Annotated in this window: 57 protein-coding genes, 1 tRNA gene, 1 other RNA gene, 2 pseudogenes and 2 riboswitches; of the genes and pseudogenes, 24 read left to right on the top strand and 37 right to left on the bottom strand. The window is 54.1% G+C overall.

Annotated elements, in window-relative coordinates:
• Positions 1-11: 11 nt before the first annotated feature.
• From DI14_RS06225 to DI14_RS06215, 3 genes are all read right to left on the bottom strand, one after another.
• The gene (locus tag DI14_RS06225; protein WP_034806643.1) at positions 12-329 is read right to left on the bottom strand and encodes a helix-turn-helix domain-containing protein; all 318 of its coding nucleotides are present in this window, start codon (positions 327-329) and stop codon (positions 12-14) included.
• Positions 330-442: 113 nt separating this feature from the next.
• Positions 443-766 (bottom strand): general stress protein, encoded by a 324-nt coding sequence (locus DI14_RS06220; RefSeq protein WP_034806639.1) that lies wholly within the window; start codon positions 764-766, stop codon positions 443-445.
• A 101-nt stretch (positions 767-867) separates the two neighbouring features.
• Positions 868-1095 carry a hypothetical protein gene (locus DI14_RS06215; RefSeq protein WP_034806636.1) on the bottom strand — a complete coding sequence of 76 codons (228 nt, stop codon included), beginning with the start codon at positions 1093-1095 and terminating at the stop codon, positions 868-870.
• 84 nt (positions 1096-1179) lie between these two features.
• Between DI14_RS06215 and DI14_RS06210 the strand changes: the two genes are divergently transcribed.
• Positions 1180-2238, top strand: coding sequence for a GTP pyrophosphokinase family protein (locus DI14_RS06210; RefSeq protein WP_235193414.1), 1059 nt, complete (start codon positions 1180-1182; stop codon positions 2236-2238).
• A 90-nt stretch (positions 2239-2328) separates the two neighbouring features.
• A complete protein-coding gene (locus tag DI14_RS06205; RefSeq protein WP_034806634.1) occupies positions 2329-2766 on the top strand; it encodes a MarR family winged helix-turn-helix transcriptional regulator in 438 nt (145 codons plus the stop codon).
• Positions 2767-3212: 446 nt separating this feature from the next.
• Here the strand turns inward: DI14_RS06205 and DI14_RS06195 are convergent, their stop codons facing one another.
• From DI14_RS06195 to DI14_RS06180, 4 genes are all read right to left on the bottom strand, one after another.
• Positions 3213-3767: a class F sortase gene (locus DI14_RS06195; protein ID WP_235193413.1), complete on the bottom strand. Its 555-nt coding sequence runs from the start codon at positions 3765-3767 to the stop codon at positions 3213-3215.
• Between the two features lie 34 nt (positions 3768-3801).
• Positions 3802-4602: a DUF4397 domain-containing protein gene (locus tag DI14_RS06190; RefSeq protein WP_034806629.1), complete on the bottom strand. Its 801-nt coding sequence runs from the start codon at positions 4600-4602 to the stop codon at positions 3802-3804.
• A 255-nt stretch (positions 4603-4857) separates the two neighbouring features.
• Positions 4858-5589, bottom strand: a complete 732-nt coding sequence (locus DI14_RS06185; protein ID WP_235193412.1) for a glycerophosphodiester phosphodiesterase — start codon at positions 5587-5589, stop codon at positions 4858-4860.
• Positions 5576-7042, bottom strand: coding sequence for a carboxypeptidase M32 (locus tag DI14_RS06180; RefSeq protein ID WP_034806626.1), 1467 nt, complete (start codon positions 7040-7042; stop codon positions 5576-5578). The genes DI14_RS06185 and DI14_RS06180 overlap by 14 nt, the downstream gene beginning before the upstream one ends.
• Before the next feature lie 258 nt (positions 7043-7300).
• Between DI14_RS06180 and DI14_RS06175 the strand changes: the two genes are divergently transcribed.
• Together DI14_RS06175 and putP are read left to right on the top strand one after the other, a co-directional pair.
• Positions 7301-8281: a D-alanyl-D-alanine carboxypeptidase family protein gene (locus tag DI14_RS06175; protein ID WP_034806665.1), complete on the top strand. Its 981-nt coding sequence runs from the start codon at positions 7301-7303 to the stop codon at positions 8279-8281.
• Positions 8282-8627: 346 nt separating this feature from the next.
• The gene (gene putP / locus DI14_RS06170) at positions 8628-10109 is read left to right on the top strand and encodes a sodium/proline symporter PutP (protein WP_034806623.1); all 1482 of its coding nucleotides are present in this window, start codon (positions 8628-8630) and stop codon (positions 10107-10109) included.
• A 149-nt stretch (positions 10110-10258) separates the two neighbouring features.
• Here the strand turns inward: putP and DI14_RS06165 are convergent, their stop codons facing one another.
• The 6 genes from DI14_RS06165 to DI14_RS06140 form a co-directional block, all read right to left on the bottom strand.
• Positions 10259-10483 carry a hypothetical protein gene (locus tag DI14_RS06165; RefSeq protein ID WP_235193411.1) on the bottom strand — a complete coding sequence of 75 codons (225 nt, stop codon included), beginning with the start codon at positions 10481-10483 and terminating at the stop codon, positions 10259-10261.
• Between the two features lie 83 nt (positions 10484-10566).
• Positions 10567-11121 (bottom strand): hypothetical protein, encoded by a 555-nt coding sequence (locus DI14_RS06160; RefSeq protein WP_034806618.1) that lies wholly within the window; start codon positions 11119-11121, stop codon positions 10567-10569.
• 79 nt (positions 11122-11200) lie between these two features.
• On the bottom strand, positions 11201-12022 hold the full coding sequence (locus DI14_RS06155; protein ID WP_034806615.1) for a YihY/virulence factor BrkB family protein: 822 nt from the start codon (positions 12020-12022) through the stop codon (positions 11201-11203).
• Between the two features lie 109 nt (positions 12023-12131).
• The gene (locus tag DI14_RS06150; protein WP_034806613.1) at positions 12132-13550 is read right to left on the bottom strand and encodes a sodium:alanine symporter family protein; all 1419 of its coding nucleotides are present in this window, start codon (positions 13548-13550) and stop codon (positions 12132-12134) included.
• Positions 13551-13609: 59 nt separating this feature from the next.
• Positions 13610-14515 carry a Gfo/Idh/MocA family protein gene (locus DI14_RS06145; RefSeq protein WP_034806611.1) on the bottom strand — a complete coding sequence of 302 codons (906 nt, stop codon included), beginning with the start codon at positions 14513-14515 and terminating at the stop codon, positions 13610-13612.
• A gap of 68 nt (positions 14516-14583) precedes the next feature.
• Positions 14584-14766, bottom strand: a complete 183-nt coding sequence (locus tag DI14_RS06140) for a hypothetical protein (RefSeq protein WP_034806608.1) — start codon at positions 14764-14766, stop codon at positions 14584-14586.
• A gap of 256 nt (positions 14767-15022) precedes the next feature.
• Between DI14_RS06140 and DI14_RS06135 the strand changes: the two are divergent.
• A pseudogene (locus DI14_RS06135) lies at positions 15023-15889 on the top strand (DNA/RNA non-specific endonuclease).
• 54 nt (positions 15890-15943) lie between these two features.
• Here the strand turns inward: DI14_RS06135 and DI14_RS06130 are convergent.
• The 4 genes from DI14_RS06130 to rnpB form a co-directional block, all read right to left on the bottom strand.
• Positions 15944-16432 carry an 8-oxo-dGTP diphosphatase gene (locus tag DI14_RS06130; protein WP_034806605.1) on the bottom strand — a complete coding sequence of 163 codons (489 nt, stop codon included), beginning with the start codon at positions 16430-16432 and terminating at the stop codon, positions 15944-15946.
• 18 nt (positions 16433-16450) lie between these two features.
• Positions 16451-16933, bottom strand: coding sequence for a VOC family protein (locus tag DI14_RS06125; protein WP_034806602.1), 483 nt, complete (start codon positions 16931-16933; stop codon positions 16451-16453).
• 217 nt (positions 16934-17150) lie between these two features.
• A complete protein-coding gene (locus DI14_RS06120) occupies positions 17151-18317 on the bottom strand; it encodes a class I SAM-dependent RNA methyltransferase (protein WP_034806599.1) in 1167 nt (388 codons plus the stop codon).
• A gap of 105 nt (positions 18318-18422) precedes the next feature.
• An RNA gene (gene rnpB, locus DI14_RS15200) (RNase P RNA component class B) lies at positions 18423-18790 on the bottom strand.
• 121 nt (positions 18791-18911) lie between these two features.
• On the opposite strand from rnpB, the gene DI14_RS06115 reads away from it, so the two are divergent.
• Positions 18912-19316: a hypothetical protein gene (locus DI14_RS06115; protein WP_034806596.1), complete on the top strand. Its 405-nt coding sequence runs from the start codon at positions 18912-18914 to the stop codon at positions 19314-19316.
• Positions 19317-19365: 49 nt separating this feature from the next.
• On the opposite strand, the gene DI14_RS06110 is transcribed toward DI14_RS06115, so the two are convergent.
• Positions 19366-20817: a S8 family serine peptidase gene (locus tag DI14_RS06110; RefSeq protein WP_235193410.1), complete on the bottom strand. Its 1452-nt coding sequence runs from the start codon at positions 20815-20817 to the stop codon at positions 19366-19368.
• A 105-nt stretch (positions 20818-20922) separates the two neighbouring features.
• The gene (locus DI14_RS06105; RefSeq protein WP_034806591.1) at positions 20923-21330 is read right to left on the bottom strand and encodes a hypothetical protein; all 408 of its coding nucleotides are present in this window, start codon (positions 21328-21330) and stop codon (positions 20923-20925) included.
• Positions 21331-21502: 172 nt separating this feature from the next.
• Between DI14_RS06105 and DI14_RS06100 the strand changes: the two genes are divergently transcribed.
• From DI14_RS06100 to DI14_RS06080, 5 genes are all read left to right on the top strand, one after another.
• Positions 21503-22390: a hypothetical protein gene (locus tag DI14_RS06100; RefSeq protein WP_034806589.1), complete on the top strand. Its 888-nt coding sequence runs from the start codon at positions 21503-21505 to the stop codon at positions 22388-22390.
• 66 nt (positions 22391-22456) lie between these two features.
• On the top strand, positions 22457-23122 hold the full coding sequence (locus DI14_RS06095) for a response regulator transcription factor (protein WP_034806586.1): 666 nt from the start codon (positions 22457-22459) through the stop codon (positions 23120-23122).
• Positions 23119-24471 carry a HAMP domain-containing sensor histidine kinase gene (locus DI14_RS06090; protein WP_034806582.1) on the top strand — a complete coding sequence of 451 codons (1353 nt, stop codon included), beginning with the start codon at positions 23119-23121 and terminating at the stop codon, positions 24469-24471. Before DI14_RS06095 ends, DI14_RS06090 begins: the two co-directional genes overlap by 4 nt.
• Positions 24472-24538: 67 nt before the next feature.
• Positions 24539-25543, top strand: coding sequence for an ABC transporter permease (locus DI14_RS06085; protein WP_034806579.1), 1005 nt, complete (start codon positions 24539-24541; stop codon positions 25541-25543).
• Positions 25540-26175, top strand: coding sequence for an ABC transporter ATP-binding protein (locus DI14_RS06080; protein ID WP_034806576.1), 636 nt, complete (start codon positions 25540-25542; stop codon positions 26173-26175). The genes DI14_RS06085 and DI14_RS06080 overlap by 4 nt, the downstream gene beginning before the upstream one ends.
• Positions 26176-26207: 32 nt before the next feature.
• Here the strand turns inward: DI14_RS06080 and DI14_RS06075 are convergent, their stop codons facing one another.
• Positions 26208-26624, bottom strand: coding sequence for a hypothetical protein (locus DI14_RS06075; protein WP_034806573.1), 417 nt, complete (start codon positions 26622-26624; stop codon positions 26208-26210).
• Between the two features lie 174 nt (positions 26625-26798).
• On the opposite strand from DI14_RS06075, the gene DI14_RS06070 reads away from it, so the two are divergent.
• Positions 26799-27725 (top strand): alpha/beta hydrolase, encoded by a 927-nt coding sequence (locus tag DI14_RS06070; RefSeq protein WP_034806663.1) that lies wholly within the window; start codon positions 26799-26801, stop codon positions 27723-27725.
• Here the strand turns inward: DI14_RS06070 and DI14_RS06065 are convergent.
• Positions 27655-28353 carry a CPBP family intramembrane glutamic endopeptidase gene (locus tag DI14_RS06065; protein WP_034806570.1) on the bottom strand — a complete coding sequence of 233 codons (699 nt, stop codon included), beginning with the start codon at positions 28351-28353 and terminating at the stop codon, positions 27655-27657. The two genes, DI14_RS06070 and DI14_RS06065, sit on opposite strands and share 71 nt — an antisense overlap.
• 78 nt (positions 28354-28431) lie before the next feature.
• On the opposite strand from DI14_RS06065, the gene DI14_RS06060 reads away from it, so the two are divergent.
• Both DI14_RS06060 and DI14_RS06055 read left to right on the top strand, forming a co-directional pair.
• The gene (locus tag DI14_RS06060) at positions 28432-29124 is read left to right on the top strand and encodes a lytic transglycosylase domain-containing protein (protein WP_235193409.1); all 693 of its coding nucleotides are present in this window, start codon (positions 28432-28434) and stop codon (positions 29122-29124) included.
• A 32-nt stretch (positions 29125-29156) separates the two neighbouring features.
• Complete coding sequence (locus DI14_RS06055) at positions 29157-29744, top strand: DUF1643 domain-containing protein (protein ID WP_034806567.1); 588 nt, start codon at positions 29157-29159, stop codon at positions 29742-29744.
• 345 nt (positions 29745-30089) lie between these two features.
• Here the strand turns inward: DI14_RS06055 and DI14_RS06050 are convergent, their stop codons facing one another.
• From DI14_RS06050 to DI14_RS06010, 9 genes are all read right to left on the bottom strand, one after another.
• Entirely contained in the window at positions 30090-30827 is a 738-nt protein-coding gene (locus tag DI14_RS06050) for an energy-coupling factor transporter transmembrane protein EcfT (RefSeq protein ID WP_034806564.1), read from the bottom strand.
• Positions 30824-32155, bottom strand: a complete 1332-nt coding sequence (locus DI14_RS06045; protein WP_034806562.1) for an ABC transporter ATP-binding protein — start codon at positions 32153-32155, stop codon at positions 30824-30826. Before DI14_RS06045 ends, DI14_RS06050 begins: the two co-directional genes overlap by 4 nt.
• Positions 32148-32723 (bottom strand): ECF transporter S component, encoded by a 576-nt coding sequence (locus DI14_RS06040; protein ID WP_034806559.1) that lies wholly within the window; start codon positions 32721-32723, stop codon positions 32148-32150. The genes DI14_RS06045 and DI14_RS06040 overlap by 8 nt, the downstream gene beginning before the upstream one ends.
• Positions 32716-33309: a YkoF family thiamine/hydroxymethylpyrimidine-binding protein gene (locus DI14_RS06035; RefSeq protein WP_034806558.1), complete on the bottom strand. Its 594-nt coding sequence runs from the start codon at positions 33307-33309 to the stop codon at positions 32716-32718. The genes DI14_RS06040 and DI14_RS06035 overlap by 8 nt, the downstream gene beginning before the upstream one ends.
• Before the next feature lie 80 nt (positions 33310-33389).
• Positions 33390-33490: riboswitch (TPP riboswitch) on the bottom strand.
• Positions 33491-33552: 62 nt separating this feature from the next.
• Positions 33553-34746, bottom strand: coding sequence for a GTP-binding protein (locus tag DI14_RS06030; protein WP_152545876.1), 1194 nt, complete (start codon positions 34744-34746; stop codon positions 33553-33555).
• Between the two features lie 105 nt (positions 34747-34851).
• Entirely contained in the window at positions 34852-35115 is a 264-nt protein-coding gene (locus DI14_RS06025; RefSeq protein ID WP_034806555.1) for a hypothetical protein, read from the bottom strand.
• A 12-nt stretch (positions 35116-35127) separates the two neighbouring features.
• On the bottom strand, positions 35128-36009 hold the full coding sequence (locus DI14_RS06020) for an SMP-30/gluconolactonase/LRE family protein (RefSeq protein WP_034806553.1): 882 nt from the start codon (positions 36007-36009) through the stop codon (positions 35128-35130).
• Between the two features lie 145 nt (positions 36010-36154).
• Entirely contained in the window at positions 36155-37216 is a 1062-nt protein-coding gene (gene rlmN / locus DI14_RS06015) for a 23S rRNA (adenine(2503)-C(2))-methyltransferase RlmN (protein ID WP_034806657.1), read from the bottom strand.
• 69 nt (positions 37217-37285) lie between these two features.
• Entirely contained in the window at positions 37286-38689 is a 1404-nt protein-coding gene (locus tag DI14_RS06010) for an amidase family protein (RefSeq protein WP_051622601.1), read from the bottom strand.
• A gap of 110 nt (positions 38690-38799) precedes the next feature.
• Between DI14_RS06010 and DI14_RS15500 the strand changes: the two genes are divergently transcribed.
• Together DI14_RS15500 and msrA are read left to right on the top strand one after the other, a co-directional pair.
• Complete coding sequence (locus DI14_RS15500) at positions 38800-38961, top strand: hypothetical protein (RefSeq protein WP_034806550.1); 162 nt, start codon at positions 38800-38802, stop codon at positions 38959-38961.
• A gap of 44 nt (positions 38962-39005) precedes the next feature.
• A riboswitch (SAM riboswitch) is annotated at positions 39006-39106 on the top strand.
• Between the two features lie 66 nt (positions 39107-39172).
• Positions 39173-39685, top strand: a complete 513-nt coding sequence (msrA, locus tag DI14_RS06000; RefSeq protein ID WP_034806547.1) for a peptide-methionine (S)-S-oxide reductase MsrA — start codon at positions 39173-39175, stop codon at positions 39683-39685.
• Between the two features lie 29 nt (positions 39686-39714).
• Here msrA and DI14_RS05995 read toward each other — a convergent pair whose 3' ends face one another.
• Positions 39715-40578 carry a GRP family sugar transporter gene (locus tag DI14_RS05995; protein ID WP_034806544.1) on the bottom strand — a complete coding sequence of 288 codons (864 nt, stop codon included), beginning with the start codon at positions 40576-40578 and terminating at the stop codon, positions 39715-39717.
• 134 nt (positions 40579-40712) lie between these two features.
• On the opposite strand from DI14_RS05995, the gene DI14_RS05990 reads away from it, so the two are divergent.
• From DI14_RS05990 to DI14_RS05980, 3 genes are all read left to right on the top strand, one after another.
• A tRNA-Ala gene (locus tag DI14_RS05990) sits at positions 40713-40785 on the top strand.
• Positions 40786-40900: 115 nt separating this feature from the next.
• Positions 40901-41233: a four-helix bundle copper-binding protein gene (locus DI14_RS05985; RefSeq protein WP_021067537.1), complete on the top strand. Its 333-nt coding sequence runs from the start codon at positions 40901-40903 to the stop codon at positions 41231-41233.
• 65 nt (positions 41234-41298) lie between these two features.
• Positions 41299-41865: a 3'-5' exonuclease gene (locus DI14_RS05980; protein ID WP_034806541.1), complete on the top strand. Its 567-nt coding sequence runs from the start codon at positions 41299-41301 to the stop codon at positions 41863-41865.
• 43 nt (positions 41866-41908) lie between these two features.
• Here DI14_RS05980 and DI14_RS05975 read toward each other — a convergent pair whose 3' ends face one another.
• From DI14_RS05975 to DI14_RS05955, 5 genes are all read right to left on the bottom strand, one after another.
• Complete coding sequence (locus DI14_RS05975; protein ID WP_051622599.1) at positions 41909-42970, bottom strand: bifunctional glycosyltransferase family 2/GtrA family protein; 1062 nt, start codon at positions 42968-42970, stop codon at positions 41909-41911.
• A 119-nt stretch (positions 42971-43089) separates the two neighbouring features.
• Entirely contained in the window at positions 43090-44091 is a 1002-nt protein-coding gene (locus tag DI14_RS05970) for a sodium:calcium antiporter (RefSeq protein ID WP_034806538.1), read from the bottom strand.
• A 306-nt stretch (positions 44092-44397) separates the two neighbouring features.
• Positions 44398-45153, bottom strand: a complete 756-nt coding sequence (locus DI14_RS14995; RefSeq protein WP_235193408.1) for an HD domain-containing protein — start codon at positions 45151-45153, stop codon at positions 44398-44400.
• 112 nt (positions 45154-45265) lie between these two features.
• Positions 45266-45970 carry an SDR family NAD(P)-dependent oxidoreductase gene (locus DI14_RS05960; RefSeq protein ID WP_081825830.1) on the bottom strand — a complete coding sequence of 235 codons (705 nt, stop codon included), beginning with the start codon at positions 45968-45970 and terminating at the stop codon, positions 45266-45268.
• Between the two features lie 49 nt (positions 45971-46019).
• Positions 46020-46568 (bottom strand): glycerol-3-phosphate responsive antiterminator, encoded by a 549-nt coding sequence (locus tag DI14_RS05955; protein ID WP_034806532.1) that lies wholly within the window; start codon positions 46566-46568, stop codon positions 46020-46022.
• A gap of 126 nt (positions 46569-46694) precedes the next feature.
• Between DI14_RS05955 and DI14_RS05950 the strand changes: the two genes are divergently transcribed.
• The 3 genes from DI14_RS05950 to DI14_RS15615 are packed head-to-tail and all read left to right on the top strand — an operon-like array spanning position 46695 to position 48330.
• The gene (locus DI14_RS05950; RefSeq protein WP_029595384.1) at positions 46695-47114 is read left to right on the top strand and encodes a GNAT family N-acetyltransferase; all 420 of its coding nucleotides are present in this window, start codon (positions 46695-46697) and stop codon (positions 47112-47114) included.
• A 40-nt stretch (positions 47115-47154) separates the two neighbouring features.
• On the top strand, positions 47155-48042 hold the full coding sequence (locus DI14_RS05945; RefSeq protein WP_235193407.1) for a cation:proton antiporter: 888 nt from the start codon (positions 47155-47157) through the stop codon (positions 48040-48042).
• Positions 48043-48084: 42 nt separating this feature from the next.
• A complete protein-coding gene (locus tag DI14_RS15615) occupies positions 48085-48330 on the top strand; it encodes a hypothetical protein (protein WP_235193406.1) in 246 nt (81 codons plus the stop codon).
• A gap of 50 nt (positions 48331-48380) precedes the next feature.
• Here the strand turns inward: DI14_RS15615 and DI14_RS05940 are convergent, their stop codons facing one another.
• Positions 48381-49010 (bottom strand): DedA family protein, encoded by a 630-nt coding sequence (locus tag DI14_RS05940; protein ID WP_034806528.1) that lies wholly within the window; start codon positions 49008-49010, stop codon positions 48381-48383.
• A 101-nt stretch (positions 49011-49111) separates the two neighbouring features.
• On the opposite strand from DI14_RS05940, the gene DI14_RS05935 reads away from it, so the two are divergent.
• Both DI14_RS05935 and DI14_RS05930 read left to right on the top strand, forming a co-directional pair.
• Positions 49112-49669 carry a DNA-3-methyladenine glycosylase I gene (locus tag DI14_RS05935; protein WP_200871104.1) on the top strand — a complete coding sequence of 186 codons (558 nt, stop codon included), beginning with the start codon at positions 49112-49114 and terminating at the stop codon, positions 49667-49669.
• Positions 49670-49792: 123 nt separating this feature from the next.
• A pseudogene (locus DI14_RS05930) lies at positions 49793-50442 on the top strand (sodium:proline symporter); the annotation flags it as partial.

Raw genomic sequence — 50442 nt, 5'->3', positions numbered from 1 at the left:
AGTCTTTAACGCTATTTCTTTTTCAACTCTCTTTCGATCTCCATGAATTTTTTTAAGATGTCGTTCTCCGTCTTCAGGTGGGATAGTTGACGCTCTCTCTTGTCATCCTCACTGGCGGAATCAGGACCGAGTCCGTAGGTGTATTGCTTCCCGATGGGCTGGTCAAATCGATAGATTTCATTGGACCGATACCATCTCATCCATGTGTGGATCTGTGATTCGTTTTTGATCCCGTGTTTCTCCATGATCTCTCTAGTCGTCAACTCACCGCTCAGTTTGTCTTTCACCACTGCCCATTTCACTTCTCTTGAATATACGTTTTTGCCCACGCAAAAACACCTCCGATGCTAGCACTTTTTTTAAGTGTACCACTGCGAAGGTGTTTTTATATTGTCTCAAAAATTTAGGTTAGCCCACTGACACGTGTCAGTTCCGTCTTGTTTTATGATTTGTCGCAGACCAACACGATTTTTCCGTCTTGAATCTCGCCTTCGAGCGATTCGACCATCTGTTTCGTCAAGCCGAGGCTCTCGAGCTGCTCGATGCGGTCGTCCGAGTTTTTCGTGAACTTGGACATGAGCGACTCCCAAAGTCCTTTCTCGGTGATCCGATACGGCTGGACACCGGCCTCGGCGGCGAGACGGAGCGTCAATTCTTCATCTTTGGCAAATAAGTAAATGTGCTCGTTCACACAGCCGCCCGACACCATCCCGTTCACTTCATGGTCGACCGACGTCATATCTCGTACGATTCTCGTTTCTAACATCCTTCATCCTCCTAAACGTTCACAGTCAAAATCGAATAATATACTATTCCCAAAAAATGAGCGCTAAAACCCGATTTCTGACGGATTGTTTGAAGGATGGTTCATGTGAACGTGACGGACCAAGATTCGATGTTGAAATGTTCGACGAGTTGACCGACCCGTGCCTGCTCGTCTTCTCCCGAATGAACGCCGTCCCGTGTCGCCTTGAACGCCAGCTCTCCCTGTCTCGGGGTGATTCGTGTGATCCGATAGCCTGCCTGCTGCAATAGCGAAGCGATGATCTCGAGCTTCTCACGCTCGATTGAGCGAAACGTATGATGCACTTTCATGTCTCTCCTCCTCGCTGACTCCTCAGTGTGTACGCTCAAAACAATGATGCTATACTTATGTCAATGAGACAAGGAGTGATATGGATGCCGAAACAAGATATGAATGCGATCATGCTCGACTACTTGAATGAGAAAGAAGACTATGAGGCGTTCGCGGCCAAACTGAAGCAATTGCTCAGCGAGTTGCTCGACAACGCCGGGATCCAATTCCATTCCATCGTCGCTCGGGCGAAAGAGGCCGAGAGCCTCTATGCGAAACTATCCAGGAAGCCGTATCAATATCGGTCACTTCGGGACGTGCAGGACTTGGCCGGGCTACGGATCGTCACGTATTTTCATGACGATGTCCGGGCCGTCGCGCAAATCCTTGAAGAAGAGTTTCGGATTGACCGGGAACAGTCGATTGACAAATCGACGCTACTCGATGCGAACGAGTTCGGTTACTTATCCGTCCATTACGTCGTCGGGTTGAATGACAAGCGGCTCGCGCTCGGTGAATATGAGCGCTATCAGGAGAAAGAAGCGGAGATTCAGGTCCGCTCCATCTTGCAACACGCCTGGGCCGAGATTGAGCACGACCTCGGCTATAAGAACCCGAACGCCGTCCCGCCAGAAATCAAGCGTAGCTTCAGCCGCGTCGCCGGGCTCCTCGAGATCGCCGATTCAGAGTTCGTCAATATCCGGAAACAGCTCCGGACGTTCGAACAGGAGACGGTCGAACGAATCATCGCTTCCCCTGAAGAAGTGACGATCACCCGTGACAACTTGAACTATTATATCGCGAACGATCCGACGGTCGAGAAGCTCGACAACGCCATCTTCCAGAGCGACTGGTTGCTCGAGACGGACTTGTCGACGATCATCGAGCTGACGCGCATGTTCCATTATGCCCAGATTCGCACGTTCCACGACTTGAGCGAGACGCTCGACTTGTATTTCAACCGGGCCGTGAACTGTTCGGCGCTTCTCCCGTCTTCGCTCCTTCCCCGCCAAGGGATGGGTGTCGTCTATGCGGTTCTCGCCAAACTGCTCGTGGAAGGGGACGATCAACAGATTGAGTTTTTCTTCCGTCGCTTTTACCCAGACTTGAAACATTATGACGAAATCATCCAACAATTACGGATCCGGGAAGAGCCGACATAACTTTACAGACTTCATGTTTTTATTGTAGAATGTTTTTATGTACTGAAATATATGCAAATAATGATTTTTAAGTAGGAGGTACTTCCGAGGATGACAACCCCTGTACAGACAGCATCCCGCCGTCAGCTCGTCGCTGACGCCGAACGCGGAATCCGCATGAACTATCGTGGAGTGAAAAAAAACCTCCGGGCGATGTTCTCACAGTATTTGACGCGCAACGAATTTTTCATCCTTAGGTCACTCTGCCAAACGAGTCCCCAAATCGCTTCGGCACTCTCGAACGAGTTCCAGTTTTCGGCCTCGATGATCACGGCACTCGCAGATGAGTTGACGAAGAAAGGACTCATCTCGCGTGAACGGAGCGAGCGCGACCGCCGTGTCGTCGAACTCCAAGCGACTGAAGAAGGCCGTGCCTTGTTCGAGACGTTAGAAGATATGAAAATCGAGTACTTGATGGACGTGTTCGAGGACTTCTCTGACGAAGAGCTCATCGTCTTGTCGAAGTTGCTCGACCGTATGGACGCGTAACGGTTTACGACGACATCAAAATAAGCCATGGACCCATCCCAGTGATGGATTTATGGCTTATTTTTTACATCGATTTAGTTTTCATGAGTCGCTCGATCCCGTTTCTTTTCTTCCCACCTACGTTTAGCCTCTTTATGCAAATCGTCTTCATTGCGAAGGCGCATTCCTCTTAGCTCTCGATTTATAGCGCGAGCCTGCCTTTTGACTGATCTCTTTGTTACGATGAACAAGACTCCATAACTTGCACTCGCAAGGAACAAGCTCCAAACGGCCTGTTCTGTGGCGATATAGGCGAGAAGGTACATCATAAACCAAAGACCGACCGATGAGGCGTACTTTCTAAATGATTTGATAGTTATCTTCCCCGTTCCGCGTCCTGAATAAAAGTGACGACACCCCATTTAACAATAAACAGCCCGGAGTGGCAATCACTCCGGGCCATCGATTTAATTTCGTATGAGCTTCGCCGTCACGATGATTCGATCGCGATACCCACGTTCAGGGTCATAAGGCCCTGCACAGGTGATCAGTTGCAACCGTTCGGATTGTGTGGCCGCAAAGATGGAAGCGAGCGGCACGTCCTCGAGCCGATATCGATTCACGGAGACGACCTCATACTGTGCGACTCGCTCGTCACGTTGGAGCGTCACCGTCTCTCCGAGTTGTAACGTGGCGAGTTCGCTAAAGATGGCCGGACCTTGGAGATCGTCTAAATGTCCGGATAAGACGACATTGCCGATTGCGCCGGCACGTGCGCCGTATTGATACCATCCGACTGCATTGACGTCATCCGGCGTGTCCATCCGGTCGAGGCGGTCTTTCCCGACCGGTTCAATTGTCGCATCGACGTCAATGGATGGGATGATGAGTCGTTTTGGGATGAACGTTTCCCGGTGAAACGACTGCCGACTGACCTCGGTCGAGGCGAGGACAAGCGGTTCGGCGAATCCGACGGTTGGGAGTCGGAACTCTTGGTCCGGCGCATCGACCTCAGCGGCCATCGAGAGAAACGCGAACGATCCAATCAGTAAAAGCTTAGGCGTCTTGCTGCTTACGACGAAAGACGTAGAAGCCAGCCGCTGCCGCACCGAGGACTGCTGCTGCGAGCAACCAGTTCATCGAAGCAGTCTGAGCGAGTCCGCCTTGTCCAGTCTCAGGAGCTCCAGCCATTTCCCCGCCGTCTGCTGCGAGCAATACTTCAAACGCTGGTTCACCTTCGAGGAGTCCGATCGCGAATGCCGTGTAGTTCTTACCACCTTCAAGGGCGACACCGTCGAGCGCCTTCACGACGTCCGTTGCGCCGGCTGGGCGAACTTCGAGGTCATACGTTCCGGCATCAAGTGTACCGTAGTCAGATACCGCTTTGAACTCGAGGTTCGAGAAGAGCGGGTCTCCGCCTTTCGGTGCCACATCGACCGCTGGCGCGTCTGGTGCGAAGTGAGCGACACGGACTTTCGACTTGCCATCTTCGAAGTTGGCGTCATCTTCCATCGCTGCGATCTCGATGTTCTCGAGTTGTCCAATCGCTGCAGCGGTATAGAATTTGCCAGCTTCAAGTGAGAGATCCGCTGCGACGACGACCGTCTCAGCGTCACCGGCTGGTTTGATTTCGACGTTATAGTCGCCGGCTGGTAGTGTCAAATAGTCAGTGAGCGCTTTGAACTCTGCGCCTTCGACCGCGACTTCGCCGTTGACATACACATCGACCGCTGGAGCATCAGGTGAAGCGTGAAGCACCCGGACCATCGCATCGCCGTCGTGACCGTCCGCGCTGACTGGTAAGACGAGTGCGAACGCGAGAGCGAGCGTTCCGAGTAGAGACATCAGTTTCTTCATGTGAAATTTCCTCCCTTTTCCCCTTAAGTGTGACCGATGGACTACGTACAACAGATTTGGTGTAGTGCTGCATAGCGTGCTACATCTGATTGCTATGTAGCTGGTGACATCTTAAACTTAAGACAACGGGACGATGGCGTAAAGGCGACAGTGTGTCTCGAATGTGCTGTGACGCCTTCTTCGAGTGTTACCGCTTTCTTTACAATGTTGTTACTTCCCTGTCTCGATTAAATAAAAACCCCGTGACATACATTGTCACGGGGTCAAATGTGCTCGGGCCCATTCGACGTCGTTGACGAATAACGCGTCGACGCCGAGCCTGCTGAAGCGATGCAATTGTTCTTCCGTCTTGACCGTGTAAGGCCGGACACGGATTCCTGCTTCGACCAATGCCTCGATCTCGGCGTCGGTTAACGCGCGGACGCTCGGATGAAGCGCATTCGCCCCGAGCTGTTTCAAATAGGAGACCGGGTCCGTCATCCGTTTTGAGGACAGGGCGGCAAGTTCATATTCGGTCGTCAACTCGCGTAAACGTCGTAACGTCTCGTGATTAAAGGAAGAGACGATAAGACGCTCGGCTGGAAAACCTGTCCGTTCAACGATTTCGATGAGACGACGCTCGATGCCCCGATAGTGCTCGACATCCGTCTTCAGCTCAAGGTTGACGAGGAGCGGTGTCGGCTTGACCAACTTGAGGAACGCTTCGAGTGTCGGAATCGGTTCCTCTCCCCCGAACCGGAACGCCGCGTTGGCTGTCCGGAGCTCGGCGAACGTCTTTTCGACGACACGGCCACGTCCGTCCGTCGTCCGCTCGAGCGATTCGTCATGGATGAGCACGAGTTCCCCGTCCCGCGTCATGTGCACGTCCGTCTCGATGCCGTCCGCACCGACCTTGATAGCGGCCTTGAACGCCGACATCGTGTTCTCTGGGTAGTGCGCCATCACCCCACGGTGGGCGTATAGCTTCATCGGCTCACGCTGTGCCATATTTGGCCGTCAAATAGCGCACGAGCGGACGGACCGAGATGTCTTCCCCCGTCACTTCCCGAATCAACTCGTTCGGTGTGAGCGATTTGCCGTGGCGATGCACGTTCGTCTCGAGCCACTGCTTGATCGGACCGAACTCCCCGCTCGCAATCCACGTGTCGAGCTCTGGGTGTTGGGCCCGTAGCGTCTCCGTCAATTGGGCCGCATAGACGAGACCGAGGGCATAGCTCGGGAAGTAACCGAACGAACCGCCCGCCCAGTGCACGTCTTGAAGCACACCTTTCGCGTCGCTCGGGACGTCGACACCGAGGTACTCTTTATAGAGGCGGTTCCACGCCGCCGGCAGCTCGGCAACGGACAACGTGCCTTGGATGAGCGCCTTCTCGAGCTCATACCGGATGATGATATGAAGGCTGTACGTCAACTCGTCGGCCTCGATTCGGATGAGTGACGGTTTCGCCTCGTTCACCCCGGCATAGAACGTCTCGAAATCGATGGACGAAAGCGGCGGATGCTCGGCTTGTAGTCTCGGGTAGACGCTCTTCAAGAAAGCGACGCTACGGCCGACGAAGTTCTCGAAGAACAACGACTGCGACTCGTGGATGCCCATCGAGGCACCACCGCCGAGCCCGAGTTCGTCGAGTGCGGCATCGATTTGTTGCTCATACGTCGCGTGCCCCGCCTCGTGCATCGTACCGAACAAGGCGTTCCGATAGTCTGCCTCATCATATTTCGTCGTGATGCGGACGTCCCGACGGTTGATCGTAATCTCGAACGGATGGACGGTCGCATCCAAACGTCCGCGGCTCAAATCATAGTCGACGACCCGCATCCAGTCGTGACAGATTCGTTCTTGCGCCTCCTGGTCCATCGACCAGTCGAAGGGCGCCCCCGCCTGTTTCAGTTGACGGATGAGCGGGACGAGCTCATCGCGCAGTCCTTCAAACAATCGGTCGAGTTGCGCGACCGTCATCCCTGGCTCGAAGTCATAAAGCAACGCGTCGTACGGATGTGACGCGTACCCGAAATAATCGGCGAACTTCCGTTGATACGCGACAATCTTTTCTAAATATGGTGCGAACATCCCCCAGTCATCCCGTTCTTTCGCTTTCTCCCAAGCGGTCTCCGCTTCTGACACGAGCGTGACGTACGCCTGATACTCTTCGGGCGGAATCTTCGCATTGCGTTCATATTGCGTCTTGGCGACAGACAGCGAGCGGGACTCGATTGGCGTCAATCCATCTGCCCCTTCCATCTCGTCGAGCAATCGTTTGAACGATTCGCTCGTCTGACGCTTGAACGCCTCGGTCGAAAGATACCCGATCGTCTCCGCCCGTAACGGTGCCGACTGTTCCGGCATCTGGGTCCGCATATCCCAATAAAGTAACGAGATCGCCTCGTCGAAGGCGCGCAACTGTTTAAAATGCTCGCGCCACTGCTTTGTCAATTCCATGTCATGACCACCCCTGTTCATTTATCCTTACATCACTACTTTATTATATTCGTCAGCCGTTGCCTATCTCCGCATATGGATTTTGATACGGTTTATACATATGGAACGGAATCCTGAACCATGGAAAAAAATATTGACCTGTTTCTTGATTTTTCTGACGATTTATTTGTTTGATATCCATTATGGTAGAAAAGTAAACAATGAAGGAGCGAATGTAGAGTGAATCGAACACGGAGACATAAACAACGAACATATATGATGCGACGAATCTTTTTTGGCTTGATTTTGCTCGCGATCGTCGCATTAATCCCGGCCCTTGTCGGTTTCAAACGGGAGACGCCCGTCCAACCTTCAATCGAGGCTCCTGTCGTCGAACCGGTCAGTCAAGGTCCGACGTTTCCCAATATCCCGATGAGCGACTGGCGTCTAGACGTCATGGAACAAGTAGACGACGAAGAGATCCTCGTCGGCGCGATGACGTTCGTCGATTTGACAGACGGCGTCATCTTACTCGATAAACAAGGGGAGGCCCGTGTTTATCCGGCGAGCACGACGAAATTGATGACGGCACTCCTCGCCTATGAGCAAGCGAGTCTCGCCGGCGAACTCGACCTTCCACTCGTCGAGATCAAACCGTCGACACTCGACATCCCATGGGACAGTCATATCGCACACCTCGCGGTCGGTGACACGTTGTCCGTCCGCCAAGCGCTCTATGCGACGTTGCTCGAGTCGGGGAACGACGCAGCGAACGCCCTCGCCGAATATGTGAGCGGCTCGACCTCCGCGTTCGTCGAATTGATGAACGAACGGGTCGATACCCTCGGCTTGACGGGCACCCATTTTATGAATGCGCACGGTTATACCGACCCGGACCATTACACGACAGCGCACGACATGGCGAAGATTGCTTATGTGTTCGCTCGTTATCCAGAGCTCGTCGAGATTGCCGGTACATATGAATACGAAGCGCTGTTCTCGGACAAGGACGGGAACGGGAAGCGCCGCTGGTGGTATCATCTCGGATCGGCCGTCAACAAACGAAGCATCCATTATTCGGATTTGGTGACGGCGACAAAGACCGGCTACACGGACGAATCCGGATATACGATGGTCTTTTTGATGGAAGAGGCCGATAAGCAGTATGCGCTCGTGACGATGCGAGCCAAATCCGGACAGACGTTTCCGACGATGCGCGCGGTTGAACAAATCATCTTCGGACGCTCAATCGAAGAGTAGGACATAGATAATGAAGGGACGGCTCAAACGAGCCGCCCCTTTTTTGATAAGATAACGATTTCAAAGCCAAAATGTTACAAGGAGATTACAACCGCATCTCCTCCAAGTGACGAAAATTCAGAACATTTAAACTTTATTTGTGAAAAAAGTAAGGCTTATCCGTTGATATAATGCGCTTTAGAGCCGTTTTTATGAAAAAAGACTGATTTGCAATGACTGTGAAGGTCCGTTAAGGTTAGTCACAAGTTCGTCTTCACCGTTCCGCTATAACACAATGTGGGAAAGACGTCACATGATGTAAGCGGACGATTGAACCATATTTAAACAGCGTACAGGAGGTAATACAATGTTATGGCAAGAATGGGTATCCATCGCGCTTTACTTCGTGATGATGCTCCTCATCGGATACGTCGCTTATAAACGGACGACCGATTCATCAGATTATATGTTAGGTGGCCGCAAGATGGGGCCAGGTGTTACCGCCATGTCAGCCGGAGCTTCGGATATGAGTGGTTGGATGTTAATGGGACTTCCGGGGGCAATGTACGCCACGGGATTATCAGCGATTTGGCTAGCCGTTGGATTGGTCATCGGAGCTTACTTGAACTACTTATTAGTCGCTCCCCGTCTACGTGTCTTCACGGAGATGGCAAATGACTCGATCACGATTCCTGACTTTTTAGAGAATCGGTTCCGAGATCACTCGAACTGGCTACGGATCCTGTCTGCATCCGTCATCATCATCTTCTTCACGTTCTATACGTCAGCCGGACTCGTCTCTGGCGGGAAGTTGTTTGAAAGCTCATTCGGGCTCAGTTATCAGACCGGTGTCATCGTAACGATCAGTATCGTCGCACTTTACACGCTCTTCGGTGGTTTCACTGCCGTCAGTTGGACGGACTTTGCGCAAGGTGTCATCATGTTCCTCGCCCTCGTCCTCGTCCCAATCGTCGCCTTGACGGACGTCGGTGGTGTCTCGAACGCCGTCAACACGGCGAGTACGCTCAATACCGAATTGTTCGACCTGTTTGAGGGAACGACGACGCTCGGGATTATTGGTCTCCTCGCTTGGGGACTCGGTTACTTCGGTCAACCGCACATCATCGTCCGCTTTATGGCGATTAAAGATGTAAAATCAATCAAAACAGCTCGCCGCATCGGGATGGGTTGGATGACAGTCTCAATTATCGGTGCTGTCATGACTGGGCTTGTCGGAATCGCCTATTTCCGAGGTCAAGGGAATCCCCTCGCTGACCCGGAGACAGTGTTCATCCGCTTCTCAGAAGTATTGTTCCACCCGTTCATCACTGGTTTCTTATTATCGGCGATTTTGGCAGCAGTCATGTCGACGGTATCGTCACAGCTTCTCGTGACATCTTCGGCATTGACGGAAGACTTCTATCGGAAGTTCTTCAATAAAGATGCCAGCGAGAAAACGATGGTTCTCGCCGGTCGAATCGGTGTCTTGACGGTCGGACTTGTCGCGACGATCATGTCGCTTAGCCCGTCGAACACGATTTTGACTCTCGTTGGTTATGCATGGGCCGGTTTCGGTTCAGCCTTCGGTCCAGCGATTCTCTTGTCGCTCTACTGGAACAAGATGACACGTCAAGGTGCACTTGCCGGTATCCTCGTCGGTGCCATCACGGTCATCGTTTGGATCGCGACCGGTCTCTCGACGGTCATCTATGAAATGGTACCAGGCTTCTTCCTCAGTATGCTTGCGATCGTGCTCGTCAGCACGTTCACGAGCCAACGTGAGCAGAAACGCATCAACCGTGAATTCAGCGAAATGGAAGCTGAACTCGCCGTTGCGAAAAAAGAATAACTGCAATCAAAAACGGGGGCCATTGGCTCGCGTTTTTTTGCTGCGCCCTGCCGCGGCTCACTACTTCTCGTGACAGGCGGTTTATACAGCGCACGTAATCAATAGATTAAAGAAAAGACCGCAGACAACATGTCTACGGTCTGACTAAATTACATCGCTCTCGCCATGAACCAGAGTTGAATAAAGAATGGTACAAGGACGAGCACGAGCATCAAGTTGCGCATCCGACGGTTCCGGTTCCAATAATACGCCATCAAGACGAACGGATGGAGCGCCGTCAGCTGGTAAGGGTTGAACCAAAACCAAGTGAGCAACAAGACGATAAAGAAATATAGGACCGAGCGCTGATGAGTGGCACGCCATTCTCGCCACATATCAAACGCCCCTTTGAAGAATACAATAAACGTTACTACCCAAAATACCATCACAATCACACTATTCAATGATTAGACCACCTTCATGAGACATTTTCGATATAGAATCCGCCCCAGTAGATATGCCGATACGTGTACTCTTTTCCACTCTCTGCCGTGATGATAATCTCATCCTCTGTCAACACGAGCACGTGAACCGGAATCTCACCTTTTCGAAGCATCGGACTGAACAGTTGGAACTGTTTGTTCAACCACTTCCGTTCCGTAAAGTCACGGTAATGGTGCAAGGCGAGCGAAGGATGGACCAAGAACACGCCGAGCACAAAGGCGGTGGCTCCTGGCGAGGCAGACACTTCAAGCAGTAAGGAGAAGACGAGGACGAGCGACAACACCGCATAGCCGAATTCGAGTAACTCCATCAACGAAGCCCGGCTGGCAATCACGTACTGCATGACACGAAACGCCACGTACAGTAACAGACTGACCATCACATACTGGGAAAACGGGGCACTGCTCATCGAAACGTCTAGATAGAACAAGACCGGTAGTAACATAACCCACTTCCATAATTGTAAGGCGAGGTAAAACAATGTTTGATCGATGAAACGACGATTGTGTACGAGCCGTTGCATATCCATGTTTCCCACCTCCGATTAAAAGATGTGACCTTAACCGTATCATTCCCTGAATCAAAGAATGATAACAAGCATTTACACGTCAACCGGATATTTCTTTTCGTTCGATAAGCGTGGCGTTCAACAGTCCCCCGAGCAGGATGACCGAGGCCGCCAAATAGAACCAAATCAACAAGATGATAAAGGCACCGAGTTGACCGTAAAACTGTTCATAGTTTGCATACTGTGAATAGTAGCTGAACACGTTCGAAACTGTCAAGATGCCGATGGTGGCAAATGCCGCCCCGGCCCAACTGTCGTGGAACGTGCCGCGATGGCTCGGCAACCACTTATAGACGAGCAAGAAGACGCTGAACAGGACGAGCGTGCCGACGATCCAGCGGAAATAGAACCAGATTTGAGCATAGCGTGCGACGATGTCGTCGATAAAGATGATGTGCGTCGCCAACTCCCGAAGTGCGGTCTCGATGACCGGGATCAGTAGCGAGAACGGCAAGACGAACATGAGCGCGAGCGTCACGGCGATGTCTTGTAGCACGCCCCGCCAGAACGCCTTGTTCCGAATCAGGCGATAGGCGTCATTGAGCGATCGGACGAGCGATTGGACCGCCATCGATGAGATCCAGAGCGCCGGCAAGATGCTGAGTGAGGCCAGTCGCAACCGTGAATCATCGAAAATCGCCTCGATATTCCCTTCCAGCAACCGATAACTGGCTTCAGGCATGACCAGGGCGAGCGCGGAAATCACGTCCCCGCTCGAGAACGGCAACCACCCGACAATCCCGAGCACGAACAGCAAGAACGGGAACGTGGACAGGATGAAATAATAGGCCAACATGGCCGCTTGGTCGAAAAAACGTTCGGCAAAAAATCGTTTGAATGTATGAAGGAAAGGTTGTACCATTTCGTGCACTCTTTTCTATAATTTATTGAATAATTTCGGTATTTGAAATAAAAATAACAATAAACGAAAGGCAAGAACAGAACGATGTGTCCGATTCTTGCCCCCGATCTTAACTGATGTTCTCTCGTTTCGCTTCCCACGCCTCGACATGTTCTTTACCAGGCAATTCCACGTCATCACGATTGAACACCGGATCACGTCCGGCACGCTTCTGCGCCACATAATCGTCAAGCAGCGCTTTGGCGACTTTACTGAGTTGGAAGATGGCATACATATTGACGAGCGCCATCAAGCCCATAAAGATATCGGCGATCGACCAGACCAACCCCGCCGACCGGACCGAGCCGAACAACACCATCCCGACGACCGCGATCCGATAGATGACCAGATACACTTTTCGTTCCGAGATGAACTCGATGTTCGTTTCCCCGTAATAGTAATTCGCCAAAATCGAACTGAACGCGAACAACAGGATGGCGATCGTCATGAGCGATGTCGCAATCGGTCCGATCTCCGTCAAGAGCGCCTCTTGCGCCAACTCGATGCCTTGGAAGTCCTCTGACCCCGGTACTCCCGAGATGAGGACGATCATTGCCGTCGCCGTACAGATGAAGAGCGTATCGACGAACACGCTGAGCGATTGGATCAAGCCTTGTTTGACCGGATGGCTGACCTCTGCGGTCGCAGCCGCATTCGGAGCCGAACCCATCCCCGCCTCGTTCGAGAACAAGCCGCGACGAATCCCTTGCAGGACGGCCGCACCGACCGCACCGCCGAGCAGTTGACGGAAGCCGAGGATCCCTTCTGAGAAGATGGCCGAAAAGACGGCCGGGATGGCCTCTAGATTCGTGAACACGACCCATAAGGCGAGCAGGATATAGCCGCCGGCCATGATCGGGACGATGATTCCTGACAACGTTGAAATCGAGCGAATCCCGCCGAAGATGACGATGGCCGTCACGATGGCCAAGATGATGCCGACCCAGAGCGTATCAATCTCGAAAACATTGTTGACCGATAAAGCGATCGTATTGGCCTGTACCGAGTTGAACGCGAAACCGAACGCGAACGTGATTAAAATCGCGAACACGATGCCGAGCCACCGTTGACCGAGCGCTCGCTCGATATAATAGGCCGGTCCACCGCGCCATGCCTTCCCGTCGTGCACTTTATACACTTGGGCGAGCGTGCTCTCGACGAAGGCGGAAGCCGAACCGATCAAGGCGATGAGCCACATCCAGAAGACGGCCCCCGGACCACCGAGTGCGATGGCCGTCGAGACGCCGGCGATATTCCCCGTCCCGACCCGAGCGGCCGTTCCGATGGCGAACGCCTGGAACGACGACACTTGCCCTTTCTCGTGTTTGGTCCCTTTGACGAACAGCAACTTGAACATCTCGGGTATCATGCGGAACTGGACGAATCCCATCCGGATGGTGAAATACAACCCTCCGGCAATCAACACGAAAATGAGTACGTACGTCCATAACAGATCGTTCACCTGCATGACGAGTTCACGAATGTCCATGCTCGTCCCCTCCTTTTAAGGGGTTAATACCCGCTCGACGTGCCCCAGAAACGACACGGTCAGCGCGAAGCCTCTTCGAGTATGCGTTCACAGAGGGCATGCGTCGTCAAACTGTCCTCTGCCCGCACCGAGTCGTTGGGTTCCCCGGCGAGGAGCTTCAAGAACTCGTTGAGCATGGTCGTGAAGCCCCGGCGCGTCAAGTTCGACTCCCAAGGGTTCAGCGCCCGCTCGAGCATGCCGTCACGGGTGAAATCATACACCCGCTCGACGTCGCGTGATACCCGCTTCAGACGAGGGGACATCACTTCCATCACTTCTTCCGTACAGCCGTTGTCCCGGTTCATGATGCCGACCGCCTCGACCCCTCCGGCCGTGAATTGAATCTGGAGCTGTTTCAACGTCCCGGCCTCATGCCGCGTCCGTACGGCCAGATTCTCGACAGGCGCGAGCCCGGTCAGGTAACGGAGCGTGTCGACGACGTGGACGAAGTCCTCGATGATGAACTCACGCAACGTCGCCGGTTGATACGTCCGATTCTTTTGAATCAAAATCAGATTCGGGTCGGACACTTCTTTCAAGGCAGCCGTCGCCGTCGCGAAACGGCGATTGAAACCGGTGACGAGCTCGACGCCCTGCTCGGCAGCGAGGCGTACGAGCCGCTCCGTGTCCTCGAGCATGAACGTGACCGGCTTATCGATGAAGACGGGCACGCCTTGTGCGAGCACGTAACCGACCTGGTCGGCATGGACCGATGTCGTCGAGTGAATCAACGCGCCATCGATCGTCTCGAACGGGACGTCTTCGAGCGATGCATACTGACCGGCAAAACGATATTTCTCGACGAGCTGACCCGCCTTTACCTCGTCTCTCGAGACGAGATAGACGTCGACCCCTTCCAAACCGGCATAGACCGGCAAATACGCCTTTTTCGCGACGTCCCCTAATCCAACGACGACAATCTTCATGTGTACATCTCTCCTCTTCATCAGACTGAACAAAACCCCAAGGCGTGCGCCCGGGGTCAAAGGTTCGTTTAATGGACCGCTACGATTTCAAAACTGGTGATCGGCTTACGGATCGCATCTGACACGATTTGATACAGGTCGGCCAATTGCTGATTATCATTCAAATCGGGCGTCCGGTCGAGTACGACCTCACACGTCCGCGTCGTCTGTTCTTTGTCTTGGAACGCATATTCAATGGTATATGTCTGCATGACACGTCTCCTCTCAAGCGATGTATACGTATGTATAGCCTGAAACGAAACGATTGAAACGCCACAACCCGCTCGACCCCCGGTCCGCTCCCGTCCATTGTACCACTAGTCCTCCGCAAGGCGCGCTATCGAATCGTGACAACGTTTCGCTCGTTTATGAGAACCACGGTCGAAACACGTCGCAATCCGATTGCTTGTCAATCGTGTCGAAGATTCCTAGAATGAACAAGTATGCATCACACATAGGAGACTTCAGATGAAACGAAACCTTACTTATTTGGCATTACCGCTCTCGATTCTGCTATTGGCAGGTTGCACGAGCGAGGAGGCCGTGACGACCACGGTGACGGACACGAAAGAACAGGCCACCGTCGAGACGACGGCACCGACCGAACCGGAGACAGATGACCGATTCGCCGGTTATGACATCATCGAAGTCGAGGGTGGAGATTTGTCAGGTGACCGCGAGAACAATGTCGTCGTCGATATCGGATACGGCGACCGCGAATATTGAGCGTTCACGAACGAGCACGGTCAACTCGTGAAAGTGATCGCGGACAAGATCGTGTTGCAGGATGACGACCGCGAAGACGTGACGTCGGACGGTCGCTACTATGCCGACGAGGCGAAAGTGCCCGGGGTCGAACACCACGACCTCGACGAAGGGCACATCATCGCCGATTCGCTCGGCGGCGTCTCGAACGCCTTCAACATCACGCCCCAAAACAGCACGCTCAACCGCCACGGCGACCAGGCGTATATGGAGAGCGTGATCCGGAGCGCAGGTGGCGCGACCGACTTCTTGGCAATCATCACATATCCGGATACGAATACTCAGATCCCTTCACACTATGTGTACACCTACACGGTCAAAGGAAATGTCGTGACCGATTCGTTCGACAACGTCAACCCGGACGACGTGAATGAAGAGCTCGGACTGACGGAAAGTGCCCCATCGACAACCGAAGCAAGCGGTGACGTCACGCGCGTCGATACGAACGGCAACGGCCAAGTGACGATTCAAGAGGCGAAGGACGCCGGCTTCCCCATGCCAATCACGAGCGACCACTGGCTCTATCCGCACATGCGCGATAACGATGGTGACGGGATGGTCGGCGAGTGACTTAATACTTGAATCAAAAACGAGATGGTCGGCCGACGGGGCCAATCATCTCGTTTAATGTACGTTGCTAGAAGCTTCATCCAGCTGGTCGTGCGTGTACGTCAACAGTTCATGCCCGTCATAACGGAACGTATGGCGCCGAGGCATAGAGTGGTCTAGCATCGGCTGCAAATATTGTTTCAAGTTGCTGATGACGCCCATATTGTCGGGATGAAGCACCCAGTCGATTTGCTTCCATTCCAAAATCCCTTCACGTGTCTTGAAAACCATACCATGCGTTTCATGTTTAGCGACTTCCGCAACGAACAGATACATCCCGACCTGCTGTTCCCCGTGCAGGATGACCTCCCCTTTATATAGAGGACGCTCAATCTCATATCCGGTCTCTTCGAATACTTCGCGACAGACCGACGCCTCTACCGTCTCGCCCGACTCGATTTTCCCACCTACGCCGTTCCATAGCCCCATCGCTGGCGGCTTCTCTCGATTCAACAGTAAGACTTCTTGTCCTGACTTCAATAGACATAACGTATACCGATACATCGCCCTACCCCTTCCGTCTCATTCCGTGTCTGGTGACGCTTGCATCCGCTTCCGTTCTGACCAGTCCTCGAATGACATCATTTGAAACGCATCGGTCTGGTCCGTATCCAAAAACGCGATCAGTTCGAGCGAATTCCCGTCCGGATCGTCGAAATAGATGGCGGCATGTGCGTGCGGGAAGTTCGGCAGGACCAACGGCTGCTCTTCGGGCGTCATCTTGAAGGCGGTCCGGACCTCGATGTTACGTTGACCAAGCCACTCCTTCACCGTTCCCAAACTTTCGGGGTCGATTCGAAACGCCACGTGACGAATCGAAGGATGGTAAGGCAGTTCGACGCGATCGCTCTCCCACAGACCGAGCCAACTCTCTCCTTCGATGATCCATAGAAACGCCAAGCGCTCGTTTTGGAAGGTCAGCTTCATTCCAAGTTTTTCATAAAACGGGATCGACACCGTCAAATCACTTACCGGCAAGTGTGCCTCATATATACCTGTTATCATCCGTAGTTCATCTCCCTATCTTAACCATATTATGAGTATAATCCTTATATATGGAAATGTACGTTATGAGGACCGCCAGACTATCTGGCCCATACATCCATTCCATCACCTACAAGGGTGAAAAACCACGGCAAGCAAAAAAACCGCTCTAGGGAGCGGTTTTCGTGTGTCTGCAGGATCACAAATAAAAAGTGTGCAATGTGTGTGCAATGAAGACTTATTTCGTATCAGAAGTCGGCTCAGCTGAACGTCTCGGCGGACGTTTACCGAAGAACTGGTAGTATTGCGTCTCGATATTCCCGTTGTACAGCTTGCGGCGTTTCGTCGCCGGGCGGCCGTACGCCTTCTCGAAGTCCTCATAGCTCGTCAACATGTAGACGCTATAGCCCGGATACTTATCAAACTGACGGCCGATCCGCTCGTACAAGTCGATAATCTCGTCCTCGGTTTGCAGACGCTCACCGTAAGGCGGGTTCCCGATGATGACACCGTACTCTTCTTTCGGCTTCAACGCGGCCGCGTCACTGTGGACGAACGTGATCGCGTCACGGACGTCGGCGAGCTCCGCGTTGTCTTTGGCGAGCTTGACCATACGCGGGTCGAGGTCGATGCCGTAGATTTTGAGCGGTTTGTCCCACTCGGCTTTTTCGTTCGCCTCGTTAATCGCCTCGTACCAGGCCTTCTTCGGCACGCACGGCCAGTCTTGTGAGCAGAACTCACGGTTGAGGCCCGGTGCGATGTTGCGGCCGATGAGCGCCGCTTCGATCGCGAGCGTCCCCGAACCGGTGAAGACGTCATAGAACGGCATGTCCGGCTTCCAGTTCGTCAGCTGAATCATCGCCGCGGCCATCGTCTCTTTGAGCGGTGCCTGTGAGTGGAGCTCACGGTAGCCCCGACGGTGGAGCGCATCCCCTGACGTGTCGATCGTGATCGTCGCCACATCTTTCAATAAGGCGACTTCGATCGGGTAATAGGCGCCCGTCTTCGGGAGCCACTCGCCCGGTTTGTTATAGCCGCGTTGCATCGCGTCGACGATCGCCTTCTCTGTGATCTTTTGACAGTCACGGATCGAGAACAGCTTCGATTTGACCGAGCGGCCGTCGACGATGAAGCGAGCGTCCCACGGCATGAGGTCGGTCCACGGCAATTCGACGACAGCGTCGAACAGCTCCGTGAACGTCGTCGCTTTGAACTCGGCGACGACGAGCTTGACGCGGTCGGCCGTCCGGAGCCACAAGTTCAAGCGTGGAATGTCTTCCATCTCCGCGTCGATATAGACGCGTCCGTTCTCGACTTCGCACGTGTAGCCGAGGTCGCGCACTTCTTTGGCGACGAGCGCCTCAATTCCCATCGCTGCGGTGGCGATTAATTTACGTTTTGCCATCGTATCCCTACTTTCTATAGTGTTCGTCCTAAAATGGTCAAGTAAAAAGGAGCTCAAGTAGGATTGCTTGAACTCCTGGTCGATGTTTAATGAGAGACTATGCTGCCCTGTAAGCCATGTTCTGTACTCCGGTGCTCGTAGCGGTCTCCCTGGCACGATGGAGTGACAATCATCTATCTGCGCCGCTTGGCGCCTTCCGTCCCGTTCGGTTCCAGTCGGGAAGTTCCCCTACCATAGTTTGGGTTTCTCGCTCGTGGGGTTTACCTCGTTCCACTCTGACCGTTTCCGGACAGACTCCGTCACTGTGGCACTTTCAAGAAGCTTGCACCATATCCGAGGACTTAGGTGCTTCTTCTGCCGTCAACTTGCGTTGCCTACACTTATCGTTTCGTGTAGCACGATCACTACAGCCATCACAGGCTGTGCGAGCATGGACTTTCCTCAAAGCTTGCGCCCCGCGATTGTCCAGACCTCATAGTCACCTCAATCATTGTAGCCGATAAACGTCTCGTTGACAACCGACAACCTGAACTTGATTTTCATGGCCGTCAGCGCTAAAATAAGGCGTGTTCCATTGAACAAGGAGGGATTTTGATGCATCAAGATGCAAAGAACGGTTGGATTCAACGGCTGACCTATGTGATTGAAATCGATGACATTAAAGCGCTCCACCTGAACAACGGCGTCTTCGCCTTCTATCGTAAAAATCGACTCGTCCAAGGGTTCGAGCCGTTCGACATTAAAGCACCGAATGAGATGTCTAAGCGGCCGTATCATTTCGATCATCACAACTTGGCCCATCTCCATGAACGTTTCCCTGAATCGATTCCGATGTATGATGCATCGATTCAGACGCGTCGTGCTTGGAGCGACATCGTCCGCGCCGGCTTGTGCGACATCGTCGCCGACGGGAAGTTAAGTTTTGAACATATCGATGATAACGGGAACGTGCTAGAAGCGAGCATTCGTTGGATCGGTGAGCCCATTACCATCGACTAATATATGAAACCACCACCAAGTGCGACGTGTCGGACCGGGTGGTGGTTTTTTATGTTGCTTCAATCGTTTCAGTCGCCTCTTCTGGTGGTGGCGGTGTGAACGTCGTCGAGACGATGCGTTCGGTGAGGTCGGTCGGTTTCAGGATGACCGTCAATTTATTGGTCGTATCGCCGCGGACCGGGAACGTGCCCGGAACATGGAGCGCTTCGTACACGGTCTTGCCGCTCGCGTCGAGAATGGTGACCGTGCCTTTACGTGTCGTCGTCACCGAGAACGTCGCCTCGTCGGTCGCCTTCACCGTCACGTTCGTCTTGACGGGATTGATGTAATTCACGTTCCGGCTCGACGTGCGCTTATACTTTCCATCCGTCACGACGGCCGTTAGCCGATATTGACCACTCGGCAACCAGTCCCCGCCGGCGTACATCGTGAACGCTCCCCCGTTCGCCGGGAGCGTCTTCACTTTAAGCGTGCCTTGATAGAGCGTGTACGTCGTCTTCAAGTTCGGGCGGTTCATGACGGAGAGTTTGGCTTCTTGGACGTATCGATTCGTCAATGTCGCCGGAGCAGACACGCTCACCGGGCGCGGGGTCGCATCAAGCAACCGTTTCGTGTTCAGTTCCGTGTACGACTTCCCGCTCACGCGCGGCATCTTTTGAATCAATCCGTCGATGTCGGTCGGTGTCAGAAACGGGTTGACCGATTTGACGAGCGCGATTCCCGACGTCACCATCGGCGCGGCCATCGACGTCCCATCCATAAAGATAAAACTGTTCTTCAAGCCGAGCGATAGGACGTTCACACCCGGTGCGACGACCTTCACTTGGCTGTCCATGTTCGAGAACGCGGCGAGCCGATGTCTCGAATCGACGGCACCGACGGCGATGACTTCTTTCATATTGGCCGGGAACGAGACTTTCGTCGCGCCGTCATTGCCAGACGAGGCGACGATGACGACACCTTTCGCCCGGGCCCGTTTTATCGAATCGGCCAGTACCCGGTCGTAGTCTTGGCCGCCGAGCGACAAGTTGATGATCGTCGCCCCTTTCGCGACCGCCGTATCGACGGCTTTGGCGACGGTCCAGGAATCCGTGAACTCTGAGTTTCTCCCATAAAAGACGTTATAGAAGTGATAGCGGACGTTCGGGGCGAGACCGGCGATGCCGTACTTGTTGTGAAGACCTGACATGATGCCGGCCGTGTGTGTACCGTGATAGTCGACACTATACGGCCCTTTCATCGAGTTGACGACGCGCGGCACGTTCAACAGCTCCCGATGGCTACGGTCGGCCGATGAGTCGATGAGCGCGACGACGATATCGCCCGACCCTCTCGTCGTGTTCCACGTCAAGTCGGTCCCGGTCTGTTTGATGTAATATTGGTTTCCGACGCGCGGCTCCGCGACGACGTAGCCGTGTTTCTCCAAGATGACAGGTTTGGCGGCCCCGGCTGTCGTCGGGACGAGTAATGCCAACGCCGTCAGCAAAATCATTTTCTTCATCGCCTTACGCTCCATTCACACTTCATAAGATGGGAACATTATCTCAAATTTACGATACGATTTCCCTTTTTTCATAAAAAAAGAGTATGACATTTTTCCGACAGTTCACCAATAGTCAGGTTTGTCGGGATGTTCCATCTCGAAGTCGACGATTTTTCCGATCGTCAAATACGTATAATACCTCGCCAGCTCCGTGCGATACGGGTCCGGGGTGAACCCTTCCAAGTCCTCTCCGAGAGGCGACCCGTCAATCGTCTCGAACTGTTGGCAGAAGAAGGATTCCGTCTCATTGTTCCAGATGATCGTGTCCCCGATGTACCCGCTTCCGAACCGGATATAGTCGATGACGGACGGGACGATCACTTCGGCAGGCAACCGCTCGCTCATCCGGCCGACGAGTTCATAGCGGTCCCGCTCTGCGAACGTCGCCTCTTCGAGTGACGTACACTTCAACACTTCTTTATTGATCTCGATTAAGACGATATAGTCGCCAGACTCAATCGACAGCTTCATCTCATCACCTCGTCTCCACATCCCATTGTTAACTCTATCTTAACAAATATTCGGAGAAATGCGCCGAAATCCTGTCAGCCTGTACAAATTTTCCATTCGGTTCATTCAATCTACATGAAGAAAACGGTTTTTGCTATACTAGACGTATACGACCGTAGAGAGGAAGTGCACCATGGCTAAACGTCCTTTGACCCCACGAGAAAGCGAGCTGATCGCGACGGCCTTGTTCGTGATTGGGACCGTCCCGTATAACGGTCACATCGACCGTCTCGAATCGCTCACGTTACGCGACATCGCGGACGACTATTTATCAGGGAAGCGTACGGTCGCCGATGCGATTGACGCACTCGACCAATACATTTACGTCCGGCGCCACCGGTTCAAGAACGTGACGCCCCACAACCTATGGACGCTCGACGACCGGACCGAGCAGGAGGCACTCCGTTATATCGTCCGCCGTCCCGAACTGAAAAAAGGACAGACGCTGAACAAGAAGAACCAGCCGTATCAAGTCGGGCAAGAAGTCGAGTTCAAAGTCGACAAGCACGTCGACCGTGGGCAGTTCCGGATTTATATCGGCAAACAGAACGGGTTCACGTTCAAGGCCCAGTCGAAAGACAAAGAAAAACTAAAAGCGGCGAGCGGGTGGATCACCCATATGGACTTGAAAGACCGGCTCGTCTTCGTCAACTTGACCGATTTCGGCCGCCAAGCGATTGATCCGGAGTTGCGCGAATCGCTTGAATCGATGAGCGCTTCGCTCATCGGTTGGTTCGCCACGGCGACACTGCCGACCGAGGACGAGGCGAAAGCGGCGAAACAACTGATCGCCACGTTGCAGCGCCGGGACAAGCCGTACTGGTTCACGTTGACGACCGCGATGAACCATCCGAAGCCAGAGCACGTGAAGCGTTGGGGCGCTTTCATCAATTTGCTCGTCAAGGCGAGCACCGGGGACAAGACCGCGATTGAGACACTTGAGACGCAAGAAGACAAATACTTCAAGGACGCCTTCTTGCGAGCGATGCGCGCACTTCACGGTAACTTGGGCACGACTTGACAACGAATGAGACGGTAACGGCGTTGGCCGCTGCCGTTTTTTGTACGGATAGAAAGGACGAGACCAATGCAGATTATGATTGTTGAAGACGATGAACATATCCTCCGTCTAGTCGACGAGACCCTTCGCCGCGCCGGGCACGGGACGATGCTCGTCACGGACCCGTTTACGGCCGAAGCAGCGTTCATGGCCGACCCGCCGGACGCGGCCGTCATCGATATCCTGTTACCGGGTATGGATGGACGGGAACTGTGCCGCCGGATGAAGGCGACGCTCGACATCCCTGTCATCTTATTGACCGCGCTCGGTGAATGGGACGACAAACGGATTGGGTTCGAACACGGCGCCGACGACTATATGACGAAACCGTTCATTCCGGATGAACTGTTGTTCCGTCTACAGGCGATCTCGAAACGATACGAACGGACGGCCGCGAGCTCGATTCACGCCGGCCCGCTCTCGCTCGACTTACGCCACTATCGGGTCGAGCTGTCCGGCGAGACGATCCATCTGCCGAAACGTGAGTTCGAGCTGCTCTATCAGCTCGCCGCCTTCCCGAGCCGCGTGTTCAGCCGGGAAGAGCTGATCGAACATGTTTGGGGGCTCGACTTCGACGGCGACGACCGGACCGTGGACGTCCACATCAAACGGCTGCGGACCCGTTTACGAAGTGACGTCGTCTCGATTCGGACCGTGCGCGGGGTCGGTTATACGTTCGAGGTGATCGAATGAGGACCCTTTATACGCGCATCGTCTTGACCGTGTTCATGATTTTACTTCTCTCCGGCGCGATCGCCCTGCTCGTCAGCAACGTCGCGTACTATACTTGGTGGCAACCGACCTATAGTGAGAAGACGAGCGAGGCGGCGAGCACCGCCGTCGGCTACTTCTCGAATCATACAGACCAGGACGAGTCCGCCCTCTATACGTTCCTCGCCCGCACCGGGTATCAGCTCCACGTCGTCAAAGCCGACGGTCGGGTCATGCGGTACGGTGGCTCGTTCCGCGACGAGTCAATCGATGAGCGGACCGTCACCTCGGTACGGGAAGGAACCGTCTATGAAGGGATGCGCGACTACCCGTTCCATTTGTTTTTGCTCGGACTGTTCGACAATGAAGTCGTCAATACGTACGGGTTTCCACTAGAGGGCCCGGACGGTGTCGACGCCGTCTTTATACGGCCGGACTTATCGGCTCAAATCCGAGAGTTGCATCTATTCGTCGGGTTGTTCTTCGCCCTCTTGACCGGACTCGCATTTCTCTTGATCGCCGTCGCGACACGTTCGATCGTCAAGCCCGTCAAATCGTTGACCGACGCGACGGCATCGGTCGCCTCTAGAAAGACACCGCGCGACTTGCCGCTCGAGCGTTCCGACGAGATTGGCGTCCTCGCTCGCCGGTTTGAAGAGATGGCCCGGACGATTGAGACGTCCGAACAAGCAAGACGACGTTTCGTCTCCAACGTCTCGCACGAGTTCCAGTCCCCGCTCACGTCGTTAACCGGCTACGCCTCGACGCTCGTCGAGTTGACCGACGAGAAGGCCCGACCGTACGCTGAAATCATCCGTGACGAAACGACGCGGCTGTCGTCGTTGACAAGACAACTGCTCCTGCTCGCCAGGCTCGACGAGGCCGACATCTCGCTCGAGCAAGATGTTCTGCTCACCACGTCAATCGAAGACGTGATTCGCGGGCTCTCGTTCCAACTCGACCAAAAAGGGATCGCCGTCGTCACCGACCTCGACGACATGACGGTGAAAGGTGACCCCATCTTGCTGGCGCAAGTGTGGATGAACTTGCTCCAAAACGCGATTCACGCCTCGCGCGAAGGAGGGACCATCCGAATCAAGTTGAAACGAGACGAACGCGTCACAATCATCGTCTCAGACGACGGACACGGGATGGATGACGTGACGCGGGCACACCTGTTCGAACGTTTCTTCCAAGGTGACGCGTCACGTGGGACGGCCGGGACCGGGCTCGGACTCTCGATCGTCCACGACATCGTCAGCTTGCACGGCGGCACGATTCAAGTCGAGTCCACGCCCGGATCGGGGACGACGTTCACGATTCAACTGTGACGTGTTCATGTTCCGTTCATATTCGTTCGGTATGCTTCCTTCATCGACATGAAGGAGGCTTTTTATAATGACACTCGGACTAAAAGAAATGTGGCGAAAACGTGGTCAGTACGGACTCATCCTCCTGATCACACTCGCAATCGTCTTGTTGACGACACTAATCACCGGGCTCGCGGACGGGCTCGCCTATGACAACGGGGCAAGCGTGCGCGAACTCGACATTGACACGTTCCAACTGACAGACGACGCGGACGGACAGTTGACGCGTTCATTCATCGAAGAGACGCCAATCGACGCGGTGACCCCGCTCGCCGTGAAACCGCTCACGTTCGTGAACGGAACGAAACAAGATGCGACGTTGTTCGCCTTGCCGACAGACTCGACCATCGGACCGACACTCGATCTTTCTGTCGGAGAAGTGCTCGTCGACCCAAGCTTTTTACAGACGTATGCGGTCGGCGATACGGTCGAGGACTTCGTCAGTGGGTACCGTTTCACGATTATCGGTGTGACAGACGGACGATTCAGCCACGGCCCCGTCGTCTGGACGACGATGGAGACGTGGGACGCGTATCAACAGACCGCGGGCGGGCCGACTTACGTCTCGGCTTGGCTCGGAGACGAGGTCACATCGCTCACCCGTCATTCGAAACAAGATATCATCGAATCTGTGCCCGGTTATTCCGCCGCGCAAGGGACGTTCGATATGATGCGTGCGTTCCTCCTCATCATCGGGGCGTTCATCCTGACCGCATTCTTTTATATGGTGACGTTACAGAAACTACCGCAACTCGGCATCTTGAAAGCAATCGGGATTCGGTCACGGACGATCGGTGCAGCGCTTGTCTGGCAAGTGCTCGTCACGGTCGTAGCAGCGAGTACCATCGCGATGCTCGTGACCTTGCTTATGACGCGCGTCGTACCCGAAGCGGTCCCGTTCCAGTTCGAATGGTCGAACGTGGCATTTTATAGCACCCTCTTCCTCATCATCTCGTTACTCGGTACGGTGTTACCGTTACAGACACTTCGTCGGCTCGATGCTGCCGACACGTTAGGAGGTCGCATCAAATGAAGTTAACCAACATTCATCACGCCTATGAGCAACCGATTTTAACCGGTGTCGACTTGACCGTCTCACCGGGTGAGTGCATCGGGATTATCGGGCCGAGCGGCAGCGGCAAGAGTACGTTGCTGCAAATCCTCGGCTTGTTGAAGCGTCCAGATGCGGGCAGTCTGTCGTTCGACACGGTCGACGTCTTCTCGCTCGACGAGGAAACCCGGCGGAAGTTGCGGTTGAACGAGATCGGATTCGTGTTTCAGGACGCGCAACTCGTCCCGTATTTGACGGTGCGAGAGCAGCTTGAACTCGTCCAAGCCGAAAGCGAGACCGACGGCGACGCGATGGCCCTCCTGATGGACCTCGGGTTAGGCCATCGCTCAAACGAGTTACCGAACCGGCTATCCGGAGGGGAGCGGCAACGGGTCGCCGTCGCCCGTGCCCTCATCAACGACCCGCAACTCATCTTGGCCGACGAACCGACGGCGAGCCTCGACTACCCGAACGGCCGTCTCGTCATGGAACGCCTGGCCGAGGCGGCTCATGAACGCAACAAACGGGTCATCGTCATCACGCACGACGAACGGATGCTCGACGTGTGCGACCGCGTCCTTCGGTTGCGTGACGGACAGTTGAATCCAGTTTAAAAAGGGAGTGGCAAAATCGCCACTCCCTTTCGTTATGTACCGACCCGGAGCTGGGCCGCTTCTCGAACCATCTCCAGATGAAACGCCAACCAGGCACAGAGCGTCACGTGCACGGTCATCCCTCTCGACGAGTCGAGCTCGATGTGACGAACCGTGAGCAGCCGTTCTTCGATGTGGTTCGAGACGAGATACACGTCCGTGAGGGCGAGAAGCGCACGCACCGTCTCGTCCGTTCTCACGCCCGAAGCGGTGGTGAGCGACCGGACCGATAGTTGCATGTCGCGCCCTGCCCCGTACAAATATCGGTCCATCAAGGCATCGAGTACGGGTGACAGCTGATTCGTCCCATGTTCGCCGCGCTGGATGATCGAGATGCCCTCCTCCGTCACATAGTCGATGTCCCCTTCCACACACGCTTGAATCAGCCGATACATCCCCTCACGCGTCACACGGAGCCCTCCTTTTCTTCTACCGGCTAAGCATAATCCCCATCCGTGCAGCGTGCAATGAACGTCTTTTACCGGAACGGTCGCGGAATCGTCACGTTTGCGCCCGGAGACGCAACTCGTACGTGAACGAAACGTCACGTTTCGGGTACAATGATGGAGAAAGGAGCGATGTTCATGCAAGCTAAATGGAAATACGGGCTCGCGACACTGTTCACCGGCTACTATGCCATCAGTTATTACGCCTTCAAACGGATGACGCGAGGGAAACGGAAGACACCGGAGATGCTGCTCGCCCCGTACACGACCGAAGATCAATCGTTCTATCACGACGTGCCGTTCGAACACGTCTCGCTCCAATCTCGGGACGGCTATCGCCTTTACGGCCGGGTTTACCGGAACGGCGAGGCAAAAAAATGGATCGTCTTCGTCCACGGCTACACGGCCTCGCACAGTTTCATGGCACCGCACTTGGCCATGTTCCACCGGCTCGGGTATAACCTGCTCGCCGTCGACTTGCGATCACACGGGGAGTCCGAGGGCGTCTACGCCTCGTACGGGTATCACGAGAAACACGATATCGTCGAGTGGGTCGATTGGCTCCGGACCCATGAGACGGTCGATGAGGTCGGCCTTCACGGCGTATCGATGGGTGCGGCGACCATCTTACAGGCGGGACCGCTCACGGATGTCGATTTCTTGATTGCCGAGTGTCCGTTCGATGACATGCGCCAACTGATGCGTCATCAATTGAACAACCTACATCGGCTGCCAGGCGACTTATTGCTCCCCGGAATCAACTACTTCCTTTGGAGCCGGGCCGGGTTTTTGATGCACCAAGTCAGTCCGAAGCGTTCGCTCGCCGAGACGAGCGCCCCGGTGTTGTTCGTCCACGGGACGCGCGACGATTTCGTCCCGACGTGGATGTCCATCGAAATGAACGCCCTCAACCGGCGCAACGAGCTCGCGCTCATCCACGATGCCGAGCATACGAACTGCATCTTAAAAGACCGAGACGCCTACGAGGCCGCCGTCACGAATTTTTTGGCTCGGCGACGTGAATCGGGCCAGCAATCAGATCCAGTAACACATGCAAGACCATGACCGGCCAAAGTAAACCTGTCGCGAGGAACAAGTAGCCGAACACGAAGCCGACGGCGCCGGTCACGATGACACCACGGACGCCTTGATACGCATGGGCGAGACCGAACAAGGCGCCGCTCGCTAAGGCGAGCGATCCGTCCGAGAGATCGACATAGAGCGCGAGCGTATAAATCAAGACGCCGCGGAAGATAAACTCTTCCGTGATCCCGGCCGTGACCGAGACGGCTTTCCAAGCCTGTGCCTCTTCCTTTGTCCGTGGCAACAACACTTTTTCAATCTCAAGCTCATAGTGCGGACGAAGCCGTTCCCGAAGCCGCGCCGACGTCAAGACGGACAAATAGAAGACGAAGATGCCGCCCATGAGGACACAGCTAAAGACGAAATAGTTCCACGACCGTGCATCGGTCACGTCGGGCATGAAGGCAAGGCCAACCGCATCACCCGGCACGTCGAACAAGAACACGAGCGCGACGAGCAACAGCGTCAAGCCCCATGCGGACTTGATCGCCTCCTCGTAGACGCGTCCCCGACCGAGCGACGTGATCATCGATTTCATCAATCGGGCATTGAACAGCTGAATGATCAATAAGTAGGCGAGAATGACGGTAAAGACGATTCGTTCGAGCATCGATATCCACTCCTGTCCTTCCTGTTAGCTATATGCTACACTATTCGGGTATTGTCTAGAAAGCTAGGAGGCGGTATCTTGAAACGATTGATGCTGCGACTGACCAGTATCATGCTTGTGACAGTGTTGTTCCTCGTCGCAATCGGCTGGTTCGGTCAAGATGACAAAGTGAACAACGCCCTTTACCGGGCCTACTATGGAGATCACGGTGTCCCGTCGGATCATGTCTCGGTCTATGAAGACGCCGCGGATACGTATGACGTCGATTGGCGCCTACTCGCCGCCGTCCATCGCGTCGAGACGATTTTTTCACACAGTGCCTCGATGCGGTCATCGGTCGGTGCGATCGGTCCGTTCCAGTTCATGCCCCGGACTTGGCTCGGTTGGCAATATGACACGGACGACCAAAAAGGCGACGTCCCTGAGGACGAGGTCGACTTGACGGATTTGACGTTGATTGAGCAATACGGCGGGCTCGGCCGTGACGGGAACAATGACGGACAAGCCGACCCACACAGCTTAATCGATTCGGCCCATGCGGCCGCGTATTACTTGAGTGAACACGGCGGCCAATCGACCGATTCGATTGAATCGGTTCGTTCGGCCATCTTCGAGTATAATCGCAGCGAACAGTACGTAGACAACGTCATGTCCTACTATGAACAGTATCAAGACGAAGTCACGCTCCTTCCCGGTGACGCGAAGTCGACGAAGCAGCAAGTCGCACGCTACGCAATTCGTTACTTGGAATGGTTCGCGAGTCTGACGTGACCGTTGATCTTTAGTTGAAGTGAGGAAACGATATGAACACACAAATCGAGGAAGTGACGATTCGAGTCAAGTCGGTCTTCAATGACGACAAGACGAAACGCTATATGCGCTCCTATGAGTTCACCGATGTCGTCGATGGCGTGATTTGCGCCGTCATCATCTATTCCCCTCGAATGAGTGACGCGTTCTTGTCTGGGACGACGACGCAACGGGCGTACATGCTCATGCGCAACCATCTCGACAAACCGATTCGGGAAGTGCGCGTCATCAGTCTCGTCCCGACGCTCGCCATAAACGACAATCTGCCTTACGTCGAGTCTCAACTCGACGAGACGAACTTCCATTACGTCGAGGAGACGCTCGACGAGGTCGAACAGAGCAGGGGCATGGTCATCGTCGGCTGGGGATCGCCCGGTCGGCTCATGCATCACGCGACCGCGTATAAGACGCTCTTCGCCGACCACGAGGCGAACATGTTCTGTATCGGGACGACCGCCAAAGGTGAACCGCAACAGATTCGAATGGCCAACGAGAACACCGTGCTCGAGCCGTTCAACAACGAATCAATCAAACCGAAGTTCCGTATCGTCAAAGAAACGAAACAGGACGACTCCGAGTGAGTCGTCCTCAGCTTGTTGACTAACATCAAGCGAATCGCCCGTCTTTCCGGCGCCCACGCTTTCCGCAGGCAATCCCGGAGCCGCATCGCGACTTACGTCGCTGCTGGGTCTCCGTCGGACTGCTTTCCTGCAGGGTAGGGGCGCCGTCGGACGAGTAACGCAAACGGTCGCCGTCTGGCGGCCGTTTTTTTCTGTCGCCACGATGGCCGAAACGAACGTCGACATCGTACGTCATCCATTTCGTGTCGGGGTGACTAGATCGAGCTCGTTGAACACAAAAAACGAACCCATTCGCTTTTTACGAATGGATTCATCAACAGCCTGAGGACGAGTCGTCCAGTTTTTTTAACGGATCCCCACCCACGTACTCACGACGAACAAGAGGACTAAACATGCGGCCAAGACGAAATCGTTCCGCGTGACGGGGACGACCTCGTACGTGCTGCGGCGTTCCCCCGTGAACCCGCGCGCCTCCATCGAGAAGGCGATCCGTTCGGCTTGGCGGATCGAACCGGCCAGGAGCGGAATCAATAGCTTCGGGACATGTCGGACGTGCTCGAGTCGCGTCTCGAGCCGGACGCCCCGGAGCGCGTGCGTCTCATAGAGCTGGATCAGTTCGCTCTTTAAAATCGGAAAGAACCGAAATCCGACGAAGACGCTATAGGCGATCTTCGGTGATAGCTTGCCTTGTTGCATCAAGCTGTAGACGAAACGCTTCGGGTCCGTCGTCAGCGTAAACAACAGTGAGAGTGCCGTGAACGCCAAGACGCGCAAGGCGAGCGTCACGGCAAGGCGCACGTTCTCTTCCGTCACGTCGTTACCGAACAGCGTGAACACGACCGCCCCACCCGCCTCTCTTCCGAAGACGAGCGTCGTCCAGAGTGTCCCGATCGCGGTCAATAGAAACGGGATCATGAACAGTCCCCACCGCCGCCAGCTCACGTCGGCGAACAGTGTTTGGAGGAGGAGCGTGCCGAGAAAAACGGCGAGCGGGGTCCATGGGTTGTACATGAAGGCGAGACCGAACATGAGGCACGTCACGGTCAAAAACTTGAGCGTCGGGTTCATCTCATGAAACGTCATCCCATCTCCTCCATCCATAACCCATGGGCCTGAAGGAGTTCCGGCTGCTCCCAGAGCGATGCGTCATACGGACCGTTCAACTTCCCATCGTGCATTAAATAATACGTGTTCGCAGCCCGGGCGAAGTTGAGGTCGTGCGTCACGAACAGCACGGCCTGACCGTCACGTGCCCGCTCTTCCATCAAGTCATAAAGCGCACCGAGCGACGCCTCGTCTTGTCCGGCGGTCGGTTCATCGAACGCGATGAGTCGTTTCCTAGAGAGCAACATCACGCCAATCGCGAGTCGGCGCTTTTGTCCGTGACTGAGCGAGAGCGGATGGGCGTCATGTAATCGCTCGAGACCGAGCCGCGTCAACACGTCTTCAATCGGGTGATCGTGTCCGTACGCGAGCTCGTGCGCCACCTCGCTCGTGACGAACAGGTGTGCCGGCGATTGCGGGACGAGCCCGACGTCGCGATGGTTCCGGGCGAGACTCCTGAGCCATGTCGATTTGCCGCTCCCGTTACGACCGAGGATTGCGACGACCTCTCCCTCGGCGACGGTCAAGTCACTCGCTGCGAGTTCGAATTCTTTTCGTTTTAAATTCGGTATGTGAAATAAATTGTGTTCCCCTTTTTCGCTCGTAATCGGTGCGAACGTATAGTCGGGGCGCATCTCGAACGGTCCATCGTAGACGATTCGCCCCTCCATAAGTTCGACTTGCCGGTCGAAGAAATCGCCCCACACGTACGGGCGATGTTCGATGACGACGACGTTGACGCTACGGGCGACGCCGTCGAGCCAACGGACGAACCGAGCCGCGGTCTCCGGGTCGAGATGGGCGAGCGGTTCATCAAGGAGGAGCCATTCCGGACGGCCAATCAGTGCACAGGCGACGGCGATTTGCTGCTTCTCGCCACCAGACAAGTCATGGATGTAGCGATGTCGATAATCGTCGAGCCGCAACGTCCGTAACATCATCTCGACGCGCCCCATCATCTCCTCGCGGGGGACGTGAAAGTTTTCGAGCGTAAAGATCAGCTCTTCCTCGACCGTCTGCATGACGAACTGACTGTCGGGGTCTTGGAACACGGTGCCGACCCGACGATTCACCTCGCCGGCCGCGTACGTGTCATACGGCCGGTCGAACAAGTCGAGCCTTCCGGTCACGATGCCGTCACAGTTGTCCGGATAGAGCCGGTTCATCATGGCGAACAGTGTCGATTTCCCCGACCCACTCGACCCGCTGATGAGTGTCCGCCCATCCCGGAGCGTGAGCGTGACGTCTGCCAATACGTCGGTCGACTTGCCGGGATAACGAAACGTCAACTGCTCCGCCTCAACCATGGGCGCGTCCTTGACGTGCGAGCGCGTAGCCTTCGAGCGCACCCGTCCTGAGCAACAAGTCGCTCAAAATCTTTCCACCGAGCCCTGCGATGAGCATCCCGCTCGTGGCGCGCAGGGCGAACATCGTCGCCACGTACGTCGGGCTGAGTGCCGCGAGGCCGCCCATGACGTATGTATAGGCGAAACTCGTCACGGCAGCACCGAAGCCAGCGAGCATGAGCACCCACAGGTCATATCGTTTATACCCGGTGACGGCGAACGCCGCCTCGGCCCCGAGTCCTTGAATGATCCCGACGAGAATGATGCGTGGCCCGATTGCGTTCCCAATCATCATCTCAATCGTCGCCGCGAGCACTTCCGACAAAAAGGCGGCACCGGGCTTACGGATGATATAGGCGGCGATAATCGAGACGATAAACCAAATCCCGAAAATCCACTCGTAGGCGATCGGCCCAATCAGCCCAGCCCATAAATTTCCGACGTGGACGAACGCCAAATAGACGACGGCGAAGACGACCGATAATATCGACAACAAGACGATCTCCTTTAATTTCCACGACTTAAGCATTGTTTTGTCCCTCATGTGACGGACTGTTCACACTGAACGTCACCGTCATGACGACGTGGCTCGTCTTCGCACGCACCCGGTCGAACGTCGCCTCGTAAAACGAGAATACCGGCTCGATGTCGCCATGGATGCCGGAGGCGTAATGCATCGAGTCATTGAACACACCGCGCGCTTTCGCGAAGTCGATCTCTTCATAGATGATGTCCATATACTCCGCGTCCCCGAGCGGATAGAGTGCGAACTGGGATGAGACGTATTGGTTTTCGACCGAACCGTTCGCCGGCTCGTTCGTCACGTCGAGCAAGTTGTCCCCCGTCGTGTCGCCAGGGCAGCCGACCGAGAACGTCCCGCTCATCGAGACGTGCACCCCCGACTTCGTCGCATGAGATAAGACGGCCTTGGCCACATCGAATACGTGCTCACTCCGTCCCCGGATGACCGTCGAGACGTCATCGGTATGGCGCCAGACGTTCTGTAAGTCCGTCTCCTTCAGTGCGTCTTTGATGACGCTCACGAAATCGGACGTCATCGGGCTGAGTGTAAAGCGGAACCCGACAATCGGGCTCGTTCCACATTGGTTGTTCATGTTCTGTTCCCCCTTTATCTGTATGCACGAAAAAAGCCGCATCCATGAGAATGCGGCCACTCGTCCAATTAAAGTCCATCAGAAAAAGTGCCACACTTCCTCACGCCGGTATTACCCGGATCGAGTCATAAGGGATCGGGGCCATGCTCACATCTCAGCCGAAGCACCCCTAGTGTAGTCCAATGTATGCGGTTTGTTCATGCAAGGAACAGTATAGACGACCAATTTCGATTTGTAAACGGTTTATGAGAAAGTGACAACGCCATTCCCTGGAAGCGTGTCTTGGAGCGTCGCCCAGTCGAGCGCCATCTCTTCGTCAGTCAACAGGCAAGTATCAAGCATCGATTCGACACGCGCACGGTCCATTCGCTGTCCAATTAAAACGAGCTCGGTTTGGCGGTCGCCGTAAGGCTCGATATAGTCTTCAGCGAGCTCCGGTTCTGCCGCGAACATAAGCCGGCGCTCCTCTTCCGGAAGCGTCGCGAGCCACCGCCCGGCGTGCTCGAGCGTCGAGGCGTATCCGGCCTGCGAGAACAAGCAGGCGAGGTCGTTACGCGAAGCAATCCATAAAAATCCTTTTGCCCGAACGATTTCCTCAGGGAACTGCTCAATCCACGCATGAAGTCGCGCTGGGTGGAACGGACGACGGCGACGATAGACGAACGAGCTGATGCCGTACTCTTCGGTCTCCGGCGTATGTTCTTCCGACTCAAGCTCTTGGATCCAGCCGGCCGAATGCATCGCCTGCTCGAAATCGAACAGGTTGACGTCGAGCAGTTCGGTCAAGTCGACGTTCGAATGGACCGAGGTCAATAGTTTTGCAGACGGGTTGAGCGTCTTCAGCAGACCGGCCATCTCGTTCAGTTCGGCCTCCGACACCCGGTCGGCTTTGTTCAGGACGATGATGTCGGCGAACTCGACCTGGTCGACGAGCAGGTCGACGACTTCACGGACATCCGTCTCATCGATTGCTTGTTTCCGCTCATGGAGCGACTCACCGGAATTGAAATCTTTCAAGAAACGGTAAGCATCGACGACCGTCACCATCGCATCGATATAGACACGGCTCGTCAAGTCGATGCCGAGCGCGTCATCGGCATACGTGAACGTCTGGGCCACGGGAATCGGTTCCGAGATTCCGGACGACTCGATGATGATCCCGTCAAGTTCACGGTCGTTCGTGAGTTCTTGGACCGCCTCGAGGAGGTCTTCACGGAGCGTGCAACAGATGCAACCGTTCGACAGCTCGACTAGCTTCTCATCGGTCCGCGAAAATCCACTTTGTTCGATTAAACGCTCATCGATATTCAATTCGCTCATATCATTGACGATGACGGCATACTTCTTGCCGGTGCGATTGTTTAAAATATGGTTCATTAACGTCGTCTTGCCGCTCCCAAGATAGCCTGACAACACGGTGATTGGAATTCGTTTCATCATTAACAGCCCCCAAATAGTAATCATTACTTTTTAGATAATGAACGGGATTGACCATCTTGTCAACAAAAAAACACGCTCGCACGGAGCGTGTTTCAGGCATGGCTATTCTTCGAGTGCTTTCCGTTCCGCCTCTGAGCGTGGATAAGCGTTCGCCTGCCACTCGGCCCGATAGATCGAATCGAGCTGCGTCAAGCCGACCTCATCCTCATCTTTGTCCGCGTCGACGCTCGGCGTCTCGTCCCATTTCGGTTCGAGGTAAGAATGATCGTTCGTCTCGCGGTCGTCGAGGTATTTCTTCACCCCGACTCGCGCCACCGCCGCGAGCGCGAGACCGATTCCTACGCGAACGAGCATGCGTTTCACCATGATTCTCCCTCCTTAACGTCCGAAACGATAAAGTGGCATCCCTTTCACTTCCGTATCGATTTTAAACACCGACCCGGCATCCGGATACGTTTCGAGCGCCTCGTCATCCATCCCTTCACGCGCGGTCGTGATGGCGAGTTGCTTCAAGTCGTCCCCGATGAAACAGCATGACGTCACGTTCGGCGCCGGCACCATGACTTCGAGCACTTTCTCGCCCGTCTCGGGGTTCCAGCGCGAGACGCGACCGCCGGCGAAGTGGGCGATCCATAAATGACCCTCTTCGTCCGAGGTCATGCCGTCAGGGAAGCCGTCCTCATCCTTAAATTCGACGACGACCTCCCCTTCCCCAAACGTACCGGACGACAAGTCGTACGGATAACGTCGAACCGTCTCGGTCGGCGTGTCGATATGATAAAACCATTTGTGGTCCGGTGACCACGTCAGACCATTTGATAAGGTCAGACCTGTGAGCATCTCTTCGGTCGTGCCGTCGCGGTCCAACCGATAGAGTGTGGCCTCATTCTCCTCGTCTTCCAAATGGAGCGTTCCCGCAAAGATTCGTCCGTACGGGTCGGCCTTGCCGTCGTTGAATCGAAGCACGCCGTCCGCATCATCGAGTTCGACGAGCTTGTCGAGTTGTTTTGAGGACTCGTCCCATTCATAGATACCGTCCTTCAATCCGACGATGACACCGTCCGTCACTTTCGGAACGGCGAAGCCGATCTGTTGGCCCATATCGGCTGAAGAGAGCTCATCTTCTTTCTCATCGTACCACCAGAGCGTGTGCCCTTCGATGTCGACCCAGTAGAATCGCTTCAACTCAGCGTCCCAACACGGCCCTTCCCCAAGCGTATTTCTGACTCGAATCCAACATGTCGCGTTCACGTTTTCCATTAAATAGCCTCCACTCTCTCCTGTGATGTCAAAAGACTATTCCCTAGACCGGACGTCTCTAGTCCTATTTCTGAAAATTGTTTATCCTGTCCTGCGTCCGGACGTCAACAAAAAAACTCCCGCTGAGGTTAGCGGGAGAATCGACTTATTTGGCACCTTCCACGTTCATATGTTTACTGCGGAGCTGTCCGCAGGCCGCATCGATGTCGGTCCCGTGTTCGAGACGGACACCCGTGTTGACGCCACGTTTCTTCAAAATGTCGTAAAACGCCATGATGTCCTCCGACGTACTGCGCTCATATTGGATATGCTCGTTGACCGGATTGTATGGAATCAAGTTGACGTACGACTTGTCATTGATGTCCGCGATCAAGTCAGCGAGCTCTTCGGCATGTTCCGGCAAGTCGTTCACTTTCGAGAGAAGAATGTACTCGAACGTGATTCGCTTGTTCGTCTTCTCGACGTAATAACGGATGGCCGGCATGAGCTTGTCGAGCGGGAACGCCCGGTTGATCTTCATGATCTGTGTCCGGAGCGCGTCGTTCGGCGCGTGGAGCGACAGCGCCAAGTTGATGCGCAAATCGAGGTCGGCGAACTTGTAAATCTTATCGGCGAGCCCACTCGTCGAGACGTTGATTTTCCGCGGCGCGATGGCGAGACCGCGCTCGTCTTTGACGACACGAAGGAAATCGACTAAGTGATCGAAGTTGTCGAACGGCTCCCCGATTCCCATGACGACGATATGACTGACGCGGGCACCTTCCCCGACTTCGTCCAAGTAATGTTGCACGGTCATGATCTGCTCGACGACTTCGCCTGCCGTCAAATCGCGTGTCTTCTTCAACAGACCGCTCGCACAGAAGCTGCACCCGATATTGCACCCGACTTGTGTCGTGACACAGACCGAACGACCATATTTGTGACGCATGAGCACCGTCTCGATATAGTGGCCGTCGTGGAGTTTAAGTAAGAATTTGACCGTCCCGTCGCCCGCCTCTTGTTTGACGAACAACTCTTGTGTCGAGATGACGTAACGCTCCGCGAGCGCTGTTTTCACTTCATCTCGCACGTTGATGGCATCCATCGACTTGACCCGGTCGATGTAGAGCGAGTCCCAAATCTGTCTCGCGTGATAGGCGCTGTATCCAAAATCGACACAGACGTCCGTAAGCTGATCAAACGTCAGCCCGTATATAGATGGTTTCATTGCAATCTGTCCTTTCTTCAATCCGCATAATTCCCATTGTAGCGGACCGCGTCGACGGGTGCAACGTTCTTACAACGGCGGGAGCGGCCGCGTGACATGACGTTCGAACGCGTAGGCGATGCGAATCAAATCGCGCTCCGCGTAACTCGTCCCCGTGAACGATAACCCGAACGGAGCGCCGCTCTGTTTCACGGCATACGGAATCGTGATCGTCGGGTGACCGGCTTTCGCGGCCATGTCATAGTTCAAGTCGTGCGGCAAGACGAGCGCATGGAGCGCCTGCTCGGCCAACAGTCGGTCGATGCCGTCCGTCTTGGCGTGACGGACGTCGTCGAGGCGACGTGTCAGATAGGTGGCCTCAATCAAGCGGCCCGATTGTTCGTCCGCTTTCTCGAACGTCTTCTGTCCGTGTGGAATCGTCTCCGGATGGCTGCTGTTCCAGTTAATCAAATCCGAAAGCGTCTTATACGAGAGCGTCGTCGAGGCTAGATACGCCTCGATTCCGAGCTTAAACTCATGATACAGGATATCGCCTTGGTCGAGCGATGTTGTCGACGGCAGTTCGACAGTGACGACCTCGATGCCGCTCTGTTTCAGCAAGGCGATCGCCTCATCATAGAGCGCCTGTTCTTCTTCCGACAGATCAATCTTGACGATCCCGACGCGCATCCCGACCGCTTGGCGTTCATCGAGACACGTCCGATACGGCGGACCGGCCGGAAGGTGCGTCGTCGCCGGGTCAGCCGGGTCTTCCCCGACCATCGCCTCAAGGGCAAGCACCGCATCCCGGAGCGTTCGTGCCATCGGGCCGGCCGTGTCCTGCGACCGGGAGATCGGAATGATGCCGCTCCGGCTAATCAAACCGACGGTCGGCTTGATGCCGACGATGCCGTTATGGACGCTCGGATGGATAATCGAGCCGCTCGTCTCGCTGCCGACGGCGAGAAGCGTCATGTTCGCCGCGACCGCGGACGCCGAACCTGAACTCGACCCGCCGACATCGAGCTTGTCCCCATATGGATTGAGCGTCTGGCCCCCGACCCCGCTCCAGCCGTTCGGCATCCCCTCGGTCAAAAAGTTGGCCCACTCGGACAAGTTCGCTTTCCCGAGGATGATGGCCCCGCTCGCGCGTAAACTTTGAACGAGGTGGGCGTCTCGGCCGGCGAAGTGATGCGCGAGGGCGACGGCCCCAGCCGTCGTCTTCATCTGACCGGCCGTCTCGACGTTGTCTTTAATCAGTACCGGGATGCCGAGCAGCGGCAAGCGATCACCACGTCGGAACGCCCGGTCGGCCGCCTCGGCCTCGAACAGAGCGTCCGGGTTCACTTGAATGACCGCTCTCAGCTTGTCGTTCAATGCGGCGATTCGGGTCAAATAGTAGGCCGTCACGTCACGCGCGGTGAACGTTCCTTCCTTATATCCGAGATGGGCGGTCTCGATATCGAGTTCGAAAAATGGGTTTGGTTCAGTCATGTTGATTCCTCCTTTGCTCACTCGTTCGTATTCGCTATTTCCACTTGATTTCCTGTTTTCGTTCGCCAACGAATGTGTAACTTGGTAAACTGAAAAAAAGGGAGGTTACTATGAACCGTTCGTACGTACTCGTCTTGTTGTCCGTCTTTGTCTTGTTCTTCTTACAGCTCTATGCCGGGGAGGCCCCGTATACGCTACCGCTCTCCATCGTCCTCGTCGTCTTGATTGTCGGGGCCACGTTGCTGCAACTTCGGCGAAAACCTAATCGTTGACGACACTTTCGGACAGATGGTATGATGCTTTCACCAACTACATATCGATATCTTGAGTGAACGAGAGACCTGGCTCTATGACTTCACAGCAACCTGCTTCGGCAAGGTGCTACTTCCAGCAAGGCGTTTGCCTTGGACGATATGACAGAACGCTCATGTCGATGACATGGGCGTTTTTATTTGGACAATACGTGTACAGGGGGAGTTTATTATGGAAAAAGCAACATTCGCGGGCGGCTGTTTTTGGTGCATGGTGACGCCGTTCGAGGAGCAACCTGGCATCGAGTCAATCGTATCCGGTTATACGGGAGGTCACGTCGATGACCCGACGTATGAACAAGTGAAAACAGGGACGACGGGACATTATGAGGTCGTCGAGATCACGTTCGACCCGACGCTGTTCGTTTATGAGCGCCTGCTCGAACTATATTGGATTCAGACCGATCCGACCGATGACGGCGGCCAGTTCCAAGACCGCGGCAGCCAATATGCGCCGGCCATCTTCTATCATACTGAAGAACAACGCGTGAAAGCAGAGCAGAGTCGCGACGCGCTCGCGGCGAGCGGACGATTCAAACAGCCGATCGTCACGAAGATTCTACCGGCCGACACGTTCTATCCGGCCGAGGAATACCATCAAGACTTCCATAAAAAAAATCCGGCCCACTATAAAGAGGACCGGAAGAAATCTGGGCGCGACGCATTCATCGAGCAAGCCTGGTAAACAAAAGACGGGTCGTCTGACCCGTCTTTTTAGCTTTTCGCAATCCCGAGCATGAATCCGGCCACGACGATGAGCCCGATTCCCATAAAGACGAAGACCCGTTCTTTCGTCGTCTTCTCTTCTTTCAATAGATAAATCCCGCCGAGCGTCGCCACGACGACGTTCAGTTGCGACAAGGCGAACGACGTCGCGATGCCGACCTCACCGCTCGACACGAACATCCCGAAGTTCCCAATCCCCCAGGCGAGACCGGCCAAGATGTTTTTGAACGTCTTCGGGTCGAACTTCTTGACATCTTTCTCGCGCAAGCTGAACAAGAGCGCTGCGATGAACATCCCGACCGATTGCGGCAAGATGGCCGTGATGCCGTCGACCTCGAAATAGTTCGTCAAGACGGCATACGTCACATAACCGATACTCGACACGAGCAGGACGAGCAAGCCTTTCTTCAAGGCCCCGCTACTGTCGCCGTCTTTGTTCTGCTGATATGACGTCAGTGCCGCCCCGATGATAATCAACACGAGCGCAGAAAAACCGAGCCATAACTCGGTCGACGTCTGCCAATCACCGAGCACGATGACGCCGAACAAGGACGTCCCGACGAGTTGCATACCGGTGCTGATCGGCATCGCTTTCGATACACTTAAAATTTGGAACGATTGGAACTGTAAATATTGCCCGAGTGCCCAGAACACACCGGAGATGAAGCCGGTCACGATTGCTAGCGTCGTGAACTCCGGATTGAATACGAGTGCGATGATGACCGCCATCACCATCGCCCCAATCGTCGTCCCGATTAACTGTTGAATCGGCTTACCACCGACTTTCGACACGATGAGCGGGATACTCCCCCACATCAAGGCAGGTAAGAGTGCGAGTAAAATCATTTCCATAGATAACACCTGCTTTCGTAGAATAACATTACCAATGATTTTCCCACGTTTACGCACGATTAAACTTTGTTCGAAAAAATTTAAAAATATCCATTGCCAAATGTTTTACTAGGATGATATAATAATTTTCGAACGGGGCATTAGCTCAGCTGGGAGAGCGCCACGCTGGCAGCGTGGAGGTCAGCGGTTCGAGCCCGCTATGCTCCATTATGGAAGTCACCACTCATTTGAGGGGTGATTTTTTTTTGCGTCTCCGCCCGGTTTAAGTCACCTGGTAGCGGGTAATGATTGTAAGACATCATTATTCTAGGGGGGACTTACTATGGATCGTGCCTCTGTCGAAGAGACCATTTTAGCCGTCATCGACTGTATGCGGGCAAGCAATCACTGTTTCTCAAAATGTTTACAAGAAGAGGATTTATTGATGGTCGCCGAGTGTATCCGGCTGACGAAAGAATGTTCGGAAGTGTGTGCGCTCGCCTTGAACGCGCTCGAGACCGATTCGGCTTTCACCAAACCGATTGCTGCACTCTGCGCCCAGGTGTGCGACACGTGCGCCGTCGAATGTGGCCGCCACTTGCATGACCATTGCCAACGTTGTTCCGAAGCGTGTCTCCGCTGCGCAGAGGCGTGTCGCAACCTCGTGGCCGCATAATCGCTTTTTAGTCTAACGATATGTTAGACTTTTTTTATACTTGTTTTATGAGAAAGGGACCGATTATGTCATATTCAATTCTTGCCATCGACGTCGAGACGGCCAACCGCGATAGTCGCAGCATCTGCTCTGTCGGCTGGAGCCTACTCGTCGACGGTGAAATCATCGAGACGAACCAACTACTCGTCAATCCAGAAGAAGACTTTGACGCAGGCAATATCCGCGTCCACGGCATCCGGCCGAGCGACGTCTGGGACGCCCCAGCCTTACCCGAGGTGCTTGAACAGCTCTATCCGACGCTGCGGGATGTCGACCTCGTCATGGCGCACAATGCCTCATTTGATATGGGCGCTTTCAAGAAAGCAATCGCCAAATATGAATTATATACGTTTCCGACAATCGAGTACGGCTGTACCGTCAAGCTGTCGAGAAAACTGTATCCTGGACTGCCGAATCACAAGCTGAATACGATGGCGGAATATTTGAACGTCCCGTTCATCCATCACGATGCGGCTGAAGATGCCCGCGTCTGCGCATTGCTCATGCGCGATATGATGCAGAAGACCGGGATACATGACCCGCGTGAACTGCACCGCTATACATCGGTCAAGCTCGGGAAGCTCGCCTATTAATCGAAATGTACGTCAGACAGGCCAAGACGATCGTCTTGGCCTGTTAGCGTTTAAAGATCCATCTTTTTTGGATGTAATAATTGACGACGAACAAGAGACTGTCGACGAGCACTTTAATCCAAACTTCCCCGTCCCGAATCACCAGGAACAATACATAGACGAGACCGGCCGACAACGTCATCTGCAAGCCGACGAGACCGAAGTATTTCGGCATCGCCCGTCTCGCTTTCGAGTCGAACACGACTTTTCGATTCACCACGTAATTGAATAAGGACGAGATGATGCGGGCCAATACCGTCGCAATTAAGACATGGGTCGTCTCGAACCACGGATTCAATAAAAAGATGAACAAGGCATAGGCGCTGATATCTAATAAAAATGAGGCGACCGAGGATAACGAATAGGCTAAAAACATGCGATAAATCAGAATCGAGTCGATGACCGGGCGAAAATGGGATGAGGCGTTCTCGGCCACATACACGGTTTGAATCGGAATCTGTTGAATCGGGACTTGCCAACGTTTCGTGAACATCAACATGTTCATCTCGAACTCATAGCGGTTCCCGGGCACGTCGAGCAACTGTTCCGCATAGCGCAACGGAACGGCCCGTAGACCGGTTTGGGTGTCTTTCAGTCGAAGCCCGCTGCCGACGAGCATGACACCACGTGTCATCTGGTTCCCGAATCGGCTCCGGAACGGAATATGCGCGCCAGAAAAATCACGACAGCCCATGACCAGATGGTGCGTCCGTTGAACCCCTGCTTCATACAAGCTTTTTACATCCTCCGGCAGATGCTGTCCGTCCGCATCGACGGTGATGACACCATGCGTACCGGGGAATCGTTCGACGACGTGACGAATCCCCGTCTTCAACGCCGCACCCTTGCCTTGATTCCGTTCATGGACGAGGACAGTCGTCACCCACTTCCCGACCTCATCGAAGACAGTTTGGGATGTCTCGACACTCCCATCGTTCACGACGATGACATGGACAAATCCCGTTTCTTTCAGCTCGCGGACAAGTGTGACGAGCGCTTGATCCGGATTATAGGCTGGGATTAAAACGACATACTCATCTAAACGTTCTACGGAATGCATTTGCATCACCACCCCTCCTTCCCTCCTTCTATACCCAAGACGATGAAAAGTGATTCCTCTGACCGCGGTAAACAAAAAACACGGTGTCTCGGAGGACACGGTGTCTCGGAGGACACCGTGCCAGATTAACCGATGAAGATGAAGTAAGACGAAGCGAAGTAGACGAGTACGACGAGCACTGACGGCAAGACATAGCGAAACTTCGACGTCACGTCTTTACGAAGGAGCGTATACATGACGAGCACCGACAAAATCGTGATGCCAATCGCCGTCACTAAGTGAGACGCAGCCACGTCGGCCAAAATCGAACCGTCTTGGTAGAAGACGTCCGACATGGCGATGATGAGCATGTTGAAGATGTTGCTTCCCAAAATCGAACCAAACGCCAAGTTGACGTTACGAAGTTTCAAGGCGACAAACACCGATACTGCTTCCGGTAGCGAGGTCGTCGCGGCAATCAAGAAGCTACCGACGAAGCTCGAACCGAGACCCGTGACGACGGCAATTTGATCACCTAGCACCGAGAGTGCCGTCCCGGCCGCCATGACGACGAGGGCGGCGATGATGAAGCCAATGACCGCACGTTTGACCGTGATTGAACTCGTCGCACTGGCGCCGAGTTCTTGTACGGCCTCGTGGGCAGCTTCTCGCTCAACGGCAGGTTGTTGCGGGCGTTTCCCGATATAGTAAATCCCGATTCCGTACAATGCCGCAATCAATAAGGCGTCAATTCCGATGCCGAGAATCGTGAAATCGATGCGCACGATGAGGGCAATCATCGTGACGAGTGTCAACATGAGACCTAGACCAGCCGTATAGAGATGATCTCGGCTCGCTTCATTGAACATGCGCTTCTGACGATAGAAGAGATCGAACATTGCCAAGATGAAGATGTTGAACAAGTTCGACCCGAGCATGTTCCCAATCGCGATATCCGGATTGTCAATCAAGACGGCCGAGACGCTCGTCGTCACTTCCGGCAGCGATGTCGCACCGGCCAGCAATACCGTCCCGACGAGCATCCCGCTCATCGTCGACTTCTCACTCATGACGTCAGCGTAAGTCGAGAGTTTCATGGCGGCATACAGGGTGATGGCAGCGGCCAAGATGAAATAAATAAATACCATTTGAATAAATCTCCCCTTTTCGTGAATTCAAAAAGACCTTTTTATGGACGCCGAAAAAGCATCCATAAAAAGGTCTTGCGGACTTGGTAAGAAGCTCGATGGACCGAGTGCGTTGCACCGTAATGACGACCCATCGACCACAGCTGTGGTCGCTACTCCCCCTCTTATGTTCACGACAAATATATCACGTTACAATTCATTTGACAATCAATTGACCCTTAAATGGGCGACGACGTCATCGACTGGCATCGCCGTCCGGTAAGACAGTTCATCAATCGCTTGGAGTATCGGGAGCGGCAACGGTTTCTAAAGCCCCGCTTCTTTCAATTGTGCGGACAAGCCGTCGAGCTCCGGTTGATTGACGTCCGTGCCGTGGCGATAGCCTTCGCGCATTGCCTCGTGTAACTCATAGGCGGTCTGACAGAGCGTCGTCGTCTCTTGAAGCCAGTCCTCTTCGTGAAATCCGTGCTGTATGACATCAAACAATTTCCCGAGTTTCTCGAACCGCTCGTCGGCGACGCCGTAAAACAATAAGTTCAGCTCGGTCTCGAATGACTCGATGAGCGTCGTCGTCTGTCTAAACGGTCGGAACGCTTGGAGCAGTTCGTGATAATACCATGACTGGTCGCGGAGCGGTCGTCTGAACCGGTCCCACACTTGTCTCCCGGCAGACTCGACGTCGAGTCGAATCGAACGAAGGTTATGTAACTTGTCCGCCGCCAAGAGCGCCACTTCATCATACTGCATCGTCTGGACGTGTTGAACCGTCATCCGTTTCCGCTCTTCCCATGACAGGTGCTTCCCGGGTTCGGACACTGCTTCGACGAGTCGTCTCACTTCGCTTCCGAATCGTTCCTCGATCTCTTCAGGTGTCGTCAACGTGTCTTCAAGCAAATCGTGGAGCAGGCCGGCCGCCACGACCGGGAGCGGTTGCCGGTCTTCGACGAGCAACATCGACACGGCGACGGGATGGGTCAAGTAGGGAATATTCGTTCCTTTTCGAAACTGTCCGTCGTGTCGGACGGCCGCGAATCGGAGTGCCTCTTCAATCAACTGGTGCACGGAAATTCCTCCTTCAATGGGTTGATAAAGCGTCCCCATCCTTTACCCGTGCCTAGTCCTATATACTCACATCTGTTGTTAAAACATAGGGTAATGGTCCCGGTTAGACGAATTACGGCTCATAAATCATCTTCTTCGTCATCCCGCCGTCAACGACGAGGTTATGCCCGTTGACGAAATCGTTCTGTTCATCAATCAAATAGGCGACCGCACGGACGATATCATCCGGTTTCCCGACCCGGCCCGACGGATGTTGCGCATGATCGATGTCACGGAGGGGCTCGTCCGACGTATGAATCCAGCCCGGACTGATTGCATTTACCGTGATCGGACGCTCCGCTAGCGAGACCGCCATCGACTGGGTCAACGACACGATGCCACCTTTTGACGCTCCGTACGCTTCCCAATCAGGTTCATTTTGAAGGGAGCGCGTCGAGGCCAGATTGATGATGCGCCCATATCCCGCCCCCTCGTTCAACGTTAAGAACGCCTTGGCACAAGCGAACGTCCCGACGAGGTTGACGTCGATCACTTGTTTAAACGTCTCGACGTCGAGTTCAGCCATCGGTTTGACGAGTGACGAGACGCCGCCGTTATTGATGAGCACGTGAGCGACACCGACTTGGCGCTGAATGTCGGCGAACACGCGTGCGATTGCCTCATGGTCACCCAAATCCAGCTCGTGAAACGTCACTCCGTCCAGTTGCGGATCATCGCCTTTATCGAGTCCGATGACGTGATACGTGTCGCGGAAATGACGTGCCAATTCATAGCCAATCCCTTGGCTGACACCTGTGATAATCATAACTTGTTTCATATACATCCCTCCTGCACACTCACATACCCGGATTCGATGAATTTGAGTCCTATTCGTTCGTCCAAAGCCGTTGGTCGGACGTCGTCACGACCGTCGCACCGGCCTCGAGGGCGGCCTCGACTTCCTCGGTCGACGAAATCAGTCCGCCGGCAAAGACCGGGATTCCGGTTTCCGCCTTCACGGCCCGGATATATTTCGGGACGAGACCCGGTAACACTTCAATATAGTCCGGTTGCGTCCGCTTGATGAGGCGATAGCTTCGTTCGAGCGAGCTCGAATCGATTAAAAACAAACGTTGGACCGTTTTAACCTGTTTTTGCTTCGCTTTTAAAATGACGCTTCCTTTCGTCGAGATGATGCCGTACGGACGATACGTCTGGCAAATATATTCAGTCGCATATTCATCCGCCTTCAACCCTTGAATCAAGTCGAGATGGACGAAGACATGTTTATTGTGAGCCGCCAATAACTGAAACACAGCACCGAGACGGGCGACGTGTACTTCGAGCAATACCCCGACACGAAACGGTCCCGTCACGAATTTCTCGAGGTCCCGCATGTCGCGGAGCGCGGGTAAAATGGTTTGACCTTCTATCATATAGACACGTCCTTTTTTTCATATCCTGGTTTCATTATTTGAATAACGCGGACCGGAAATCAAGGTTTACCGATTCAATATAGCGGGAAAATAATTTCAACTTATGCACAGAGAGGAAGTAGCGATATGGTCAATGAAGTGGAAGTACGAATCGAGACACCGACACCGGAGGAACATCAGCGCCTTCGCGTCATCGCCGGGATGCCGAAACGTTCCGACTCGGGGACGGTGAAAGGACTGGCCAACACGTTATATGGCGTCTGTCTATATAAAGATGATCACATGGTCGGGATGGGCCGCGTCGTCGGCGACGGCGGAATGGTGTTCCACCTTGTCGATATCGTCGTCGACCCGGATTGTCAGGGGCTCGGGCTCGGAAAATTGATCGTGGAGCAGTTAATGGACTGGATTTTACAGGAAGCCGACGAGACGGCCATCATCAGCCTGATTGCGGATATCCCGGCCGACGGACTGTACCGTCAATTCGGCTTTGACTATTCGCGCCCGGAATCGGTCGGGATGGAATACCAATGGAATCGAGAATAATTCGTCGACGGGTACGCGTTCCCTACATAGGAGGTGACGTATGGAACTGAATATGATCGTCCTGCTCGGTCTAGCGCTAGCCGTCATCTCCGTACTCAGTCTGATCATCGAACGTTTGTTCTTTCCAAGTATTCTTGCCTTTATCGCCATCGGCGTCGCCGTCGGCTTCTTCTGGGGCGGAAACGAGGTCTTTAAAATCGCCGGCGAAATCGGGATTATCCTGTTATTCTTTTTACTCGGTTTGAAGTTTCCGCTCGGAGAGTTGATGAAGCGTCTCAAGCTGGTGTGGAAGGCAGGTGTCCTGGACATCGTGCTCGCTTTTGGGGTCACGATTGGGATCGCCCTGCTGTTCGGACTCGACTTCTCCCAATCGTTTTTAATCGGTGCCGTCTTGTTTGCGACGAGTTCGTCGTTTTACGCACGTCTGCTCGAGCGGCACGCGGATAAACATGAAGATGTGAAAGAGTTCGTCTTGGCGCTCCAGATTTTTGAAGACATGGTTGCCCCGCTCATCTTGACCATTGCCCCGTTCATCATCCAGGACGAACCGATTCATGTGTCTGATATCGGGAAAGTGTTCGCCGGCTTCCTCATCTTCGGCGTGTTGCTTTTAATCGGATCGCGCTTCGTCAAGAAACAGCCGAAGATTGCCAAACATCTGCTGCGGCAAGACGATGCGAGCATCTGCTTGATCGGGTTGATTCTCTTTTGCGCCGGAATCGGCATGGTATTCGGACTGTCCGAGATTCTCGGGGCGTTCATCGCCGGCATCATGCTCGCGGTCATTCACGACGTCCGTCCGTTGAAACGGTTGACGGTCCCCGTTCGTGATTTGTTTTTGCCGATTTTCTTCATCTCGTTCGGGATTTCAATCAATCTGGATCAAGGCGTCATCGTCAACACGCTCTTCTTCGTTCTCATTGTCTAGGGTGTCCTATCGAAATGGATTGTCGGGCGCATCGGCGGCCGCTTGTATGGCCTGACAAGGGTTCAGGCGAACGAGGCCGGCTTCTCGCTCGCTCCGCGCGGTGAGTTCTCGATTCTCTTCACTTCCTTATCGAACGGGGCGATCAACTTGTTCGTCGGGCTGTATATTTTTGTCTCGGCCATCATCGGGATTGTCTTGTTCCGCTTCTCTGAGATTTTAGTGGCCAAGACGGAAGAAAAACTAGAAAGAGTCTTGCCCGACGAGAACAAGGATGGTTCGAACGAATGAACCGTGACAGAAAGGACCGATCTTCGCGCGTGAAGATTGCTCCTTTCTGTTTAAAATGAAGAAGCCTGCTTGGCCTGTTTCTTCTTCCGCTTTTTGCGCCAAATGAAAAATACGACCAGCCCGACTGCCATCAGGCCGTAAATGGCATACGAGTACACATCCAAATAGCTTAAAATCGATTCCCAATTCTCGCCGACCCGGATGCCGATATAAATGAGAATCGTATTCCAAATCATCGTACCCGCCGTACTGAGCAACAAAAATTTCAAGAACGGCATGTTCGACATACCGGCCGGGATGGAAATCAAACTCCTCACGACGGGCATCAAACGGCCAAAGAACACCATCCATCCCCCGTATTTATCAAACCAGGCGTCAGCTCGATGCACGTCGGCGATGTCGAGCCGAATCCATTTGCCGTACCGTTTCGTCCACTTCTCAATCTGCTCGACGTCTAGATACAGTCCGATGCCGTATAATAGGACCGCTCCTAGGATGGCGCCTGTCGTCGCTGCGAAGATGACGAGCGGGACGATCAAATCGGTCTTCACGGCGAAAAAACCGCCGAATAAGAGCACGACCTCCGAAGGAATCGGCGGGAACACGTTCTCAATGAAGATCATGAACGCGATACCAAAATAACCGAACTGTTCAATGACTTGAATCATCCAGTCTCTCATTTGCTTCACCCTCCAATAGTTCCTACTATACCCGTCACGTCCGGTCAAAAACCGTCACAACATGTTAAAATGAAGCATTAGAAGGAAAGCGAGGAAACGACATGACTGAAATCACGCGTTGCCCATGGTGCGGCACCGACCCGTTGTACGTTCGTTATCACGATGAAGAATGGGGCAAGCCCGTCCATGATGATGTAAGGCATTTCGAATGTTTGACGCTCGAGAGCGCCCAGGCTGGACTCAGCTGGATCACCATCTTACGGAAACGCGAGCATTATCGAGACGCCTATGCCAATTTTGATGTCGTGACCGTCGCCTCGTTCGACGAGACGGATGTGGAACGATTGATGACCAATCCTGGTCTCGTCCGAAACCGTCGTAAAATCGAGGCATCCATCAACAACGCCAAGCGATTCATCGAGATTCAACAAGAGTTCGGGTCGTTCGATGCCTACATTTGGTCATTCGTCGACAACACGGTGATTCACAACGAGTGGACATCGACCGATGACATCCCCGCCACGACCGAACTGTCCCATCAAGTGAGCAAAGACTTGAAGCGCCGCGGATTCAAATTTTTGGGACCGACGACCGTCTATGCCCACCTGCAAGCGACGGGCCTCATCAACGACCATCTCACCTCTTGCTTCGCCAAATAATTTGATTATTTGGTCAATCCCTAAACAAAATCGTGCACTTCATTCATTTTTGTGACAAAATTTTGTCATGGTGCAATCCATAGATTTTGAAAGCGTTTTCATTATGAATGAGGGGGATGTTGTATGAACGGTGTATTGATTTCGATTACAGTGTATATGGCGCTCATGGTGTTACTTGGTGTCATCGCCTATCGGCGGACTGAGAGCATCGGCGACTATATGCTCGGAGGACGCGGCCTTGGTCCGGCCGTAGCGGCTTTGTCGGCCGGTGCTTCCGATATGAGTGGTTGGCTATTGATGGGCTTGCCGGGGGCGATGTTCGCGACCGGACTCTCGAGCGGATGGATCGTCATCGGGTTGACGATCGGTGCTTACTTGAACTGGTTGCTCGTCGCACCTCGTTTACGGACTTATTCTTATTTGTCAGAGGATGCCATTACGATACCAGATTTCTTTGAGAAACGTTTTAAGGATTCGCGAGGGACGCTGCGGACATTCTCCGCGGCAGTCACACTCGTCTTCTTCACGCTCTACGCCACGAGCGGGTTCGTGGCCGGCGGTCGCTTGTTTGAAGCGGTCTTTGATATCAATTTTGGGACCGGTGTCTTGATTTTGGCTTCGATTATCATTTTGTATACGTTCATTGGCGGCTTCTTGGCTGTCAGTTGGACCGACTTTGTCCAAGGACTCATCATGTTGTTCGCTCTCATCCTAGTACCGGCTATCGCCATCACGGCAACCGACGGGGTGAGTGCCGCGTTCCAGACGATTGG

The sequence above is a fragment of the Exiguobacterium sp. AB2 genome (assembly GCF_000696055.1).
GTDB classification, from domain to species: Bacteria; Bacillota; Bacilli; order Exiguobacteriales; family Exiguobacteriaceae; genus Exiguobacterium; species Exiguobacterium alkaliphilum.
This window is presented reverse-complemented; position numbering and strand designations above follow the sequence as displayed.

Bases quoted from the DNA above. Each gene is read 5' to 3' on its own strand.
- DI14_RS06220 (WP_034806639.1), bottom strand. From the start codon at position 766: ATGTTAGAAACGAGAATCGTACGAGATATGACGTCGGTCGACCATGAA.
- DI14_RS06215 (WP_034806636.1), bottom strand. From the start codon at position 1,095: ATGAAAGTGCATCATACGTTTCGCTCAATCGAGCGTGAGAAGCTCGAG.
- DI14_RS06210 (WP_235193414.1), top strand. From the start codon at position 1,180: ATGCCGAAACAAGATATGAATGCGATCATGCTCGACTACTTGAATGAG.
- DI14_RS06205 (WP_034806634.1), top strand. From the start codon at position 2,329: ATGACAACCCCTGTACAGACAGCATCCCGCCGTCAGCTCGTCGCTGAC.
- DI14_RS06195 (WP_235193413.1), bottom strand. From the start codon at position 3,767: ATGGCCGCTGAGGTCGATGCGCCGGACCAAGAGTTCCGACTCCCAACC.
- DI14_RS06190 (WP_034806629.1), bottom strand. From the start codon at position 4,602: ATGAAGAAACTGATGTCTCTACTCGGAACGCTCGCTCTCGCGTTCGCA.
- DI14_RS06185 (WP_235193412.1), bottom strand. From the start codon at position 5,589: ATGGCACAGCGTGAGCCGATGAAGCTATACGCCCACCGTGGGGTGATG.
- DI14_RS06180 (WP_034806626.1), bottom strand. From the start codon at position 7,042: ATGGAATTGACAAAGCAGTGGCGCGAGCATTTTAAACAGTTGCGCGCC.
- DI14_RS06175 (WP_034806665.1), top strand. From the start codon at position 7,301: ATGCGACGAATCTTTTTTGGCTTGATTTTGCTCGCGATCGTCGCATTA.
- putP (WP_034806623.1), top strand. From the start codon at position 8,628: ATGTTATGGCAAGAATGGGTATCCATCGCGCTTTACTTCGTGATGATG.
- DI14_RS06165 (WP_235193411.1), bottom strand. From the start codon at position 10,483: ATGTGGCGAGAATGGCGTGCCACTCATCAGCGCTCGGTCCTATATTTC.
- DI14_RS06160 (WP_034806618.1), bottom strand. From the start codon at position 11,121: ATGGATATGCAACGGCTCGTACACAATCGTCGTTTCATCGATCAAACA.
- DI14_RS06155 (WP_034806615.1), bottom strand. From the start codon at position 12,022: ATGGTACAACCTTTCCTTCATACATTCAAACGATTTTTTGCCGAACGT.
- DI14_RS06150 (WP_034806613.1), bottom strand. From the start codon at position 13,550: ATGGACATTCGTGAACTCGTCATGCAGGTGAACGATCTGTTATGGACG.
- DI14_RS06145 (WP_034806611.1), bottom strand. From the start codon at position 14,515: ATGAAGATTGTCGTCGTTGGATTAGGGGACGTCGCGAAAAAGGCGTAT.
- DI14_RS06140 (WP_034806608.1), bottom strand. From the start codon at position 14,766: ATGCAGACATATACCATTGAATATGCGTTCCAAGACAAAGAACAGACG.
- DI14_RS06130 (WP_034806605.1), bottom strand. From the start codon at position 16,432: ATGTATCGGTATACGTTATGTCTATTGAAGTCAGGACAAGAAGTCTTA.
- DI14_RS06125 (WP_034806602.1), bottom strand. From the start codon at position 16,933: ATGATAACAGGTATATATGAGGCACACTTGCCGGTAAGTGATTTGACG.
- DI14_RS06120 (WP_034806599.1), bottom strand. From the start codon at position 18,317: ATGGCAAAACGTAAATTAATCGCCACCGCAGCGATGGGAATTGAGGCG.
- DI14_RS06115 (WP_034806596.1), top strand. From the start codon at position 18,912: ATGCATCAAGATGCAAAGAACGGTTGGATTCAACGGCTGACCTATGTG.
- DI14_RS06110 (WP_235193410.1), bottom strand. From the start codon at position 20,817: ATGAAGAAAATGATTTTGCTGACGGCGTTGGCATTACTCGTCCCGACG.
- DI14_RS06105 (WP_034806591.1), bottom strand. From the start codon at position 21,330: ATGAAGCTGTCGATTGAGTCTGGCGACTATATCGTCTTAATCGAGATC.
- DI14_RS06100 (WP_034806589.1), top strand. From the start codon at position 21,503: ATGGCTAAACGTCCTTTGACCCCACGAGAAAGCGAGCTGATCGCGACG.
- DI14_RS06095 (WP_034806586.1), top strand. From the start codon at position 22,457: ATGCAGATTATGATTGTTGAAGACGATGAACATATCCTCCGTCTAGTC.
- DI14_RS06090 (WP_034806582.1), top strand. From the start codon at position 23,119: ATGAGGACCCTTTATACGCGCATCGTCTTGACCGTGTTCATGATTTTA.
- DI14_RS06085 (WP_034806579.1), top strand. From the start codon at position 24,539: ATGACACTCGGACTAAAAGAAATGTGGCGAAAACGTGGTCAGTACGGA.
- DI14_RS06080 (WP_034806576.1), top strand. From the start codon at position 25,540: ATGAAGTTAACCAACATTCATCACGCCTATGAGCAACCGATTTTAACC.
- DI14_RS06070 (WP_034806663.1), top strand. From the start codon at position 26,799: ATGCAAGCTAAATGGAAATACGGGCTCGCGACACTGTTCACCGGCTAC.
- DI14_RS06065 (WP_034806570.1), bottom strand. From the start codon at position 28,353: ATGCTCGAACGAATCGTCTTTACCGTCATTCTCGCCTACTTATTGATC.
- DI14_RS06055 (WP_034806567.1), top strand. From the start codon at position 29,157: ATGAACACACAAATCGAGGAAGTGACGATTCGAGTCAAGTCGGTCTTC.
- DI14_RS06050 (WP_034806564.1), bottom strand. From the start codon at position 30,827: ATGACGTTTCATGAGATGAACCCGACGCTCAAGTTTTTGACCGTGACG.
- DI14_RS06045 (WP_034806562.1), bottom strand. From the start codon at position 32,155: ATGGTTGAGGCGGAGCAGTTGACGTTTCGTTATCCCGGCAAGTCGACC.
- DI14_RS06040 (WP_034806559.1), bottom strand. From the start codon at position 32,723: ATGCTTAAGTCGTGGAAATTAAAGGAGATCGTCTTGTTGTCGATATTA.
- DI14_RS06035 (WP_034806558.1), bottom strand. From the start codon at position 33,309: ATGAACAACCAATGTGGAACGAGCCCGATTGTCGGGTTCCGCTTTACA.
- DI14_RS06030 (WP_152545876.1), bottom strand. From the start codon at position 34,746: ATGAAACGAATTCCAATCACCGTGTTGTCAGGCTATCTTGGGAGCGGC.
- DI14_RS06025 (WP_034806555.1), bottom strand. From the start codon at position 35,115: ATGGTGAAACGCATGCTCGTTCGCGTAGGAATCGGTCTCGCGCTCGCG.
- DI14_RS06020 (WP_034806553.1), bottom strand. From the start codon at position 36,009: ATGGAAAACGTGAACGCGACATGTTGGATTCGAGTCAGAAATACGCTT.
- rlmN (WP_034806657.1), bottom strand. From the start codon at position 37,216: ATGAAACCATCTATATACGGGCTGACGTTTGATCAGCTTACGGACGTC.
- DI14_RS06010 (WP_051622601.1), bottom strand. From the start codon at position 38,689: ATGACTGAACCAAACCCATTTTTCGAACTCGATATCGAGACCGCCCAT.
- DI14_RS15500 (WP_034806550.1), top strand. From the start codon at position 38,800: ATGAACCGTTCGTACGTACTCGTCTTGTTGTCCGTCTTTGTCTTGTTC.
- msrA (WP_034806547.1), top strand. From the start codon at position 39,173: ATGGAAAAAGCAACATTCGCGGGCGGCTGTTTTTGGTGCATGGTGACG.
- DI14_RS05995 (WP_034806544.1), bottom strand. From the start codon at position 40,578: ATGGAAATGATTTTACTCGCACTCTTACCTGCCTTGATGTGGGGGAGT.
- DI14_RS05985 (WP_021067537.1), top strand. From the start codon at position 40,901: ATGGATCGTGCCTCTGTCGAAGAGACCATTTTAGCCGTCATCGACTGT.
- DI14_RS05980 (WP_034806541.1), top strand. From the start codon at position 41,299: ATGTCATATTCAATTCTTGCCATCGACGTCGAGACGGCCAACCGCGAT.
- DI14_RS05975 (WP_051622599.1), bottom strand. From the start codon at position 42,970: ATGCAAATGCATTCCGTAGAACGTTTAGATGAGTATGTCGTTTTAATC.
- DI14_RS05970 (WP_034806538.1), bottom strand. From the start codon at position 44,091: ATGGTATTTATTTATTTCATCTTGGCCGCTGCCATCACCCTGTATGCC.
- DI14_RS05960 (WP_081825830.1), bottom strand. From the start codon at position 45,970: ATGAAACAAGTTATGATTATCACAGGTGTCAGCCAAGGGATTGGCTAT.
- DI14_RS05955 (WP_034806532.1), bottom strand. From the start codon at position 46,568: ATGATAGAAGGTCAAACCATTTTACCCGCGCTCCGCGACATGCGGGAC.
- DI14_RS05950 (WP_029595384.1), top strand. From the start codon at position 46,695: ATGGTCAATGAAGTGGAAGTACGAATCGAGACACCGACACCGGAGGAA.
- DI14_RS05945 (WP_235193407.1), top strand. From the start codon at position 47,155: ATGGAACTGAATATGATCGTCCTGCTCGGTCTAGCGCTAGCCGTCATC.
- DI14_RS05940 (WP_034806528.1), bottom strand. From the start codon at position 49,010: ATGAGAGACTGGATGATTCAAGTCATTGAACAGTTCGGTTATTTTGGT.
- DI14_RS05935 (WP_200871104.1), top strand. From the start codon at position 49,112: ATGACTGAAATCACGCGTTGCCCATGGTGCGGCACCGACCCGTTGTAC.